This window comes from Cognatiluteimonas telluris (assembly GCF_011320095.1).
GTDB lineage: Bacteria > Pseudomonadota > Gammaproteobacteria > Xanthomonadales > Xanthomonadaceae > Cognatiluteimonas > Cognatiluteimonas telluris.
Window position 1 is genome coordinate 1 of sequence record NZ_JAANOY010000013.1, and the last position, 57,671, is coordinate 57,671.

45 protein-coding genes, 2 tRNA genes and 2 pseudogenes (1 of these 49 running past the window's edge) are annotated in these 57,671 nt (G+C 66.6%); 39 read left to right on the forward strand and 10 right to left on the reverse strand.

Features of this window, described 5'->3' with window-relative positions; translation table 11 throughout:
- A pseudogene (locus tag G7B67_RS08160) lies at positions 1 to 201 on the reverse strand (hypothetical protein); the annotation flags it as partial.
- 48 nt (positions 202 to 249) lie between these two features.
- On the opposite strand from G7B67_RS08160, the gene G7B67_RS08165 reads away from it, so the two are divergent.
- The 23 genes and pseudogenes from G7B67_RS08165 (at position 250) to pnp (ending at position 25,188) form a co-directional block, all read left to right on the forward strand.
- A tRNA-Leu gene (locus G7B67_RS08165) sits at positions 250 to 334 on the forward strand.
- A 77-nt stretch (positions 335 to 411) separates the two neighbouring features.
- Positions 412 to 768 (forward strand): NADH-quinone oxidoreductase subunit A, encoded by a 357-nt coding sequence (locus G7B67_RS08170; RefSeq protein WP_166210658.1) that lies wholly within the window; start codon positions 412 to 414, stop codon positions 766 to 768.
- Between the two features lie 34 nt (positions 769 to 802).
- Positions 803 to 1,345 (forward strand): NuoB/complex I 20 kDa subunit family protein, encoded by a 543-nt coding sequence (locus G7B67_RS08175; protein WP_425482425.1) that lies wholly within the window; start codon positions 803 to 805, stop codon positions 1,343 to 1,345.
- A pseudogene (locus G7B67_RS08180) lies at positions 1,345 to 2,073 on the forward strand (NADH-quinone oxidoreductase subunit C); the annotation flags it as partial. The gene G7B67_RS08175 and the pseudogene G7B67_RS08180, both read left to right, overlap by 1 nt.
- A 128-nt stretch (positions 2,074 to 2,201) precedes the next feature.
- Complete coding sequence (locus G7B67_RS08185; protein WP_166210799.1) at positions 2,202 to 3,485, forward strand: NADH-quinone oxidoreductase subunit D; 1,284 nt, start codon at positions 2,202 to 2,204, stop codon at positions 3,483 to 3,485.
- A gap of 6 nt (positions 3,486 to 3,491) precedes the next feature.
- Entirely contained in the window at positions 3,492 to 4,019 is a 528-nt protein-coding gene (nuoE, locus tag G7B67_RS08190) for an NADH-quinone oxidoreductase subunit NuoE (RefSeq protein WP_166210667.1), read from the forward strand.
- 3 nt (positions 4,020 to 4,022) lie between these two features.
- On the forward strand, positions 4,023 to 5,387 hold the full coding sequence (gene nuoF, locus G7B67_RS08195; protein ID WP_166210670.1) for an NADH-quinone oxidoreductase subunit NuoF: 1,365 nt from the start codon (positions 4,023 to 4,025) through the stop codon (positions 5,385 to 5,387).
- Positions 5,384 to 7,714 (forward strand): NADH-quinone oxidoreductase subunit NuoG, encoded by a 2,331-nt coding sequence (gene nuoG, locus G7B67_RS08200; protein WP_166210673.1) that lies wholly within the window; start codon positions 5,384 to 5,386, stop codon positions 7,712 to 7,714. The genes nuoF and nuoG overlap by 4 nt, the downstream gene beginning before the upstream one ends.
- Positions 7,711 to 8,778 (forward strand): NADH-quinone oxidoreductase subunit NuoH, encoded by a 1,068-nt coding sequence (gene nuoH, locus G7B67_RS08205; RefSeq protein WP_166210676.1) that lies wholly within the window; start codon positions 7,711 to 7,713, stop codon positions 8,776 to 8,778. Before nuoG ends, nuoH begins: the two co-directional genes overlap by 4 nt.
- Positions 8,778 to 9,296, forward strand: coding sequence for an NADH-quinone oxidoreductase subunit NuoI (nuoI, locus tag G7B67_RS08210; RefSeq protein ID WP_166210679.1), 519 nt, complete (start codon positions 8,778 to 8,780; stop codon positions 9,294 to 9,296). Before nuoH ends, nuoI begins: the two co-directional genes overlap by 1 nt.
- Before the next feature lie 13 nt (positions 9,297 to 9,309).
- A complete protein-coding gene (locus G7B67_RS08215) occupies positions 9,310 to 9,960 on the forward strand; it encodes an NADH-quinone oxidoreductase subunit J (protein ID WP_207780894.1) in 651 nt (216 codons plus the stop codon).
- On the forward strand, positions 9,957 to 10,295 hold the full coding sequence (nuoK, locus tag G7B67_RS08220) for an NADH-quinone oxidoreductase subunit NuoK (RefSeq protein WP_166210685.1): 339 nt from the start codon (positions 9,957 to 9,959) through the stop codon (positions 10,293 to 10,295). Before G7B67_RS08215 ends, nuoK begins: the two co-directional genes overlap by 4 nt.
- A gap of 3 nt (positions 10,296 to 10,298) precedes the next feature.
- Positions 10,299 to 12,434: an NADH-quinone oxidoreductase subunit L gene (gene nuoL, locus G7B67_RS08225; RefSeq protein WP_166210688.1), complete on the forward strand. Its 2,136-nt coding sequence runs from the start codon at positions 10,299 to 10,301 to the stop codon at positions 12,432 to 12,434.
- Positions 12,435 to 12,483: 49 nt separating this feature from the next.
- On the forward strand, positions 12,484 to 13,995 hold the full coding sequence (locus G7B67_RS08230; RefSeq protein ID WP_166210691.1) for an NADH-quinone oxidoreductase subunit M: 1,512 nt from the start codon (positions 12,484 to 12,486) through the stop codon (positions 13,993 to 13,995).
- A gap of 22 nt (positions 13,996 to 14,017) precedes the next feature.
- A complete protein-coding gene (gene nuoN, locus G7B67_RS08235) occupies positions 14,018 to 15,457 on the forward strand; it encodes an NADH-quinone oxidoreductase subunit NuoN (RefSeq protein WP_166210694.1) in 1,440 nt (479 codons plus the stop codon).
- A gap of 44 nt (positions 15,458 to 15,501) precedes the next feature.
- Positions 15,502 to 15,578: transfer RNA gene (locus G7B67_RS08240), tRNA-Met, on the forward strand.
- A gap of 203 nt (positions 15,579 to 15,781) precedes the next feature.
- Positions 15,782 to 16,396, forward strand: a complete 615-nt coding sequence (locus G7B67_RS08245; RefSeq protein ID WP_166210697.1) for a ribosome maturation factor RimP — start codon at positions 15,782 to 15,784, stop codon at positions 16,394 to 16,396.
- 7 nt (positions 16,397 to 16,403) lie between these two features.
- Complete coding sequence (gene nusA / locus G7B67_RS08250) at positions 16,404 to 17,915, forward strand: transcription termination factor NusA (protein ID WP_166210700.1); 1,512 nt, start codon at positions 16,404 to 16,406, stop codon at positions 17,913 to 17,915.
- Between the two features lie 113 nt (positions 17,916 to 18,028).
- Positions 18,029 to 20,614 (forward strand): translation initiation factor IF-2, encoded by a 2,586-nt coding sequence (gene infB, locus G7B67_RS08255; RefSeq protein ID WP_166210703.1) that lies wholly within the window; start codon positions 18,029 to 18,031, stop codon positions 20,612 to 20,614.
- A gap of 12 nt (positions 20,615 to 20,626) precedes the next feature.
- A complete protein-coding gene (gene rbfA, locus G7B67_RS08260) occupies positions 20,627 to 21,007 on the forward strand; it encodes a 30S ribosome-binding factor RbfA (RefSeq protein ID WP_166210706.1) in 381 nt (126 codons plus the stop codon).
- Positions 21,008 to 21,269: 262 nt separating this feature from the next.
- Complete coding sequence (truB, locus tag G7B67_RS08265) at positions 21,270 to 22,250, forward strand: tRNA pseudouridine(55) synthase TruB (RefSeq protein WP_166210709.1); 981 nt, start codon at positions 21,270 to 21,272, stop codon at positions 22,248 to 22,250.
- 373 nt (positions 22,251 to 22,623) lie between these two features.
- Positions 22,624 to 22,884, forward strand: coding sequence for a 30S ribosomal protein S15 (rpsO, locus tag G7B67_RS08270; RefSeq protein ID WP_166210712.1), 261 nt, complete (start codon positions 22,624 to 22,626; stop codon positions 22,882 to 22,884).
- A 195-nt stretch (positions 22,885 to 23,079) separates the two neighbouring features.
- Positions 23,080 to 25,188 (forward strand): polyribonucleotide nucleotidyltransferase, encoded by a 2,109-nt coding sequence (gene pnp, locus G7B67_RS08275; RefSeq protein WP_166210715.1) that lies wholly within the window; start codon positions 23,080 to 23,082, stop codon positions 25,186 to 25,188.
- A gap of 148 nt (positions 25,189 to 25,336) precedes the next feature.
- Here the strand turns inward: pnp and G7B67_RS08280 are convergent, their stop codons facing one another.
- Entirely contained in the window at positions 25,337 to 26,125 is a 789-nt protein-coding gene (locus G7B67_RS08280; protein ID WP_166210718.1) for a PhzF family phenazine biosynthesis protein, read from the reverse strand.
- A gap of 115 nt (positions 26,126 to 26,240) precedes the next feature.
- Here G7B67_RS08280 and G7B67_RS08285 point away from each other — a divergent pair, with 115 nt between their 5' ends.
- The 5 genes from G7B67_RS08285 (at position 26,241) to G7B67_RS08305 (ending at position 31,431) form a co-directional block, all read left to right on the forward strand.
- Positions 26,241 to 26,990 (forward strand): COG4280 domain-containing protein, encoded by a 750-nt coding sequence (locus tag G7B67_RS08285; RefSeq protein ID WP_207780892.1) that lies wholly within the window; start codon positions 26,241 to 26,243, stop codon positions 26,988 to 26,990.
- Positions 26,987 to 27,196 (forward strand): hypothetical protein, encoded by a 210-nt coding sequence (locus G7B67_RS08290; RefSeq protein ID WP_166210724.1) that lies wholly within the window; start codon positions 26,987 to 26,989, stop codon positions 27,194 to 27,196. The genes G7B67_RS08285 and G7B67_RS08290 overlap by 4 nt, the downstream gene beginning before the upstream one ends.
- Before the next feature lie 264 nt (positions 27,197 to 27,460).
- On the forward strand, positions 27,461 to 27,997 hold the full coding sequence (locus G7B67_RS08295; RefSeq protein WP_166210727.1) for a hypothetical protein: 537 nt from the start codon (positions 27,461 to 27,463) through the stop codon (positions 27,995 to 27,997).
- A gap of 304 nt (positions 27,998 to 28,301) precedes the next feature.
- On the forward strand, positions 28,302 to 29,819 hold the full coding sequence (locus G7B67_RS08300) for an ATPase domain-containing protein (protein ID WP_166210730.1): 1,518 nt from the start codon (positions 28,302 to 28,304) through the stop codon (positions 29,817 to 29,819).
- Entirely contained in the window at positions 29,809 to 31,431 is a 1,623-nt protein-coding gene (locus G7B67_RS08305; RefSeq protein WP_166210732.1) for an ATP-binding response regulator, read from the forward strand. The genes G7B67_RS08300 and G7B67_RS08305 overlap by 11 nt, the downstream gene beginning before the upstream one ends.
- Here G7B67_RS08305 and pruA read toward each other — a convergent pair.
- The 3 genes from pruA to dinB all read right to left on the reverse strand — a co-directional run bounded on the left by pruA (position 31,410) and on the right by dinB (position 35,269).
- Positions 31,410 to 33,038 (reverse strand): L-glutamate gamma-semialdehyde dehydrogenase, encoded by a 1,629-nt coding sequence (gene pruA, locus G7B67_RS08310; RefSeq protein ID WP_166210735.1) that lies wholly within the window; start codon positions 33,036 to 33,038, stop codon positions 31,410 to 31,412. The two genes, G7B67_RS08305 and pruA, sit on opposite strands and share 22 nt — an antisense overlap.
- 292 nt (positions 33,039 to 33,330) lie before the next feature.
- Complete coding sequence (locus tag G7B67_RS08315) at positions 33,331 to 33,903, reverse strand: YceI family protein (RefSeq protein ID WP_166210737.1); 573 nt, start codon at positions 33,901 to 33,903, stop codon at positions 33,331 to 33,333.
- A 265-nt stretch (positions 33,904 to 34,168) separates the two neighbouring features.
- Positions 34,169 to 35,269 (reverse strand): DNA polymerase IV, encoded by a 1,101-nt coding sequence (gene dinB / locus G7B67_RS08320; RefSeq protein WP_166210740.1) that lies wholly within the window; start codon positions 35,267 to 35,269, stop codon positions 34,169 to 34,171.
- Between the two features lie 252 nt (positions 35,270 to 35,521).
- Between dinB and G7B67_RS08325 the strand changes: the two genes are divergently transcribed.
- Positions 35,522 to 37,126, forward strand: a complete 1,605-nt coding sequence (locus G7B67_RS08325; RefSeq protein WP_166210743.1) for an EAL domain-containing protein — start codon at positions 35,522 to 35,524, stop codon at positions 37,124 to 37,126.
- A gap of 327 nt (positions 37,127 to 37,453) precedes the next feature.
- Here the strand turns inward: G7B67_RS08325 and G7B67_RS08330 are convergent, their stop codons facing one another.
- Both G7B67_RS08330 and G7B67_RS08335 read right to left on the reverse strand, forming a co-directional pair.
- A complete protein-coding gene (locus G7B67_RS08330; protein WP_166210746.1) occupies positions 37,454 to 38,179 on the reverse strand; it encodes a sulfotransferase in 726 nt (241 codons plus the stop codon).
- Complete coding sequence (locus tag G7B67_RS08335) at positions 38,176 to 39,138, reverse strand: aminotransferase class IV (RefSeq protein WP_166210749.1); 963 nt, start codon at positions 39,136 to 39,138, stop codon at positions 38,176 to 38,178. The genes G7B67_RS08330 and G7B67_RS08335 overlap by 4 nt, the downstream gene beginning before the upstream one ends.
- Positions 39,139 to 39,283: 145 nt before the next feature.
- Here G7B67_RS08335 and G7B67_RS08340 point away from each other — a divergent pair, with 145 nt between their 5' ends.
- Both G7B67_RS08340 and G7B67_RS08345 read left to right on the forward strand, forming a co-directional pair.
- A complete protein-coding gene (locus G7B67_RS08340; protein ID WP_166210752.1) occupies positions 39,284 to 41,578 on the forward strand; it encodes a nitric-oxide reductase large subunit in 2,295 nt (764 codons plus the stop codon).
- A gap of 88 nt (positions 41,579 to 41,666) precedes the next feature.
- Complete coding sequence (locus G7B67_RS08345; protein ID WP_166210755.1) at positions 41,667 to 41,858, forward strand: hypothetical protein; 192 nt, start codon at positions 41,667 to 41,669, stop codon at positions 41,856 to 41,858.
- 60 nt (positions 41,859 to 41,918) lie between these two features.
- On the opposite strand, the gene G7B67_RS08350 is transcribed toward G7B67_RS08345, so the two are convergent.
- Together G7B67_RS08350 and G7B67_RS08355 are read right to left on the reverse strand one after the other, a co-directional pair.
- On the reverse strand, positions 41,919 to 43,997 hold the full coding sequence (locus G7B67_RS08350; protein ID WP_166210758.1) for an alkaline phosphatase D family protein: 2,079 nt from the start codon (positions 43,995 to 43,997) through the stop codon (positions 41,919 to 41,921).
- A 219-nt stretch (positions 43,998 to 44,216) separates the two neighbouring features.
- On the reverse strand, positions 44,217 to 44,600 hold the full coding sequence (locus G7B67_RS08355; protein ID WP_166210761.1) for a nuclear transport factor 2 family protein: 384 nt from the start codon (positions 44,598 to 44,600) through the stop codon (positions 44,217 to 44,219).
- Between the two features lie 294 nt (positions 44,601 to 44,894).
- On the opposite strand from G7B67_RS08355, the gene G7B67_RS08360 reads away from it, so the two are divergent.
- From G7B67_RS08360 to G7B67_RS08390, 7 genes are all read left to right on the forward strand, one after another.
- Entirely contained in the window at positions 44,895 to 46,649 is a 1,755-nt protein-coding gene (locus G7B67_RS08360) for a type I restriction-modification system subunit M (protein ID WP_166210764.1), read from the forward strand.
- Positions 46,646 to 48,001, forward strand: coding sequence for a restriction endonuclease subunit S domain-containing protein (locus G7B67_RS08365; protein WP_166210767.1), 1,356 nt, complete (start codon positions 46,646 to 46,648; stop codon positions 47,999 to 48,001). The genes G7B67_RS08360 and G7B67_RS08365 overlap by 4 nt, the downstream gene beginning before the upstream one ends.
- Positions 47,998 to 48,453: a hypothetical protein gene (locus G7B67_RS08370; RefSeq protein WP_166210770.1), complete on the forward strand. Its 456-nt coding sequence runs from the start codon at positions 47,998 to 48,000 to the stop codon at positions 48,451 to 48,453. The genes G7B67_RS08365 and G7B67_RS08370 overlap by 4 nt, the downstream gene beginning before the upstream one ends.
- Before the next feature lie 30 nt (positions 48,454 to 48,483).
- Complete coding sequence (locus tag G7B67_RS08375) at positions 48,484 to 51,036, forward strand: DUF4268 domain-containing protein (RefSeq protein WP_166210773.1); 2,553 nt, start codon at positions 48,484 to 48,486, stop codon at positions 51,034 to 51,036.
- 78 nt (positions 51,037 to 51,114) lie between these two features.
- On the forward strand, positions 51,115 to 51,732 hold the full coding sequence (locus G7B67_RS08380) for a nucleotidyltransferase domain-containing protein (RefSeq protein ID WP_243412300.1): 618 nt from the start codon (positions 51,115 to 51,117) through the stop codon (positions 51,730 to 51,732).
- Positions 51,680 to 52,129, forward strand: a complete 450-nt coding sequence (locus G7B67_RS08385) for a DNA-binding protein (protein WP_166210779.1) — start codon at positions 51,680 to 51,682, stop codon at positions 52,127 to 52,129. The genes G7B67_RS08380 and G7B67_RS08385 overlap by 53 nt, the downstream gene beginning before the upstream one ends.
- Positions 52,126 to 55,236, forward strand: coding sequence for a type I restriction endonuclease subunit R (locus G7B67_RS08390; protein WP_166210782.1), 3,111 nt, complete (start codon positions 52,126 to 52,128; stop codon positions 55,234 to 55,236). Before G7B67_RS08385 ends, G7B67_RS08390 begins: the two co-directional genes overlap by 4 nt.
- Positions 55,237 to 55,438: 202 nt before the next feature.
- Here G7B67_RS08390 and G7B67_RS08395 read toward each other — a convergent pair whose 3' ends face one another.
- Positions 55,439 to 57,043 carry an SDR family NAD(P)-dependent oxidoreductase gene (locus G7B67_RS08395; protein WP_243412302.1) on the reverse strand — a complete coding sequence of 535 codons (1,605 nt, stop codon included), beginning with the start codon at positions 57,041 to 57,043 and terminating at the stop codon, positions 55,439 to 55,441.
- Between the two features lie 289 nt (positions 57,044 to 57,332).
- On the opposite strand from G7B67_RS08395, the gene G7B67_RS08400 reads away from it, so the two are divergent.
- Positions 57,333 to 57,671: the 5' end (the start) of a ScyD/ScyE family protein gene (locus G7B67_RS08400; protein ID WP_166210787.1), read on the forward strand. It continues 804 nt past the right edge of the window; the window shows 339 of its 1,143 coding nt (coding positions 1-339); its start codon is at positions 57,333 to 57,335; the stop codon falls past the right edge of the window.

Sequence of the window (57,671 nt, forward strand, 5' to 3'; positions counted from 1 at the left end):
GCCGGCCACCGGCAACACGTCCGTGCCGAACGCACCGGCGCAGGCCGCCCCCGCGACGCCTTCGACCGCGGCGCCCGACGCCAGCGTGCCGACCGCGCCGATGGCGCCATCGCAGGCGCCTGCCGCGCCGTCGCCGGCACCACCGGCTTCGGGTGGCTGAAGCGCGCTGGTCGGATAAAATTTAGAGGATCGCTTTGTCACGCCGCGCATGGATCGCACGGCGCAGGCCAGGAGGCCGAACCTGCATTTGCCCAGATGGCGGAATTGGTAGACGCACTACCTTGAGGTGGTAGCGACTTAGGTCGTGGGGGTTCGAGTCCCCCTTTGGGCACCATTACGGTTGTATTTCCCTGTCCCGGGGCCGCCGACACGGTCGGCTCCGCGGCAGGAACGCAGAGGAAGAGGACGCACGTGCTGGCCGAATACCTGCCGACCCTGCTGTTCCTGATCGTGGCCGCCGGCATCGGCGTGGCGCTGATCGTGATCGGCAACGTGCTGGGCCCCAAGCGGCCGACCGCCGAGAAACTCTCGCCCTACGAATGCGGCTTCCCGGCATTCGAGGATTCGCGCATGCGGTTCGACGTGCGCTACTACCTGATCGCGATCCTGTTCATCGTCTTCGACCTGGAAATCGCCTTCGTGTTTCCGTGGGCGCTGGTGTTCCGCACCCTCGGGCCGTTCGGCCTGGTCGAGATGGGCGTGTTCCTGGCGCTGCTGGTGATCGGATTCGCCTACGTCTGGAAGAAGGGCGCGCTGGAATGGGAGTGACGCCGTGAGCGTGCTGAAGACGATCGATGGGCTGATGAACAACCCGCTGCCGGAAGGCCGCGTGGACGACATCCTGATGCCCGCCGGCGAAAACCCGCTGCTCGAGCGCGGCTTCGTCACCACCACCTCCGACGCGCTGCTCAACTGGGCGCGCACCGGCTCGATGTGGCCGATGACCTTCGGCCTGGCGTGCTGCGCGGTCGAGATGATGCATGCCGGCGCCGCGCGCCTGGACCTGGACCGCTTTGGCGTCGTGTTCCGCCCGTCGCCGCGCCAGTCCGACGTCATGATCGTGGCCGGTACCCTGGTCAACAAGATGGCCCCGGCGCTGCGCAAGGTCTACGACCAGATGCCCGATCCCAAGTGGGTGATCTCGATGGGCAGCTGCGCCAACGGTGGCGGCTACTACCACTATTCCTACGCGGTGGTGCGCGGCTGCGACCGCATCGTGCCGGTCGACATCTATGTGCCGGGCTGCCCGCCGACCGCCGAAGCGCTGACCTACGGCATCCTGCAGCTGCAGAAGAAGATCCGCCGGGCGACGAACTTCGGCGACACCAAGACGGGCCAGCGCTGATGGATCGCACGACCGCCGGTTTCGTCGAACAGCTGCGCGCGCGTTTTGCCGATGCGCCGGTCGATGTCGCATCGCCGCGCGGCGAAGTCGGCATCGTGTTCGAGGCCGCCGCCTGGCACGACGCCTGCCGCGCGCTGCGCGACGAGTTCGGCTTCGAGCAGCTGGTCGACCTGTGCGGCATCGATTACCTGGGCCATGGCAGCGACGAGTGGGACACCAGCGTCTCGTCCGAGGGCTTCTCGCGCGGCGTCGAAGGGCGCGGTCCTGGGCGCTTCGGCTACGGCCAGCGGCCAAGCCAGCAGGCCGCGCAGCCGCAGGGCGAGACGGCCATCGACGCGCCCGCGCGCCGCTTCGCGGTCGTCGCTCAACTGCTGTCGATCTCGCACAACCGCCGCCTGCGCGTGCGTTGCTTCGCGCCCGACGACAACCTGCCGATCGTGCCGTCGGTGACCGACCTGTGGCCGGGCACCAACTGGTTCGAGCGCGAAGCGTTCGACATGTTCGGCATCATCTTCGAAGGCCATCCGGACCTGCGCCGGATCCTCACCGACTACGGTTTCGTCGGCCATCCGTTCCGCAAGGACTTCCCGCTGATCGGCAATGTCGAAGTCCGCTACGACGCCGAGAAGCAGCGCGTGATCTACGAGCCGGTGACCTCGGTCGAGCCGCGCGTGCTGGTGCCGCGCGTGATCCGCGACGACGCGCGCTATGCCACCGCCGCCGGCGAGGATCGCGACCTCAAGGTCGGCAGCACGCTCGGCCCCGCCGATGCGGCGCTGCGTTCCACCGGCCCCACGCCGACGCCCGCGGAGGCCGAGAAGTGAATTCGATCAATCCGGCGATCCAGCCCGAAGGCATGCTGTTCGCCAGCAACGCCGCCGAGGCGCAGAAGGCGATCCGCAACTACACGCTGAACTTCGGCCCGCAGCATCCGGCGGCGCACGGCGTGCTGCGCCTGATCCTGGAGATGGACGGCGAAGTCGTGCAGCGCGCCGACCCGCACATCGGCCTGCTGCATCGCGGCACCGAGAAGCTGGCCGAGTCCAAGCCGTTCAATCAGTCGATCGGCTACATGGATCGGCTGGATTACGTCTCGCCGATGTGCAACGAGCACGCCTACGTGCGTGCGATCGAGACCCTGATGGGGATCCAGGCGCCGGTGCGCGCGCAGTGGATCCGCACGATGTTCGACGAGATCACCCGCATCCTCAACCACCTGATGTGGATCGGGTCGAGCGGCCTGGACCTGGGTGCGATGGCGGTTTTCCTGTACGCCTTCCGCGAGCGCGAGGAGCTGATGGATGTCTACGAGGCGGTCTCGGGCGCGCGCATGCACGCGACCTACTACCGCCCGGGCGGCGTCTATCGCGACCTGCCAGAGCAGATGTCCAAGTACCGCGAATCGCCGTGGCGCAAGGGCGAGAAGCTCAAGCGCTTCAACGAGTGGCGCGAAGGCTCGATGCTGGATTACCTGCAGGCCTTCGCGCACGACTTCCCCAAGCGCGTCGACGAGTACGAGACCCTGCTCACCGACAACCGCATCTGGAAGCAGCGTACCGTCGGCATCGGCGTGATCGAGCCGGAGAAGGCTCTGGCCTGGGGCATGACCGGCCCGATGCTGCGCGGCTCCGGCGTCGAGTGGGACCTGCGCCGGAAGCGTCCGTACGCGAGCTATTCCGAAATCGACTTCGACATCCCGGTCGGCACCAATGGCGACTGCTACGACCGTTACCTGGTGCGCGTGGCCGAGATGCGCCAGAGCGCGCGGATCATCCAGCAGTGCGTCGCCTGGCTGAAGGCCAATCCGGGCCCGGTGATGCTGGACAACTTCAAGGTCGCGCCGCCCTCCCGCGAGGAGATGAAGGACGACATGGAAGCGCTGATCCATCACTTCAAGCTGTTCAGCGAAGGCTACTGCGTGCCGGCCGGGGAAACGTACTGCGCTGTCGAGGCGCCGAAGGGCGAGTTCGGCTGCTATCTGGTCTCCGACGGCGCCAACAAGCCCTTCCGCGTGCACCTGCGCGCGCCCGGCTTCGCCCATCTTTCGTCGATGGACACCGTGGTACGCGGACACATGCTGCCGGACGTGGTCGCCATGATCGGCACCTACGACGTCGTGTTCGGCGAGATCGACAGGTAAGGATCGATGAAAGCGACAGGCAATTTCGAAAACGCGCGCAACGTCGATCCGATGGTGGTCCTGTCGGATGCCACGCGTGCGCACATCGACCACTGGATCGCGAAGTTCCCGCCGGAGCGCAAGCGCTCGGCCGTGCTGCAGGGCCTGCACGCGGCGCAGGAGCAGAACGGCGGCTGGCTGAGCGACGACCTGATCGCTGGCGTGGCCAAGTACCTGGGGCTGCCGCCGGTGTGGGCGTACGAGGTGGCGACGTTCTACTCGATGTTCGAGACCCATCCGGTCGGACGCAACAACGTCGCCTTCTGCACCAACATCAGTTGCTGGCTCAATGGCGCCGAAGCGCTGGTGCAGCACGCGGAGAAGAAGCTCGGTTGCAGGCTCGGCGAATCCACCGCCGACGGCCGCATCTTCCTCAAGCGCGAGGAGGAGTGCCTGGCGGCCTGCTGCGGCGCACCGATGATGGTCATCAACGGTCATTACCACGAGAAGCTCGATACCGCGAAGGTCGACGAGCTCCTGGACGGGTTGAAATAAGCGATGGGCCACGACAGTCACTACGCCGAACCCACCGGCCCGGTCGGCCCGGCGCCGCAGGAGCACAACGTCGTCTACACGACGCTGCACTTCGACAAGCCGTGGTCGTACGAGAACTACCTCAAGACCGGTGGCTACAGCGCGCTGCGCAAGATCCTCGAAGACAAGATCGAGCCTTCGGCCGTGGTCGACATGGTCAAGCAGTCCGGCCTGCGCGGCCGCGGCGGCGCGGGCTTCCCGACCGGCCTGAAGTGGAGCTTCATGCCCAAGGCGCCGGGCACCAAATACATCCTCTGCAACTCGGACGAGTCCGAGCCCGGCACGGCGAAGGACCGCGACATCCTGCGCTACAACCCGCACGCGGTGCTCGAGGGCATGGCGATCGCCTGCTACGCGACCGGCAGCACCGCGGCCTACAACTACCTGCGCGGCGAGTTCCACCACGAGCCCTTCGAGCACCTGGAAGAGGCGACGCGCGAGGCCTACGCCAACGGCTGGCTGGGCAAGAACATCCTCGGCACTGGCATCGACATCGACATCCACAACGTGCTCGGCGCCGGCGCCTACATCTGCGGCGAAGAGACCGCGCTGATGGAGTCGCTGGAAGGCAAGAAGGGGCAGCCGCGCTACAAGCCGCCGTTCCCGGCCAACTTCGGCCTGTACGGCAAGCCCACCACGATCAACAACACCGAGACCTACGCCTCGGTGCCGGCGATCATCCGCAACGGCGCCGAGTGGTTCCTCAACCTCGGCAAGCCCAACAATGGCGGGCCGAAGGTGTTCTCGGTTTCGGGCCACGTCGCCAAGCCGGGCAACTACGAGATCCGCCTGGGCACGAGCTTCGCCGACCTGCTGCAGATGGCCGGCGGCGTGCGCAACGGGCACAGGTTGAAGGCGGTGATCCCGGGCGGCTCCTCGATGCCGGTGCTGCCGGCGGACACCATGATGTCGCTGACCATGGACTACGACGCGCTGCAGAAGGCCGGCTCCGGCCTCGGCTCTGGCGCGGTGATCGTCATGGACGAAACCACCTGCATGGTGCGCGCCTGCCACCGCATCGCGCGCTTCTACATGGCCGAATCCTGCGGCCAGTGCACCCCATGCCGCGAAGGCACCGGCTGGATGTACCGCATGCTTACCCGCATCGTCGACGGTCAGTCCTCGCTGGACGACCTGCAGATGCTCAGGGCCGCCGCCGGCCAGATCGAAGGTCACACCATCTGCGCCTTCGGTGAAGCGGCCGCGTGGCCGGTGCAGGGTTTCCTGCGCCATTTCTGGAGCGAGTTCGAGTACGCGATCGTCAACCGCCGCTTCCTGGTCGACGACCAGCGCACCGGAAACGTGGTCGAAGCGAAGGTGGCGGCATGAGCGCGCAGCCCGTCAATCCGAACCTGCCGCCGGACCATGTCACCGTCTTCATCGACGACGTCGAGCTCGCCGCGCCCAAGGGTTCGATGATCATCCATGCCGCCGACAAGGCCGGCATCCCGATCCCGCGTTTCTGCTACCACGACAAGTTGGCGATCGCCGCCAACTGCCGCATGTGCCTGGTCGAGGTCGAGAAGGCGCCCAAGCCGTCGCCCGCCTGTGCCACGCCGGTGATGGACGGCATGAAGGTGCGCACGCGCAGCGACAAGGCGCTCAAGGCGCAGCGCAACGTGATGGAGTTCCTGCTGATCAACCATCCGCTCGACTGCCCGGTCTGCGACCAGGGCGGCGAGTGCGAATTGCAGGATCTCTCGCTGGGCTATGGCCGCTCGGTCAGCCGGTTCAGCGAGCGCAAGCGCGTGGTGGCCGACGAGGACCTCGGTCCGCTGGTCGCGACCGACATGACGCGCTGCATCCAGTGCACGCGCTGCATCCGCTTCACCGGCGAGATCGCCGGCACGTATGAGCTCGGCGGCATGCTGCGCGGCGAGAACCTGCAGATCGGCACCTACGACGGCAAGCCGCTGGCGACGGAACTCTCGGGCAATGTCATCGACGTCTGCCCGGTCGGCGCGCTGACCAACAAGGTGTTCCGCTTCCGCGCGCGTCCCTGGGAACTGATCGCCAAGGAATCCCTCGGCTATCACGACGCGCTGGGCAGCAACCTGTTCCTGCACGTGCGGCGCGGCGACGTGCTGCGCGCGGTGCCGCGCGACAACGAAGCCGTCAACGAATGCTGGCTGTCCGACCGCGACCGCTATTCGCACCAGGGCCTGTACGCCGAGGACCGGGCGATGAAGCCGATGCTGCGCGTTGGCAACAGCGGCGACGCCAGCGACTGGCGCGAGGCGAGCTGGGACGAAGCGCTGGCACGCGCCGCCCAGATCCTGCGCGACAACGGCGCCGATCAACTCGGAATGCTGGTGCACCCGGCGACCTCGAACGAAGAGGGCACGCTGCTGGCCCGCCTGGCCCAGGCGCTGGGCACTGGCAACCTCGACCACCGCATCGGCCAGCGTGACGTGTCGGGCCGCGCCGTCGCCGAAGCCTTCGCGATGCCGGTGGCAGAGATCGAACAGGCCGACGCGATAGTCATCGTCGGCTCCAACCTGCGCCATGAACTGCCGCTGCTGCACGCCCGCGTGCGCAAGGCCGCACTGCGCGGCGCCAGGGTGCACGTGGTCAACCCGGTGGATTTCGAATTCGCATTCGACATCGCCAGCAAGCAGATCGTGCCGCCGTCCGGCCTTGCCGCGGCGCTGGCACGGGTGGACTTGGGCAGCCCGAACCATGCCGTGGTCATCGTCGGCAGCCTGGCCGAAAGCGGGGCGCAGGCCGCGTCGATCCGTGCGGCCGCGCGCGAGTTCGCCAGCGCCCGCAATGCCGCCGTGTGCCGCATCCCGCAGGGCGCCAATGCGCTCGGCCTGGCGCGCGCGGGCGTCCTGCCGCGTTCGCGCGATGCGCAGGCGATGCTGCGTGACGCACGCAGCGCCTACGTGCTGTATGGCATCGAGCCCGGACTGGATTTCGCCGACCAGGCGCTGGCGATGCAGGCGCTGGGCAAGGCGCAGGTCGTCGCCTTCAGCCAGTTCGCCTGCCAATCCACGCGCGCGATCGCCGACGTGATCCTGCCGATCGGCGCGCTGCCGGAAATCGAGGCGACGCTCACCAACCTCGAGGGTCGCGAGCAGCGCGCCGTCGCGGGCGGCAAGTTGCCCGGGGACGCCCGCCCGGGCTGGCGCGTGCTGCGTGCGCTGGGTGGCGCGCTCGGCGTGCCTGGATTCGAGTTCACCGACATGGCGGGCCTGCGCGCGTCCATGGCGCCGTCGCCGGCGTCCCCTGGTGCGGAGGCGGCGCACCCGCCGAGTCCCAGCAGCTGGTTCCAGGTCGATGAGCTGGAAACCCTCGAAATGGCCGACAAGGCCCATCCGGCGCAGTCCACCGATGCCGCGCGTGCTTCGGGCTCAGGCGGATTGGAACTGATCGTCTCCCAGGCCATCTATCGCACCGACGCCGTGGTCCGCCGCGCCGCCGCGCTGCAGGCGCACCCGCTGACGCTGGGCGCGCGCATCACGCTGCATCCGTCCGACGCGCAGGTGCTCGGCGTGGCGGCCAATGCCGTCGCCAAGGTCCGCAACGACGTCGGCACCGCGGCGCTGCCGGTCGCGATCAGCGATCGCGTCGCGCCGGGCTGCGCCTGGGTCGAATCCGGCTATGGCGCGACAGCCGCACTGGCGTCCACCCGGGTGGAGGTCACGCCGGCATGAATCCGATGACACTCGTGGTCGACCCGTTCCGTGACTGGTTGCTGTCGTTCGGCATGATCGGCCTGCTGGCCTGGATCGTGCTGAAGGTGCTCTCGATCGCCATGCCGGTGATCGTTGCGGTCGCTTTCTACGTGGTGTGGGAACGCAAGCTGATCGGCTGGATGCACGTGCGCCACGGGCCGATGTACGTCGGTCGCGGCGTGTTGCAGGCCTTCGCCGACGTGTTCAAGCTGCTGTTCAAGGAAGTCATCCAGCCCTCGCAGGCGCAGCCGGTGCTGTACGTGCTGGCGCCGCTGATCACCCTGGCGCCGGCGTTCGCGGCCTGGGCGGTGGTGCCGTTCGACGCGCAGGTCGTGCTGTCCAACGCCAACGCGGGCCTGCTGTACCTGCTGGCGATGACTTCGCTGGGCGTGTACGGGATCATCATCGCCGGCTGGGCGTCTAACTCGAAGTACGCCTTCCTCGGCGCAATGCGTTCGGCCGCGCAGGTGGTCAGCTACGAGATCGCGATGGGCTTCGCGATGGTCGGGGTGCTGATCGCCGCCGGCAGCCTGAACCTGACCGACATCGTGATGGCGCAGGCGGGCAACGCCGGCATGTTCGAGTGGTTCATGTGGCCGCTGCTGCCGCTGTTCCTGGTGTATTTCATCTCCGGCGTCGCCGAGACCAATCGCGCGCCGTTCGACGTCGTCGAGGGCGAGTCGGAGATCGTGGCTGGCCACATGGTCGAATACTCCGGCTCGCAGTTCGCGCTGTTCTTCCTGGCCGAGTACGCCAACATGATCCTGGTCAGCTTCCTGACCTCGATCTTCTTCGTCGGCGGCTGGCTCAGCCCGCTGCACGGCCTGGGCATTCCGCTGCTGTCGGTCGACGGCTGGTGGTGGCTGTTCGCCAAGGTGTTCTTCTTCGCCAGCGTCTTCATCTGGTTCCGGGCGACGTTCCCGCGCTACCGCTACGACCAGATCATGCGGCTGGGCTGGAAGGTCTTCATTCCCATCACCATCGCCTGGATCTGCGTGACCGCATTGATGGCGTATTACGGCGTGTTCGAGGCAGGGCACTGATGGCCACCGTGGCAGACCGCCATTCCCCGTTCGCCCGCGCGGTGCATTACCTGCGCAGCCTGCTGCTGATCGAGTTGCTGCAGGGCATGTGGCTGACGCTGAAATACCTGTTCCGTCCCAAGTACACGCTGATGTACCCGATGGAGAAAACCCCGCAGTCTCCGCGTTTCCGCGGCCTGCACGCGCTGCGCCGCTATCCCAATGGCGAGGAGCGCTGCATCGCCTGCAAGTTGTGCGAGGCGGTGTGCCCGGCGCTGGCGATCACCATCGACTCGGAGCAGCGAAGCGACGGCACCCGCCGCACGACGCGCTACGACATCGACCTGTTCAAGTGCATCTACTGCGGGTTCTGCGAGGAATCCTGCCCGGTCGATTCGATCGTCGAGACGCACCTGCTCGAATACCACTTCGACCAGCGTGGCCAGAACATCGTCACCAAGCCGCAGCTGCTGGCGCTGGGCGATCGCCTCGAGCCCGAGATCGCCGCCCGGCGCCTGGCCGACTCCCCGTACCGCTGAGCACGCGAGAGACCTGATGGATTACCCGTTGCTCGCCTTCTACGCCTTCGCCGCCGCCGCCGTGATGTCCGCGGTCGCGGTGATCGGCGTGCGCAATCCGGTGCAGGCCGCGCTGTTCCTGGTGCTGACCTTCTTCACCGTCGCCTGCACCTGGATCCTCGCCGGCGCCGAGTTCCTCGGCATCGCGCTGGTGCTGGTGTATGTCGGCGCGGTGATGGTGCTGTTCCTGTTCGTGGTGATGATGCTGGACATCGACATCGCCCGGATCCGCGAAGGCTACGTGCGCTACCTGCCGGTCGGATTGCTGGTGGCGGTGGTGATGCTGGTCGAGATGCTGGTGCTGATCGGCATCCGCGCCCGCGCGGCGGTGCCATTCACCGACAACGTGGCGATGGCGCATGGCGCGGCCGACCTGCCGAACACCACCTGGCTCGCGCAGGCGCTGTTCACCGACTTCCTGCTGCCGTTCGAAGTCGCCGCGGTGATCCTGACCATCGCGGTGATCGCGGCCGTGATGCTGACCCTGCGCCGCACGCCCGGCACCAAGCACCAGGATCCGGCGTGGCAGACCCGCGTACGCCCGGAGGACCGCTTGCGCATGGTGAAGATGGCTTCGGTGCGACCGGCGGCGGACGACATTTCCAGCGAGGACGCCACGCCATGACGCCCCAGGCCCTGACTTCCGTTGCCAGCCATCTGTCGCTCGGGCACTTCCTGGCGCTGGGCGCGGCGCTGTTCTGCATCAGCCTCGCCGGCATCTTCCTCAACCGGAAGAACGTAATCGTGCTGTTGATGTGCATCGAGCTGATGCTGCTCGCCGTCAACATCAACTTCGTCGCCTTCTCGCGGCAGCTCGGCGATCCGGCTGGGCAGGTGTTCGTGTTCTTCATCCTGACGGTGGCCGCCGCGGAGGCCGCGATCGGCCTCGCGATCCTGGTCACGCTGTTCCGCAACCGGCAGACGATTAACGTCGCCGACATCGACACACTGAAGGGCTGACCGATGCCGGGCGTCGAGCATGTGATTTCGAAAGGCGTGCTGCTGGCCATCGTGCTGGCGCCGCTGCTGGGCGCGCTGCTGGCGGGCCTGTTCCGCAAGCAGGTCGGCCGCGTCGGCGCGCAGAGCTGCACGATCCTCGGCGTGGCGGTGAGCTTCGTGCTGTCGGCCTGGGTGCTGTGGCAGCTGGTGGGGCAGGGCGCGCCGCCATTCAACGAGAACGTCTACAGCTGGTTCGATGTCGGCGGCGTCCACGCCAACGTCGGCTTCATGGTCGACAAGCTCAGTGCGATGATGATGGTGGTCGTCACCTTCGTTTCGCTGCTGGTGCACGTCTACACCATCGGCTACATGGCCGATGATCCGGGCTACCAGCGCTTCTTCAGCTACATCAGCCTGTTCACGTTCTCGATGCTGATGCTGGTGATGTCCAACAACTTCCTGCAGCTGTTCTTCGGCTGGGAAGCGGTGGGCCTGGTGTCGTACCTGCTGATCGGCTTCTGGTTCAAACGGCCGACGGCGATCTTCGCCAACCTCAAGGCCTTCCTGGTCAACCGCGTCGGCGACTTCGGCTTCCTGCTCGGCATCGCCGGCGTGCTGTACTGGCTGGGGACGCTGGATTACGGCGTCGCCTTCGCCAATGCGCCGACCATCGCCGGGCTGACGGTGCCGATCTTCACCGGGCACGAGTGGTCGGTGCCGACGGTGATCTGCCTGTGCCTGTTCGTCGGCGCGATGGGCAAGTCGGCGCAGGTGCCGCTGCACGTGTGGCTGCCGGACTCGATGGAAGGCCCGACCCCCATCTCGGCGCTGATCCACGCCGCGACCATGGTCACCGCGGGCATCTTCATGGTGGCGCGGATGTCGCCGCTGTTCGAACTGTCGCAGACGGCGCTGAACTTCATCCTCTTCATCGGCGCCACCACCGCGTTCTGGACCGGCCTGATCGGCATCGTGCAGAACGACATCAAGCGCGTGGTCGCGTATTCGACGCTGTCGCAGCTGGGCTACATGACGGTCGCGCTGGGCGTTTCAGCCTATTCGGCGGCGGTCTACCACCTCATGACGCACGCATTCTTCAAGGCGCTGCTGTTCCTGGCCGCCGGCAGCGTGATCATCGGCATGCACCACGAGCAGGACATGCGCAAGATGGGCGGCCTGCGCACGCGCATGCCGATCACCTTCTGGACCAGCCTGATCGGCACGCTGGCGCTGGTCGGCACGCCGTTTTTCGCCGGGTTCTATTCCAAGGACACGATCATCGAGGCGGCCGCCGAGCATGCGCACGAGGCGCACGACTGGGTGGCGACGTACGGCTACTGGTCGGTCCTGCTGGGCGCCTTCGTGACCGCGCTCTACAGCTTCCGCCTGATGTACCTGACCTTTGCCGGCAAGCCGCGGTGGGATGCCGGCGCTGCGCACGGGGAACATTCCCATGCTGACGTCACCGATGCGGCGCACGTGGCGTCCGATGATCCGCACCATGCGCATGACGAGGTCGCCCACCACGACGACCACGGGCACGGCCATGGCCACGAACCGCACGAGTCGCCATGGGTGGTCACGATCCCGCTGATCCTGCTGGCGATCCCGTCGGCAATCATCGGCTTCCTGACCGTCGGCCCGATGCTGTTCGGCACCGACATGCTCGGGCATGCCAAGCAGTTGCCGTTCTTCCTGGGTTCCATCGACGTGGCGCCTGCGCGCGATGTGATCGGCAAGCTCGCGGAAGAATTCCACGGCCCGTTCCTGTATGCATTGCACGGTTTCGCCGGCCCGACGTTCTGGCTGGCGCTTGCCGGATTCCTGGTCGCCACGGTGTTCTATTGGTGGAAGCCGGAGCTGCACGGCCGCGCCCGCGAATTCTTCTCGCTGCCGGTGCGCATCCTGCAGGACAAGTACGGCATGGATGCGCTGTGGATCGACGGCTTCGCCGGCGGTGGCATCAGGCTCGGCAAGGTCTCGCGCGTGGTCGACGAGAAGGTCATCGACGGCGCGGTCGTCAACGGCAGCGTGCGGCTGGTCGACATCGTCGCCGGCGTGCTGCGGGTCAGCCAGTCCGGCTACCTCTACCACTATGCGTTCGCCATGATCCTCGGCCTGATCGCGATGCTCGGCATGCTGATGTGGTGGTCGCCATGAGCACGCGCACGACCCAATCCCCGAACCTGTCCGATCAAGGATCCGCGACGTGAGTGCCTTCCCGCTGCTGACCCTGCTGGTCTGGCTGCCGATCCTCGGCGGCGTGCTGTGCCTGCTGCTCGGCAACGACCGCCCGCAAGCCGCGCGCTGGGTGGCGCTGGCAACCGCGCTGGTGGCGCTGGCGCTGAGCGTGCCGCTGCTGACCGGCTTCGACTTCGGCACCGCGAGCATGCAGTTCGTCGAACAGCGGGCGTGGATCCCGAGCTACGACATCCGCTACCACCTGGGTGTCGACGGCATCTCGGTGCCGCTCATCGCGCTGACGACGCTGACCACCACGCTGGTGCTGATCGGCGCCTGGAGCGTGATCGAGAAGCGCGCCAGCCAGTACGTGGCCGCGTTCCTGATCCTCGAAGGCCTGATGATCGGCATCTTCGCGGCCCTGGACGCGATGCTGTTCTACGTGTTCTTCGAGGCGATGCTGATCCCGATGTTCATCATCATCGGCGTCTGGGGCGGCCCGCGCCGGGTGTATGCATCACTGAAGTTCTTCCTGTACACCTTCCTCGGCTCGGTGTTCATGCTGGTGGGGCTGATCTACCTGTACCTGAAGGGCGGCAGCTGGCAACTCGCGGACATGTACGCGCTGCCGCTGACGATGCAGGAGCAGACCTGGATCTTCTTCGCGTTCCTGATCTCGTTCGCGGTCAAGGTGCCGATGTTCCCGGTGCACACGTGGTTGCCCGACGCGCACGTGGAAGCGCCGACTGGCGGCTCGGTGATCCTGGCCGCGATCATGCTGAAGATCGGTGGTTACGGCTTCCTGCGCTTCACCCTGCCGATGCTGCCCGACGCCGGACACCAGTGGGCGTGGCTGGTGATCGCGCTGTCGCTGATCGCGATCGTCTACGTCGCCCTGGTCGCGCTGGTCCAGGAAGACATGAAGAAGCTCATCGCCTATTCGTCGGTCGCCCACATGGGCTTCGTGACGCTGGGCACCTTCATCGCCTTCGGCCTGGTGCGCGACTTCGGCAACACCGACGCCGCCCGGCTCGGCCTGCAGGGCGCGATGGTGCAGATGATCTCGCACGGCTTCGTCTCCGGCGCGATGTTCTCCTGCGTCGGTGTGCTCTACGACCGCATGCACACCCGCATGATCCGCGACTACGGCGGCGTGGTTAACGTGATGCCGTGGTTCGCGATGTTCTGGGTGCTGTTCGCGATGGCCAACTCGGGCCTGCCGGGCACGAGTGGCTTCGTCGGTGAATTCATGGTCATCCTGGCCACCTTCCAGAAGCATCCGCTGCTGGCGTTCGCGGCCGCGACCACGCTGATCACCGGCGCGTCCTACACGCTGTGGCTGACCAAGCGCGTGATCTGGGGCGACGTCGGCAATGCCCACGTGGCGGAAATGCGCGACATCAATGCCCGTGAGTGGATCGTGCTCGGCACCTTCGCCGCCGGCGTGCTGCTGATCGGCCTGTGGCCGAAACCGCTGACCAGCATGATGGAGCCTTCCATCGCGCACCTGGCGAGCCAGCTCGCCGCCACCAAGCTCTAAGCGCACAGAGAGAAGTCGCCGAATGACGACCATGCCCACCGCCGCCGACCTGCTGCCGCTGCTCCCCGAGCTGGTGCTGGTAGGGGGCGCGTTCGCGCTGCTGATGCTCGACCTGTTCCTGGGCGAATCGAAGCGGATCGTCACCCACCTGCTGGCGATCGGCCTGCTGCTGGCCGCCGCGTGGCTGGCGGCCGCAGGCGTCGGCGGTCATGGCACGGTGCTCAATGGCATGTTCGTGCGCGACCCCATGTCCGACGTGCTGAAGGCCGGCTCATGCCTGCTGACGGCGCTCGCACTGGTCTACGCCTGGCCGTTCCTGCGCCAGCGTGGCCTGTACCAGGGCGAAGTCGCGGTGCTGATGCTGTTCGCGGTCGCCGGGATGATGCTGCTGATTTCCGCCGGCAACCTGGTGATGGTCTACCTCGGCCTGGAGATGCTGGCGCTGTGCTCGTACGCGCTGGTGGCGATCGATCGCGACAGCCCGCTGGCTTCGGAAGCGGCAATCAAGTATTTCGTGCTCGGCTCGTTGTCGTCGGGCCTGCTGCTCTACGGCCTGTCGCTGCTGTATGGCGCGACCGGCACGCTGGACCTGGCGCTGCTGCGTGGCGCGATCGCCGCCTCGCCCGAGACCACGCTGCTGCTCACCGGCACCGTATTCGCCATCGCCGGCATCGCCTTCAAGTTCGGTGCCGCGCCGTTCCACATGTGGGTGCCCGACACCTACCAGGGCGCGCCGACGCCGATCACGCTGTTCATCGGTTCGGCGCCGGAACTGGCCTCGTTCGCACTCGCCTTCCGCCTGCTCGAAGGCGGCGTCGGTCCGCTCGACGACCGCTGGCGCCTGCTGATCGCCGGGCTCGCCGTCGCATCGCTGGTGGTCGGCAACCTGATCGCGCTGATGCAGACCAACCTCAAGCGCATGCTGGCCTACTCGGCGGTGTCGCACATCGGCTTCGTCTTCCTTGGTTTCGCCGGCGGCAACGCGGGCGGGTATGCCGCCGCGATGTTCTACGTGATCGTCTACGCGATCATGTCGGCGGCCGCGTTCGGCGCGATCATCGTGCTGTCCAACCAGGGCTTCGAAGCCGACGAGATCGACGACTTCAAGGGCCTGAACGCGCGCAGCCCGTGGCTGGCGGCGATGGTGCTGTGCGTGATGTTCTCGCTGGCCGGCATCCCGCCGTTCCTCGGCTTCTGGGCCAAGCTCGCAGTGCTTCGGGCGGCAATCGATGGCGGAATGCTGTGGCTGGCGATCGTCGGCATCGTGTGCGCCGTGATCGGCTGCTTCTACTACCTGCGCGTGGTCAAGGTGATGTACTTCGACGAGCCGGTCGGCGAACTGGTGCCGCGCAGGGACCGCCCGCTGCAGGTCGCCTTCGCCGCCAACGCGCTCGCGCTGCTGGTGCTGGGCCTGTTCTGGAACCCGCTGATGACCTGGTGCCAGCAGGCGTTCAGCGGTTGATGTTGCAATCCGATGCGCGGATCAGCATAATCCCGCTCCTCTGCTGCGGGGTGGAGCAGTCTGGCAGCTCGTCGGGCTCATAACCCGAAGGTCGCAGGTTCAAATCCTGCCCCCGCTACCAGCTCTCGCTGGCGAAAAAGGCTCCTCGGAGCCTTTTTCATTTTCAGGCGAAGGCTGGCCGCATCTGCGGCAGGGATCGGGCTTTCGCGGGAGGCGTTTCCGACGCCGTCCGCACCGAACTCCAGCGGTATCGGACAAGGGGCCCATCGGGCCCTTTGTCGTTTCCGGGCCACGCCACTACTGGAGATCGCAGGTTCCATCGACATGACCGACAAGGCCCAGGACATCGCCGCGCTGCTTTCGCCCACCGTGCAGTCGCTCGGGCTGGAGCTGCTGGGCGCGGAATACCTGCCGTCGCCCGGCGGCGCATTGCTGCGCCTGTACATCGACGTGCCCGAAGACGCCGCCGACGGGCGCATGGTGGGCATCGAGGATTGCGAAGCGGCCAGCCGCGAAGTCTCCGCGCAGCTGGATGTCGCCGATCCGATCAGCGGCCATTACACGCTCGAAGTCTCTTCGCCCGGCGTCGATCGGCTGCTGTTCACCGCCGCGCAGTTCGCGCGCTTCAGCGGCGAGACCGCCAAGGTGACGCTGAAGCTGCCGCAGGACGGACGCCGCCGGCTGCAGGGCGCGATCACCGCGGTCCAGGGCGACGCGATCACCTTCGACGTCGACGGCCAGCCGTTCGTGGCGTCGATCGACAACATCGAGAAGGCGCGGCTGGTGCCCGACTGGGCGGCACTGGGGCTCGCGCCCGCCATCGACAAATCCGGCCGCGACCTGCGCCCGGGCAAGGCAAAGAAGACCGGCCGCGAGAAGGCGGCCGGGACCAAGACACCAACCAAGAAGCCGGCGGCCAAGCCGTCCCGTGCGGAGTGATTGAAGAATGAGCAAGGAACTGTTGCTGGTGGTGGATGCGGTCGCCAATGAAAAGGGCGTGCCGGAATCCGTGATCCTGGAAGCGATCGAAGCCGCGCTCGCGTCGGCGGCGAAGAAGCGCTATCCCGAGCAGGACGTGCTCGTGCGCGTCGCGATCGATCCCAAGGACGGCACCTACGAAACCTTCCGCCGCTGGGAAGTCGTCGCCGACGACGTGGTGATGGAATCGCCGGACCGCCAGGTGCGGCTGATGGACGCGCTCGACGAGAGCGAAGGCGCCGAAGTCGGCGACTACATCGAAGAGCAGATCGAAAACCCGGACTTCGGCCGCATCGCCGCCCAGGCCGCCAAGCAGGTCATCGTGCAGCGCGTGCGCGAAGCCGAGCGCGCGCAGGTCGTCGACCAGTGGAAGGATCGCGTCGGCGAGCTCGTCACTGGCATCGTCAAGCGCGTGGAGCGCGGCAACATCTTCGTCGACCTCGGCGGCAATGCCGAGGCCTTCATCCCCAAGGACAAGGGCATTCCGCGCGACGTGCTGCGCGCCGGCGACCGCGTGCGCGGTTACCTGTTCGACGTGCGCACCGAGCCGCGCGGCCCGCAGCTGTTCATCAGCCGCGCCGCGCCGGAATTCATGATCGAGCTGTTCAAGCTCGAGGTGCCGGAAGTCGGCCAGGGCCTGGTCGAGATCAAGGCCTGCGCGCGCGATCCGGGCGACCGCGCCAAGATCGCCGTGCTGGCGTACGACAACCGCACCGATCCGATCGGCGCGTGCATCGGCATGCGCGGTTCGCGCGTGCAGGCGGTGTCGAACGAGCTCAACGGCGAGCGCGTGGACATCGTGCTGTGGTCGGACAACCCGGCGCAGTTCGTGATCAATGCGATGGCGCCGGCCGAGGTGCAGTCGATCATCGTCGACGAAGAGAAGCACTCGATGGACCTCGCCGTCGCCGAGGACAAGCTCGCCCAGGCGATCGGCCGCGGCGGCCAGAACGTGCGCCTGGCCAGTCGCATGACCGGCTGGCAGCTCAACGTGATGACCCAGGACCAGGTGTCCGCCAAGTCCGAGGCCGAGCAGGCCGCGGCCAAGGCGCTGTTCCAGGACAAGCTCGAGGTCGACGAGGAAATCGCCGGCATCCTGGTCGCCGAAGGCTTCAGCACCGTCGAGGAAATCGCCTACGTGCCGGTCGGCGAATTGCTGGCGGTGGAAGGCTTCGACGAGGACATCGTCGAGGAGCTGCGCGCCCGTGCCCGCGACGCGCTGCTCAACGATGCGCTCGCGGTGGAGGAGGAAGCCGACGAGCACCAGCCGGCCGAGGACCTGCTGGCGCTGGAAGGCATGGACGACGAGACCGCGTTCGCGCTCGCCGGCCATGGCGTACGCACGGCGGACGACCTGGGCGAGTTCGGCGCCGATGAGGTGGCCGAGTTCGGGATCGAAGGGCTGGACGAAACCCGTGCCGCGGCGCTGATCCTGGCGGCGCGTGCCGAGGAGATCGCCCGCCTGGAGCGGGAAGGCTGAGCCGTCGGGCCGGTCCGGCGGCACCGCCGGCAGGGTCCAAGCGCGTCGAGACTACAATGAACAGTTGATTTTTCGTGCGGGCCGAAGCCCGCGCCACAGGACACGAATTCCGCATGTCGCAACAGACCACGATCCGCAAGCTGGCCGAACTGGTGAACGCACCGGTCGAGAAACTCCTGGAGCAGCTGGCAGAAGCCGGCATGCGCTTCGAGGGTCCCGACCAGGTCGTCACCAGCACCGAGAAGATGAAGCTGCTCGGCTTCCTGCGTCGCACCCACGGCAAGGCCGACAAGCCTGTCGAGGATGCCGCGGCGCCCAAGAAGATCACGCTCAGCCGCAGCCGCAAGCAGGAACTGACCGTCGGCGGCGGCAAGAACCGCAGCACGGTCGACGTGGTGGTGCGCAAGAAGGTCACGCTGGTCAAGCCGACCGAAGTCGGCGGGGACCCGCAGACCGACGAGCACGCGGAGATCCTGCGCAAGCTGGAGGAATCCAAGCAGCGCAACCTGTCCGAGCAGCAGGCGCTGGCCGAGGCCGACAAGCGCCGCGCCGCGGAAGCCGCCGAGCGCGCGCGCCTGGAAGCCGAAGCCGCGGCCGCCAAGGCCCAGGCTGCGATCGCCGCTGCCGTTCCCGCCGAGGAAGAAGGCGCGCGCAAGACCGCGCACACCCACGGCCACGGCCATCCCAAGCCAGCGGCGCCCCGCGTCGACGACAAGGCCGGCCACAAGCACAAGCCCAATCGTGGTTCGCACGCGATGGTGGCGGGCGTCGAGGACGATGAAGGCGCCGCCGCGCGTTTCGCCGGCCAGCTGCACCTGAGTGCCTCCGAGCGCGCGCGCCGCACCACCAGCGTGCGTGGCAAGCCCAAGCCGCGCCGGCAGAACGAGCAGTCGCGCAGCGGCGGCGGCGTGCATGGCTTCTCGCGCCCGACCGCACCGATCGTGCGCGAAGTCGCCGTCGGCGATGCGATCACCGTTGCGGACCTGGCGCAGAAGCTCGCGCTCAAGGGCGGCGACGTGGTCAAGGCGCTGTTCAAGATGGGCGTCATGGCCACGATCACGCAGACGATCGACCACGACACCGCGGCGCTGGTCGTCGAGGAACTCGGCCACACGGTCGTCCACGCCGACGCCGACAACGTCGAGAACGCACTGCTCGCGCACGTCGAAGAGTCGCAGGGCGAGCGTGAGCCGCGCCCGCCGGTGGTCACGATCATGGGCCACGTCGACCACGGCAAGACCTCGCTGCTGGATTACATCCGCCGCACCAAGGTCGCCTCCGGCGAAGCCGGCGGCATCACCCAGCACATTGGCGCGTACCACGTCGAAACGCCCAAGGGCACGATCAGCTTCCTCGACACACCGGGCCATGCGGCGTTCTCGCAGATGCGTGCGCGCGGCGCCAAGCTCACCGACATCATCGTGCTGGTGGTCGCTGCCGACGACGGCGTGATGCCGCAGACGATCGAGGCGGTCAAGCATGCCAAGGCGGCCAACGTGCCGCTGATCGTGGCCATCAACAAGATCGACAAATCCGACGCCGATCCGCTGCGGGTCAAGAACGAACTGCTCGCCCAGGACGTGGTCGCCGAGGACTTCGGCGGCGACACCCAGATGGTCGAACTCTCGGCCAAGACCGGGCTGGGCGTGGACAACCTGCTCGACTCGATCTCGCTGCAGGCCGAAGTGCTCGAACTCCAGGCCACGCGCGAAGGCCGCGCGTCGGGTGTCGTCATCGAATCCTCGCTCGACAAGGGCCGCGGTCCGGTCGCGACGGTGCTGGTGCAGCAGGGCACGCTCGCCAAGGGCGATTACCTGGTCTGCGGCGTGCAGTACGGCCGCGTGCGTGCGTTGTTCGACGAAACCGGCAAGCAGGTCGCCGACGCCGGCCCGTCGATCCCGGTGCAGGTGCTCGGCCTGTCGGGCGTGCCGGACGCGGGCGACGATTTCGTCGTGGTCGCCGACGAGCGCCTGGCCAAGGACGTCGCCCAGCAGCGCGATGCCAAGCGTCGCGAGACGCGCCTGGTCGGCCAGGCGGGCAACCGCATGGAAGACATCATGGCGCAGATGGGCGCGGCCGAAACCCAGCTCAGCCTGCCGCTGATCGTCAAGGCCGACGTGCAGGGCTCGGTGCAGGCACTGCGCGAAGCGCTGGTGGGGCTGTCGAACGAGCAGATCCGCATCAACGTGATTGGTTCCGGCGTCGGCGGCATCACCGAGTCCGACGCCCAGCTGGCGGCGACCTCCAAGGCCACGATCATCGGCTTCAACGTCCGCGCCGACGCCTCGGCGCGCAAGGTGATCGAGAACAGCGGCGTGGACCTGCGCTACTTCTCGATCATCTACGACGTCATCGACCAGGTGAAGCAGGTCGCGTCCGGCATCCTGGGCGTCGAGATCCGCGAAGAGATCATCGGCACCGCGGAAGTGCGCGACGTGTTCCGTTCGTCGAAGTTCGGCGCCGTCGCCGGGTGCATGGTGGTCGAGGGCGTGGTCCGCCGGAACAAGCCGATCCGCGTGCTGCGCGACAACACCGTCATCTTCGAAGGCGAGCTCGAGTCGCTGCGCCGCTTCAAGGAGAACGTCGACGAAGTCCGCAACGGTAACGAGTGCGGCATCGGCGTCAAGGCGTACAACGACATCAAGCCGGGCGACCAGATCGAGTGCTTCGAGCGCATCGAAGTGCAGAGGACGCTGTAAGCGATCGCTGGCATGGCGCACAAATCCTTCCACCGCAGCGATCGCGTTTCCGCCCAGCTCCGCCGTGAACTGGGCACGCTCGTGCACGAAGCCGTGCGCAACCATGGCCTGCCGTCGGTGAGCGTGTCCGACGTCGAAGTCACCCGCGACATGGAACACGCCAAGATCTTCGTGACCGCGCTGCAGCCCGAGCGCGCGCCCGAGGCGATGAAGGCATTGAAGGCGCTGGCGCCGGAAATCCGCTACCAGCTGGCCCAGTCGGTGAAGATGCGGCACGTGCCGGAGCTGCACTTCCAGTACGACGCCTCCTACGACCGCGGCGAGCGCATCGACAACCTGTTGCGCGACCTGCCCGACACAGCCCCGGCGGACAGCGACGAAAAACCGGAATAGTCGCGCTCCCGCTCCCGCTTCCGCTCCTGTGGGAGCGGCTTCAGCCGCGAGCCCTTCGCCATACACTGCACGCGAAGCCCTGCGGTTCGGAATTGCATCACCTCATCAGCTAATATCCCCAACGGCTGTCGGCTGAAAAGCCGCTCCTGCGAAGGGCGACGGTTTGCGGCTCAAGCCGTTTTTGCGGACGGCCAGGCCTCGCGGCTGAAGCCGCTCCCACAAGCGCCCCACGTCCGGTGTGCGCTTGCCTACAATCCCCCCGATGACCTCCAAGCCGCGCACCGCCTTCCGCAAGCTGCACGGCATCCTGCTGCTCGACAAGCCGCAGGGGCTCAGCTCCAACCAGGCGCTGCAGCGGGTGCGGCACCTGTTCCGCGCCGAGAAGGCCGGGCATACCGGCAGCCTGGATCCGCTCGCCACCGGCCTGCTGCCGGTCTGCTTCGGCGAGGCGACCAAGATCGCCGGCGGCCTGCTCGGCGCGCGCAAGGCGTACGACACCGTCGCGCACCTGGGCGTGGTCACCGACACCGACGATGCCGAAGGCCGGCTGCTGCGCGAACGCCCGGTGCCGACGCTCACCATCGATCGCATCGACGCCGCACTGCGCGAACTCACCGGCCGCATCCAGCAGCGCCCGCCGATCTTCTCCGCGCTCAAGCGCGGCGGCGAGCCGATGTACGCCAAGGCGCGGCGCGGCGAAACCATCGAGATGGAAACGCGCGAAGTCGACGTGCATGCGTTCGAACTGCAATCGGCCGCCGACCTGCTCGACACCCCGGTCGAAGCTGGCGGCGCCTCGCTGCTGCGGCTGCATGTCGAATGCGGTTCAGGCACCTACGTGCGCAGCCTGGTGCGCGACCTCGGCGAACTGCTGGGCTGCGGCGCGCACGTCGCGCAGCTGCGGCGGCTGTGGGTCGATCCGTTCCGCGACCCGCGCATGTGGACGCTGGATGCGCTGCAGGCGCTGGCCGAGCGTGGCGAACGCAGCCTCGACGCCTGCCTGCTTCCGATCGAGGCCGGGATGAGCGCCTGGCCGGAGGTCCGGATCGACGATGCCCAGGCGCACCGGCTGGGGCAGGGGCAGTCGCTGGCGGGCGGCTTCGCACCTGCCGGCAGCGTGGCGATGTTCGATGCCGCAGGCCGCGCGCTGGGCCTGGGCGAGGTCGACGACGCGGGCCGCCTGCGCCCGCAGCGGCTGTTCGCCTGGGCCTGCGTCCAGCCGCAGCGTGAGACGGTGTCCTGATCTCCGGATGGCGCTGCGGCTGCTGTTGAGCCGGACAACGGTTTCAACGCATGCCTTGCCCGGCGGAGCGCCCGGGGAGGGAAGGGCCTGAGGTCGGGGCCAGCCCACGGAGCCACACTCCCGGCCCGTCCCGATGCGATTGGCGTTCGCACCGACTGGGTGGCACCCGCCAGACCCGTCCGAGTGCGTCGGCGCCTTGTCCGCAAAGGCCCCGCGAGCTACAATCCCGCGGCTGTTTCGCCCGCGCCGGTGGCGCGTCCGCAACAGCACATCCGCAACACCTCCGAGTTCCATCCGCACGCGGCGGGCCTGGCGGTGCATCGAGCAATCAAGCTCGACGTTCCTGCCGACCACGCATCACCAGAAGGTCACCATGTCCATCGACTCCAGCAAGGTCATCGAGGAAAACAAGCGCAGTGCCAACGACACCGGTTCGCCGGAAGTCCAGGTCGCCCTCCTGACCGCCCGCATCACCCAGCTCACCGAGCACTTCAAGACCCACAAGCAGGACCACCACAGCCGTCGCGGCCTGCTCATGATGGTCAACCGCCGCCGCAGCCTGCTCGACTATCTGCACCGCAAGGACGGCGAGCGCTACAAGGCCCTGATCCAGAAACTGGGCCTGCGTCGATAAGCAACGATTCCGACCGCGGCGCAGCGATGCGCCGCGGTCTTGTTTTTGGCGGACGCGACTGCCGCGCCATGCGGCCCGCCTGAACCTCCACGTCGCAAACGTCCACATCGCAGCAAGGCCGTCATCCACGACCGCCGCCCGTCCGGAGCAAGGGCTCCGCACGGTTCATCGATCAAGACATCAAGGAATTCCAACGTGGCAAAAATCACCAAGAGCTTCCAGTACGGCAACCACCAGGTCACGCTCGAGACCGGCGAGATCGCCCGCCAGGCCGGCGGCGCGGTCATGGTCTCGTGCGAGGGCACCGTACTGCTGGTTTCCGCGGTCGCGGCCAAGAGCGCGCGCGAAGGGCAGGATTTCTTCCCGCTCACCGTCGACTACCAGGAGAAGTTCTACGCCGGCGGCCGCATCCCGGGCGGCTTCTTCAAGCGCGAAGGCCGGCAGACCGAAAAGGAAACGCTGATTTCGCGCCTGATCGATCGCCCGATCCGCCCGCTGTTCCCCGAGGACTACAAGAACGAAGTCCAGATCATCGCCACCGTCATGTCGATGAACCCGGAGATCGACGGCGACGTGCTCGCGCTGATCGGCGCCTCCGCCGCGCTGTCGCTGGCCGGCACCCCGTTCCAGGGCCCGATCGCCGCCGCCAAGGTCGGCTACAAGGGCGGTCAGTACCTGCTCAACCCGACCGTCAGCGAGCTGAAGGATTCCGAGCTCGAGCTCGTCGTCGCCGGTACCGCCAACGCGGTGCTGATGGTCGAGTCCGAGGCGAAGGAACTGTCCGAAGACGTGATGCTCGGCGCCGTGATGTTCGGTCACCGCGAGATGCAGAAGGTCATCAACGCCATCAACGAGCTGACGGTGGAAGCCGGCACCAAGCCGTCGACCTGGCAGGCTCCGGCGAAGAACGACGCCATGATCGCCGCGCTGAAGGAAGCCGTCGGCAACAAGCTGGCCGAAGCCTTCCAGGTGCGCGACAAGCTGCAGCGCCGCGACGCGATCTCGGCCATCAAGAAGGACGTGATGCAGTCGCTCGCCGGCCGCGCCGAGGAAGCCGGCTGGAACGCGGGCGAGATGTCGAAGGAATTCGGCGAGCTCGAATACCAGACCATGCGTGGCTCGGTGCTCGACACCAAGGTCCGCATCGACGGCCGCCAGCTCGACACCGTGCGTCCGATCGCATCGCGCGTCGGCATCCTGCCGCGCGTGCATGGCTCGTCGCTGTTCACCCGTGGCGAGACCCAGGCGATCGTCGCAGTCACGCTCGGCACCGCGCGCGATGGCCAGATCATCGATGCCGTCGCCGGCGAGTACAAGGAACACTTCCTGTTCCATTACAACTTCCCGCCCTATTCGGTCGGCGAAGCCGGTCGCATGATGGGTCCCAAGCGCCGCGAGATCGGCCACGGCCGCCTCGCCAAGCGCGGCGTGCTGGCGGTGATGCCGACGATGGAGGCGTTCCCGTACACCATCCGCGTCGTGTCGGAAATCACCGAGTCGAACGGTTCGTCGTCGATGGCCTCGGTCTGCGGTTCGTCGCTGGCGCTGATGGATGCCGGCGTGCCGATCAAGGCGCCGGTCGCCGGCATCGCGATGGGCCTGGTGAAGGAAGGCGACAACTACGTCGTGCTGTCCGACATCCTCGGCGACGAGGACCACCTGGGCGACATGGACTTCAAGGTCGCCGGCACCAGCAACGGCATCTCCGCGCTGCAGATGGACATCAAGATCCAGGGCATCACCGAGGAGATCATGAAGACCGCGCTGGCGCAGGCCAAGCAGGGTCGACTGCACATCCTCGGTGAGATGGCGCACGCGCTGACCGCGCCACGCGCCGAGCTGTCGGACTTCGCGCCGCGCCTGATCACGATCAAGATCCACCCCGACAAGATCCGCGAAGTGATCGGCAAGGGCGGTTCGGTCATCCAGGCGATCACCAAGGAGACCGGCACCCAGATCGACATCCAGGACGACGGCACGATCACGATTGCCTCGGTGAATGCCGCCGCCGGCCAGGCTGCGAAGTCGCGCATCGAGCAGATCACGTCCGATGTCGAGCCCGGCCGCATCTACGAGGGCAAGGTCGCCAAGCTGATGGACTTCGGCGCGTTCGTGACCATCTCGCCCGGAAAGGACGGCCTCGTCCACGTGTCGCAGATCTCCAACGACCGCGTGGAGAAGGTCAGCGACGTGCTCAAGGAAGGCGACATCGTCAAGGTCAAGGTGCTGGAAGTCGACAAGCAGGGCCGCATCCGCCTGTCGATGAAGGCCGTCGAGGAAGGCGAGGGCGTGCCGGCGGCGTGAGCTCGGGCGCGATTGCTGGACTTTTTGAGAAAGCGGGCTTGGGGCCCGCTTTTTCTTTAGGTGATGGATTGCTTCGGCTGCGGGTGCAGCGTCAGTCGAGTCGATGGCGACGTCCGATCGCGCGCCGGCGGCGGCCCGGCGATTTCCATCACCCGATCTCCGCTTCCCCTTCCATGTAAAACACGCATCGCCCGTCCAGCAGCACGCGTGCGCCTTCCAGCCGGCAGCGCAGTTCGCCGCCACGGCGCGATGCCTGGTAAGCGCGGAATTCATTCCTGCCCAGCCGCTGCGACCAGAACGGCGCGAGCATGCAATGCGCGCCACCCGTCACCGGATCCTCGGCGATTCCCTTGGCGGGTGCGAAGTAGCGGCTGACGAAGTCGAATTCGCCGTCGCCGCGCGCGGTGACGATCAATCCGCTGCGGTCCAGCGCCGCCACGGCCGCCAGGTCCGGCACGAGTTCGCGTACCGTGCGTTCGCTGTCCAGTAACGCCATGTAATTGAACTCGTTGACCCGCAACGCGAGTGGCCTTACGCCCAATGCCTTCGCCACTGCCGGTGATACGGCAATGTCTTCGGAAGCCCGGGCCGGAAAATCCATCGCATACCCATCGCCGCGGCGTTCGACCGTCAACGGTCCGCTGGCCGAATGGAAGATCACGCGCTGGCGCCCCGGTTGCAAGCGTTCCATCACTACCGCCGCGCTGGCCAGCGTCGCGTGTCCGCATAGCGGCACTTCGATCCATGGCGTGAACCAGCGGATCCGGTAATCATCGCCATCGGCCACCAGGAACGCGGTTTCGGCCAGGTTGTTTTCCGCCGCGATTGCCTGCAGCAGCGCATCTTCCACGAACGCCGGCAGTGGCATCACTGCGGCAGGATTGCCGGTGAACCGGCGGCTGGCGAAAGCGTCGACCTGGTAAAGCGGGACACGCATGGACGGCTCCGTGGGCAGGTGAGCGGCGCGTCGACCGCGGCACGCGTATTGTCTGGAGCGCGGCGCGCAGCGTCCATCGCGCCGGTGACCGATGGCTGCCCGGGAGAAGTGCCCTTTGATCAATCATTGGATCCATGCCGGACCCGCATTCGTCGCCGCCTTCCTGGCGTCGCTGGTGGAATTCGTAGAGGCGTTGACAGTCGTCCTCGCCGTCGGCGTGGTCCGGGGCTGGCGCGATGCATTGGGCGGCGCGGCCGCGGCGACGCTGGTGCTGCTGGCGCTGGTCGGAATGCTCGGGACGCTGCTCACGCGTATTCCGCTGGCGTCGATCCAGCTGGTGGTGGGTGCGCTGCTGCTGCTGTTCGGCCTGCGCTGGCTGCGCAAGGCGATCCTGCGCGCGGCCGGCGTCATCGCGATGCACGACGAGGCGGCGATCTATGCGCGGCAGACGCAACTGCTGTCGACAGGAGCGGCGCGGCGCGCGGCGTGGGACAAGGTCGGTTTCGCGGCTGCGTTCAAGATCACGATGCTCGAAGGCATCGAAGTGGTGTTCACCGTCATCGCGATCGGCGCCGGCGCCGGCGGCAAGCTGCTGTGGTCGGCGAGCCTGGGCGCGTTGGCAGCCTTCATCGTCGTCCTCGCCCTGGGCGTGGTCGTGCACCGTCCGCTGGCACGGGTGCCGGAGAACACGCTGAAGTTCGCCGTCGGCGTGCTGCTGTCGGCCTTCGGCACGTTCTGGGTGGGCGAGGGCATCGGAATCGCCTGGCCGCTGCACGACTGGGCGGTGTTCGCCCTCGTCGTCGGCTACCTCGCCATCGCGCTGCTGCTCGCTCGCGCCTGCCGTGCACCGGGAGCCGCCGCATGAACTGGCTGCGCACGATGGCCGGCGAACTGGCCGCGCTGTTCGTCGACGACGGCAGTTTCGCCGTTGCGGTGCTCGCCTGGCTGGCGGTGTGCTGGCTGGCGCTTCCACGCCTGCCGTGGTCGCCCGGCGTGGAAGGCGCGCTGCTGTTCGTCGGACTCGCGCTGATCCTGGTCGAAAGCGTCTGGCGCCGCACGCGAAAGCGCTGATCCAGGCCTTGTGGCGGCAGTTCGGCAAGCACCAGGTCTCCGCGCACACCCCGGGTGCGGCCTGCGGCCTTACCCGGGCTACGGTTTCAACCGGATGCGTAGCCCGGATCAGCGAAGCGCACCCGGGGGCATGACAACGCACCCTGCGCGAACCCCCGGTGCGCCCTGCGGCCTTCCCGGGCCACGGATTCAGCCGGATGCGCAGGGCCCGGTTGGTAACGCAAACGATTATCATTCGATGTTTCCGCCCACCCGGATCCCGCCATGCCCCTGCGCGCCATCCTCATCGCTGCCGCCCTCCTGCTCGCCGCCTGCTCGCGCGCGCCCGATGCCGGCGTCGCCCAGCAGATCACCGAATTGCACGCGCAGGTCGATGCCCTGCAGAAGGCGCAGGCGCAGGCCGCCCAAATGCAGGCGCCCAAGGCCGAGCTCGGGCAGCAGATGCTCAACCTGCAGATCCGCCATGCGCGCCTGTGGGCCGCGGGCGAGAACCAGAACTGGCTGCTGGCGCAGTTCCAGCTGGCCGAGCTCAACGAAGCGCTCGACGACGTGGTCGCTGAAAACGGCGACGCCGCCGCGCTGCAACCGCAACGCCTGGCCGACGTGCTGCCAATGATGATGAAACCGGCGGTGTCCAGGCTGCGCGACGCCATCGACAACCACGACACGCAGGCGTTCGAATCTGCCTACGACGGCCTGTCGGCCGCGTGCTCGGGCTGCCACAGGATCGCCGACCATGGGTTCCTGGTGATCCAGCGGCCGAAGACCCCGGTGCTGGACAACCTCAAGGCCGTGCCCTGAGCTGATCCGCATGCGGTCGCTCGGTGCGCCGTCGCGCCGCGGACCCCGCGCATTCACGCATGTCCTGATCGTCGATCCGCGCGTGCAAGCGCGGGCTCGTCGTCCGCTGGCAGTGCCGCGCACGCTTGCGCGATGCGCTCCGCCCAAGGCAACTGCCGCGCACGCCGCGCGATCCTCCCCGGCAGAGCCGCATCGCGAGCGCGCAGTGGCGCCATCACTCGGCGTTGACACCGCAAAGTAAACTTTGCGTCGCCGCGAGCATCCCTCGATGGCTGGCCCGCCTTCGAAGTCCCAAGGGGACCCAATGGAAAAAGCCACTTTCGAACGCTCCCCGACGGGAGTGCCCGGCCTGGACGAAATCCTGCACGGTGGCCTGCTCGCCGGACGGTTGTATCTGCTGGACGGCAATCCCGGCGCGGGCAAGACCACGCTCGCCCTGCAGTACCTGCTCGAAGGCATCCGCCAAGGCGAGCGATGCCTGTACGTCACCCTGTCCGAAAGTCGCGACGAACTCATCGCCGGCGCCAGGTCGCACGGCTGGTCGCTGGACGGCATCGAGATCCTGGAGCTGGTCAGCGACGATCGTGACCTGATCGGGGACCAGGACGTCACCATGTACCACCCGGTCGAAGTCGAGCTGACCCAGACCACGCGCAAGGTGCTCGACGCGGTGGAGCGTTTCAGGCCCGCCCGGATGGTGTTCGACTCGTTGTCGGAACTGCGCCTGCTGGCCCAGACCTCGCTGCGCTACCGGCGACAGATCCTCGCGCTCAAGCAGTTCTTCATCGGCCGCAACTGCACCGTGCTGCTGCTGGACGACCGTACCGCGGAAGGCTCGGACCGGCAGCTGCAGAGCATTGCCCACGGCGTGATCTCGCTCGACCACCGGCCGCCCACCTACGGCAGCGCGCTGCGGCAGATGCACGTGGTCAAGTTCCGCGGCAGCGACTTCCGCAGTGGGTTTCACGACCTGTCGATCCGCCACGGCGGCCTTGAGATCTATCCGCGCCTGGCCGCCTCCGAGCACGGCTCCGCATTCGAGCGCGACATGGTCGCCAGCGGCGTCGCCGGGCTCGACGCATTGATGGGCGGCGGCATCGACCGCGGCACCGCGACGCTGATCGTCGGTCCGCCGGGCACCGGCAAGTCCACGGTCGCGCTCCAATACGCCGCCGCGGCAGCCGCGCAGGGCGACCATGCGGCGATCTTCGCGTTCGAGGAGACCAAGGCGATCCTCCTGGCCCGTGCCGCCGGACTCGGCATCCGGATCAGGGAAGGCAACGGCGAGGGAGAGGTCAGCGTGCGCCAGCTGGATCCAGCGCAGATCACTCCGGGCGAGTTCGCGCAGCTCGTTCGCCACGCGGTGGAGCGCGACGACGCGCGGATCGTCGTCATCGACAGCCTCAACGGCTATCTCAATGCGATGCCCGACGACAAGTCGTTGATGGTGCAGCTGCGCGAGTTGCTTTCCTACCTTAACAACCGTGGCGTGGCGACGTTCCTGGTCGCGGCGCAGAGCGGGCTGATGGGCCCCAACATGCGCTCGCCCGCGGACACCAGTTACCTCGCCGACGCGGTGGTGATGCTGCGGATGTTCGAACATTCCGGCCGGGTCAAGAAGGCGATCTCCACGCTCAAGAAGCGCAGCGGCGCGCACGAGGAATCGATCCGGCAGATCTGGTTCGACGCCGATGGCATCCACCTGAGCGAGCCGCTGGTGGCGCTGCGCGGCGTGCTGACCGGCGTGCCTTCCGACGAACACGCCCACGAAAGCCACGACCAACTCAACCAGCGATCGCACGCGCGGGTCGATGGCGCCTGACTCCAAACCCGAGCGCAACGTCCGCGTCCTGATCGCCGCGCCAACCCGGCGTGACGGAGAGGTCACCTGCGCGCTGCTCGACCAGGCGGGCGTGTACTGCGAGGCGTTCGACGGGCTCGAATCGCTGGCGGCGGAAATCCAGGAAGGCGTCGGCGCGCTGATGCTGACCGACGTCGCCCTTGCGGGGCCGGACATCGCCGGGGTGCTCGAGGTGCTGGCCGCGCAACCGTCGTGGTCGGATGTCCCGGTGATCCTGCTCACGCCCGATCGCCGGCATTCGCCCGTCGTCGAGCGCGTGTTGTCGGTGCTGACCAACGTGACCGTGCTCGACCGCCCGGTGTCGGCGCGCTCGATGGTGAGCGCGGTGCTCGCCGCCCTGCGCGCGCGGCGGCGGCAGTACCAGTTGCGCGACCAGATGATGGAGTTGCGCCACGTCGAGCGCGCCCTGCGCGACGCCGACCGCCGCAAGGACGAATTCCTCGCCACCCTCGCCCACGAACTGCGCAACCCCCTGGCGCCGATCCGCACCGGCCTGAGCGTGCAGTCGATGCTGCCCGCCGACAGCCCGGAATCCGCGCGCGTGCGCGAAATGATGCAGCGCCAGTTGCGGCTGCTGGTCAAGCTGATCGACGACCTGCTCGACGTTTCCCGCATCGCCACCGGCAAGGTCGTGCTGCAGCGCGAGCGCGTCGACATGCGCGCGATCATCGAGTCGGCGATCGAAGGCAGCCAGCCGGCGATCACTGCCGGCAGCCACACCCTGCAGCTGTCGCTGCCCGACACGCAGGTCTGCGTGATGGGCGACCCGCTGCGCCTGGCGCAGGTGATCAGCAACCTGATCAACAACGCCGCCAAGTACACCCCCAGCGGCGGCTGCATCGCGGTCTCGCTGGCCGAGGAGGCGGGCGAGGCGGTCGTGCGCGTCAGCGACGACGGCGTCGGCATCCCGCCGGAGATGCTCGAGCACGTGTTCGACATGTTCACCCAGGTCGACCGCACCCTGGAGCGGGCGCAGGGCGGCCTGGGCATCGGGCTGTCGCTGGTGCGACGGCTGATGGACCTGCACGGCGGCAGCGTCAGCGCGTGCAGTGCCGGCAGCGACCAGGGCAGCACCTTCACCCTGCGGCTGCCCGCAGTCGACAAAGCTGCCGTCGCGACCCCGATGCGGCACGCGAGCGCGCATGAGGGGTCGCGCGACGTCCGGGTGCTCGTGGTGGACGACAACGTCGATGCCGCCGACTCGCTGGCGATCATGCTGCGCCTGGACGGCTACGAGGCCCGGGTCGAGTACAGCGGCGAGGACGCGTTGCGCACGGCCGAGGATTTCGACCCGGACGTCGTCGTCTGCGACATCGGCCTGCCGCTCATGGACGGCCACGAGATTGCCAAGCGGCTGCGCGCCGATCCGCGCCGCGCCAGCACCGTGCTGGTCGCGGTCACCGGCTGGGGCAGCGAAGAAGACAAGCAGCGCACCCAGCGTGCCGGCTTCGATTTCCACCTGGTCAAGCCGGTCGGGCTGGACTCGGTGCAGGAAATCCTGGGCCGGCTCGCCGCCGGCCGCGCGGCGACTAGCGGGCGAGGGCAGCGGCCTCAGGACTCCATGTACGGATAGCGGTAGTCGCGCGCAGGCACGAAGGTCTCCTTGATGCTGCGCGGGCTGATCCAGCGGATCAGGTTGAGGATCGATCCGGCCTTGTCGTTGGTGCCGGATGCGCGCGCACCACCGAACGGCTGCTGCCCCACGACGGCGCCGGTCGGCTTGTCGTTGATGTAGAAGTTGCCGGCCGCATTGCGCAGGCGTTCCATCGCCTGCTCGATCGCGTAGCGGTCCTGCGCGAAGACCGCGCCGGTCAGCGCATAGGGACTGGTGCAGTCGACCAGGTCCAGCGTCTGGACCCACTCCGACTCGTCATAGACGTGCACCGTCAGCACCGGTCCGAACAGCTCGTCGCACAGCGTGCGGTAATTGGGGTCCCTGGTGACGATGATCGTCGGGCGCACGAACCAGCCTTCGCTGTCGTCGTACTCGCCACCCACCAGGATCTCGGCGGTGCCGGATGCCTTCGCCTCGTCGATCGCCGCCTTCTGGGTGCGGAAGCTTGCGCCGTCGATCACCGCGCCGACGAAGTTGGAGAAGTCGGCGACGTCGCCCATCTTCATCCCGCCGACCAGCGCGGCGAGCTCGTCCTTGATCTTCGGCCACAGGTTCGACGGGACGTAGACGCGGCTGGCGGCCGAGCACTTCTGCCCCTGGTATTCGAAAGCGCCGCGCACGATCGCCGTGGTCAATGCGACCGGATCCGCACTCGGATGGGCGACGATGAAGTCCTTGCCGCCGGTTTCACCGACCAGGCGCGGATAGCTGACGTACTTGTCGATGTTGTCGCCGACCGTGCGCCACATCTGGTGGAAGACCTTGGTCGAGCCGGTGAAATGGATTCCGGCCAGGTGCCTGCTGGCGAGCACCGGATCGCCGACGTCGCCGCCGCTGCCGCTGACCAGGTTGATCACGCCATCGGGCAGGCCCGCCTCGCGGAACAGCTGCATCAGGAAGTGCGCGCTGTACACCGCCGTGCTCGCCGGCTTCCACACCACCGTGTTGCCACACAGCGCCGGCGCCGTCGGCAGGTTGCCGGCGATGGAGGTGAAGTTGAACGGCGACACCGCGAACACGAAGCCTTCCAGCGGCCGGTGCTCGAGCCGGTTCCACATCCCGGGCGAGCTTTGCGGCTGCTCGCGCAGCAGCTGCTCGTAGAAGGCGACGTTGAAGCGGAAGAAGTCGATCAGTTCGCACGCGCTGTCGATCTCGGCCTGGTGCGCGGTCTTGCTCTGGCCCAGCATGGTCGCCGCGTTGAGCACGTCGCGGTACGGCCCGGCCAGCAGGTCGGCCGCCTTCAGGAAGACCGAAGCGCGCGCCTCCCACGGCAGCGCCGCCCATCCCTTCTGCGCGCGCAGCGCGGCGTCGATCGCCGACTGCACTTCCGCCGCGCCGCCCTGGTGGAATTCGCCCAGCACGTGCGCATGCCGGTGCGGCATCACCGCGCGCCCGGTCTTCCCCGTGCGCACGTCCTTGCCGTCGATGACCAGCGGCATCTCGGTCTGGGTCGCCGACAGTTCCGCCAGCTTCGACGCCAGGCTCGCCCGTTCAGGCGACCCGGGCGCGTAGGACTTGACCGGCTCGTTGACCGGCGTCGGAACTCTGGAAATGGCGAGGGACATGGCGGGCTCCGGCAGTGCGAAACCGCCATTGTAATCGGGCGCCACAGGCCCTTCCGCTTCTCGGGAGCGGTTCGATCCTCACTGCCGTCGTAGGAGCGGCTTCAGCCGCGAGCTCTTCCCATCCGTTTCCGCAACGTTCCAAAGAGTACGCGGCTGAAGCCGCTGCTACCGGGGGGCAGCGACGGGCGCGGACGTCGCAGCGTGCGTGGCTACCGGCGCTGGCGCACGCCAGCAGCAGGCCGCCGGGCGACCACGCCGCCGTCGTCGCAGTCGCACGTCGCTGCCGCGCACCTCAGGCGTCCTTCAACGCCTCCACCTGGATCCGCAGCGCGACATCCATGCTGAATCCGTAATCCTTGCCGGCGCTCAATCCGAACTCACTGCGGTCGAAGTTGCCGGTCGCATCGGCGCCGCACAGTTCCCGCTTGAAGATGGGGTGCGGGATGCACTTGAAGTGGTCGATATGCAGCGTCAGCGGACGGCTGACCCCGTTGAGCGTCAGCGTGCCGACCACCCGCGTCGGCGCGCCATTGGCGAAGCCGTCGAGCGTGCCGGCATAGGTCGCGGTCGGATGCTGGGCGACATCGAAGAACTTGCCGGATTTCGCCCAGTCGTTCAGCGTCGGCAATCCGAAATCGATGCTCGACAGGTCCACGACCACGTCGACCTTGCCGGTACCGGCTTCCCGATCCAGCGTGATGCCGCCGCTGCTCTTGTCGAGCTTGCCGCGCCAGATCGAAATGCCCATGTGGTCGGCCTCGAAGCTCGGGTAGGTGTGGGCCGGATCGATCGTGTAATGCGCATCCGCGGCGACGGCGGCGGGTGCGAGCAGGGACAGCAGCAAGGTCGGAAGCAGGACGTTCATGGGGTCTCCGGTCAAGGCGCTGAAGGCCGAGGAATCGCGAGTCTCGCGTCGCCCACCGAAAACGACAACCCCGCCTCAACGCTCACCTTTTCCGTTTCGCGTGCCTTCTCCCTCCGGGTAAGGTGCCGTCGGCTGTTCCGAGAGAAGGTGCCGCCGGCTGTCCCCTTCTCCCTCCGGGAGAAGGTGCCCGAAGGGCGGATGAGGGTGCGCCGCACTTCGATCCCCAAACGGCGAGGCGGCGAAATCCAGCCGACCCGATGCCCACCTAGCGGGACCCGTCTTCCCCAAACAACTCCGCCTGGGGATCGAACGCATGCGGATCGATGAACCCTCCCAACCCCACGCCCACCAAGCGATATCGCGTCCGCGACGGCAGCCCGACGCGCTCGCGCAGGCCGCAAGCAATCGACACGAATGCCTCCAGCGAGCCCGGGCGCTCCGCCGGCGTCAGGCTCCGCGTCAGGATCTGGAAGTCGCTCGTCTTCAGCTTCAGCACCACCGTCCGCGCCAGGCGCCCCGGCGTCTCCACCTGCTCGCGCTGGTACGACGCCCAGGCCTTCTCCGCCAGCCGCTCGATGTGCGGTGCCAGCTCATCCAGCAGCAGGTCGCTGGCGAAGGTGTCCTCGGCGGAGATCTGCAGCGTCGGCCGCTCCGACACCACCGGCCGCTCGTCGATCCCGAACGCCAACTCGTGCAGCCGCCGCCCCCAACGGCCGAAGCGCGCTTCCAGCTGCTCCACCGGCAGCACCCGCAGGTCGCCCACGGAGCCGATCCCCAGGCCCGCGAGCTTGCCTTCCATCACCCGGCCCACGCCGGGCAGCCGCCCGACCGCCAGCGGCGCCAGGAAGTCCTCCACCTGCTGCGGCCGCACCACGAACAGCCCATCGGGCTTGCGGAAATCCGATGCGATCTTGGCGATGAACTTGTTCGGCGCCACCCCCGCCGACGCGGTCAGCTGCGTCTCCTCGCGGATCGCCGCACGGATCGCCTGCGCGGTCGCCGTCGCCGAGGGCAGGGCGGTCGCATGGGTGACGTCGAGGTAGGCCTCGTCCAGCGACAAGGGCTCGATCAGGTCCGTATGTCGCGCGAAGATCGCCCGCACCTGGCGCGACACCGCCTTGTAGCGGACGAAATCCGGCGGTACGAAGACCGCCTGCGGACACAGGCGCTCGGCCCGCACCGCCGGCATCGCCGAGCGCACCCCGAACACCCGCGCCTCGTACGACGCCGCGCAGACGACGGAGCGATTCCCGCGCCACGCCACAACCACCGGCCGCCCACGCAAGGACGCATCGTCGCGCTGCTCCACCGACGCATAGAAGGCGTCCATGTCGACGTGGATGATCTTGCGGGACGGCGCGCTCACCCCGCCATTCTAGGAGCGGCCCCGGGGCCGGCCCGGCCTTGCCTGCCGGGGATGGCTCCCGCCTTTCCGGTGCCGGCGCGGGTGCCGCCCAGCACGGCAGGTGCCGTTACCCCAGGGGCCGACCGCCTGGCCGGAACGGCCCGGTCCCGCCGTTGCCCCCGTCCACACATCTGCACCCCGGTTCGTGATAAGTCTGCCGCGCGCCAGGCCGGCGGGTGCCCCATCCCACCTCTCAGTGGATCGCGAATGCGAATGGATGCTCCACGCCGCCATTACCTGATGCCGCTGGTGCTGCTGCTCGGCGCCGTGGCGACGCTGCTGCCGATCGCCGCCTCGGTACTCCTCGCCCGGCAGCAGGCGCGCGCCCAGCAGGAGCAGCGGGCATTGTTCTACGCCCGCGACGTCATGCGTCGCAGCGAGGACACCTTGCGCCAGATCGGCGATGCGTTCACCTTGCTCGCCGCCACGCCCGACCTGCCGCCGTGCAGCCTGCTGCGGCGCCAGGTGATGCAGCGCATCGACGCCCAGTCCAGTTACATCCAGTTCGTCGGCCGGCTCCAGGGCGGCCGCATCGTGTGTGCGTCCTACGGCCAGTTCGAAGTGCCGCTCGACGTCGGCAAGCCCGACCTCGTCACCGCCAATGGATACCGCGTCTGGCCCGAGCTGCGTTTCCGGTTTGCCCCCGACAAGGCGTTCATCGGCGTCGGCAACGACAGGTTCATCGCGGTGATCCACAAGTCGCTGCCGGTGGATACCACCGTGGCCGAGCGCGGCGTCTCGCTGGCGATCATCAGCCTGGCCGGCCAACGCACGCTGGCCACCCGCGGCCGCTTCCTGCCGGCGTGGATGCCTGGAGTCGACGACCTTGCGCCCGGCCACCAGTCCACGCGGCCGATCGGCCGCAACATCGTGTCCCAGGTGCGCTCGCAGGACGCCGATCTGCTCGCTGTCGTCGCCATGAACGAGGACGATTACGGACGCGAGCTGGCGCAGTTCGCCAGGATCCTCGTGCCCATCGGCGTGTTCACCGGACTGCTGCTCGCCTACGCGGTCAGGCGCGTGGCGAAGGTGCAGATGTCGCTGCCGGCAGTGATCCGCTCAGGCCTGCGCAATCGCGAATTCTTCGTCGAATTCCAACCGGTGGTGCGGCTGGAGGACGAGGCCTGGGTCGGGGCGGAAGCGCTCATCCGCTGGAAGCGGCCGGGCGGCAATCTCATCCGCCCGGACCTCTTCATCCCCGCCGCGGAAGAGACCGGACTGATCCATGCGATCACCCTCGACATGCTGCGGCTGGTCGCGCCCACGCTGACCGCGCTGGCGGCGCGCGACGACGACGCCTTCCTCTCGATCAACCTGTCGCGGCAGGACTTGCGCGAGCCGGGCCTGGAGGCGCTGCTCCACGACCTGGTCGCCCGCACCGGCATCCGCCCCGCGCAGCTGCACCTGGAAATCACCGAGCGCGGGTTGTCCGACACCGTCCACGTGCGCAGCCTGATCGATCGCCTGCGCGCCACCGGTCTGTGCGTCGCGGTCGACGACTTCGGGACCGGCTATTCCAGCCTGGCCGAGCTGGTGCAGTTCAACCTGGACGTCATCAAGATCGACAAGGCCTTTGTCGACACCATCGACGGCACCACCGTCACCAGCCAGGTCGCGGCCCATATCGTCGAGATGGCGCATGCCCTGTCGCTGGGCATGATCGCCGAAGGCATCGAGCGCCGATCCCAGGTGGAGATCCTGCGCCGCTGGCGCGTGCCGTTCGGACAGGGTTACCTGTTTGCCCGCGCCATGGGCAGCCAGGCGTTCCTGGAGGGCCTCGCCCGGCAGGATCGCGCTGCCGGTGGTCGGCCCGGCTAGGGGCATCCACAGGCGCGCACGATCGTCATCGCAGCCGGGCGCTGCGCACCCGACGAGCGCGGTTGCCGAAGCACTGACGGTAACGATGCACCCGCGCGCGCCCTCCACCTCGGACCGCGATCGGGTCGCGATCGCCACCGCCCAATGGCTCGTCAGTAATGCGCCGCGTCGGATACACGTGCTTCCCATGCGCTGCCGCGGGCGGGTCGCCGGCCTGGTTCGACCACACCCGACCCACCCGCACCCCGGTCGCCTCGTCGCCACGCAGGACCGGCGTTCGCGGATCCACGGTGCGTCGCGGCTCCCCGTGCGGCCGCAGGCGAGACGCTACACCCGCATCCGCTCCGCGTGCAGTCGCCGGTAGGATCCCTGGCATGCCTCGGCGACCGCCGCCGCGGCATCGGGCAGGGCGACCTCGCGCGCGACCGGCGCCTCGAACCCGGTCGACGCCCACACATGCGCGTACCAATGCGGCGCCCACACCCCGTCGCTGTCGCGCGGCCCGGTCGGCCAATGCAGCATGCGTGGGGTGAAATCGATCCCCAGCCAGCCGCACAACGCGCGCAGGTAGCCTTCCGGGTCACGCAGGAAATCGCCCGCATCGATCACCGGTGGCGCGGTCCCCGTGGCGCACAATTCCTCGTACAGGGCCAGCTGCTGCGGCAGTCCGATGTTGTCGGCCGTCACCGTGGCGCGCGACTTGACGTAGGACGCCACCACCTCGCGCGGAGCGCGGATCAGCAGCACGTTGCGCAGTCGCGCGATCCAGGCGTGGTCCATCCCCGGCAGCAGGTGGTGCGCCATGTGCTTCTGGTACCAGACCGGCGCATCGCCCGGCGCCGGGCCGAGCAGGGTGTCGACCACGCGCCGCCAGTCGGTGTCGCCCCGTGCGATGACGTCCGCGCCCCCGGGATGATCCAGCCCCGTGCGTGCCAGGTAATGCGCGTACAGCGGCTCGTCGCTGACCGCGCAGTCACCGCGGTTCTCCCAGGCCCGCATCATCGCGGTGGAGATGTTGCGCGGCCCCGACCACATCGCCACGCGCAGCGTCATCGCGCCGGCGCCATGGCCTTGCGATGCGCCACGTCGCGCGCGACCAGGCCCTGGTACAGCCCCTGCAGGCGCTCGACCATCGGTCCCCGGGCGTTGCCGGTCCCGGCGACATCCGCATCGCCGATCCGGCGTCCATCGATCGTATGCACCGGCACCACGCCGGCGAAGGTGCCGGTGACGAAGGCCTCGTCGGCGCCATAGACGTCGGTGAGGCTGAAGGATTTCTCGAACACCGGGATCGCGTTTTCGCGGCACAGCGCGATCACGTTGCCGCGGGTGATCCCGCCCAGGCAATACTCGCCGGTCGACGTCCACACCTGTCCCTTGCGCACGATGAAGAAGTGGGTGGAGTTGCAGGTGGCGACGAAGCCATGCGGATCCAGCATCAGCCCCTCGTCGGCGCCGGCGGTGTAGGCCTGGATGCAGGCGGTGATGCAGTTGAGCTTGCTGTGCGAATTGAGCTTGGGGTCCTGTACATCCGGGTAACCGCGGCGCACGTGCACCGTGAACAGCGAGATCCCGCGCTCGGCGCTCGCGGCCGAGGCGGTCTTGTATTCGGGGATGATCACGATGGTGGCTGGCCCGACCACCACCCGCGGATCCTGGTAGGGCGTGCGCTTGACGCCACGGGTGACCATCAGCCGGACATGCACGCCATCGCCCTCCATGCCGTTGGCCTGCAGGGTCTGCTCGATGGCGCGCGTCAGCCCGGCACGGTCCAGCCCGATGTCCAGCATCAGCGCCTTCGCCCCCTCGTACAGCCGGTCCAGGTGCGCCTCCAGGAACAGCGGCTGCCCACCGGCCACGCGCAGGCCTTCCCACACCCCGTCGCCGAGCACGAAGCCGCTGTCGAACACCGACACCACCGCCTGCTCGCGCGGCTTCAGCGCGCCGTTGATCCAGATCCAGATGTCCGCGTTGCGCGGATCCTCCGCCGAATGCTGCGTGCCCTGGACCATGCGTGGCCTCCCGGATGACCGGCCGATGGTAGCGGCAAACCCCGGGACGCCGGCTTCACCCGGCGCATCGGGCGTGGACATGGGCGCCTGGCCATCTGGTTACACTCGACGCCTGCCGCTTGCGGCGCACCGCGGGGCCGCACGCATGCACACCGCCGCCCAACCGCTCACGTCTGACGATCCCGCGCTGTCGCCCTGGTGGCTGCGCACGGTCGTGATCGTGCTGGTGCTCGGGTTCGCCGGGCTGGGCGCGATGACGATGTCGGCCTATCACCTTGCGCCGCCGGTTCCGGCGCGGACGGTCGATGCCCAGGGCGTGCTGGTCTTCAGCGGCGACGATGTCCGCGCCGGGCAGGCGGTGTTCCTGAAGTACGGGCTGATGGACAACGGCAGCATCTGGGGCCACGGCGCGTACCTGGGACCGGATTACGCGGCGGCGACGTTGCATCGGGTCGGCGAGTCCTGCGCCCGCGCCATCGCACGGCAGCAATACCACCGGCCACTGGAGGCGTTGTCGCCAGGCCAGCTGGCCTCGGTGCATGCGCAGACGGCGGTGCAACTGAAGACCAATCGCTTCGAGGCATCCAGCGATACCCTGCGCCTGACCGCGGCCGAAGCGCGTGCGTATCGGGACGAGGTCGCGGTGTGGACGGATTATTTCCTGCACCCGGCGCGCAATGGCGGCCTGCATGCGGCGCTGGTCAGCGACGCGACCGAACTGCGGCAGTTCAGCGCGTTCGTGAGTTGGGCCGCCTGGGCATCGGTGGCCGCCCGCCCGGGGGAAGCATCCTCCTACACCAACAACTTCCCCTATGACCCCAGCGTGGGCAACGTCGCCACGCCCAATGCCCTGCTGTGGAGCGCGCTGAGCCTGCTGGTGCTGCTGGGCGGCATCGCGGCCGTGCTGCTCGCGTTCGGCAAGTTCGACTACCTGGGGTGGATCAGCCACGACCACCACATCCGCCCCAACGTGCGTCCCGGCGAATCCAGCGCGGGGCAGCGCGCGCTGGTGAAGTTCTACGTGGTCGTCGCGCTGCTGTTCCTGATGCAGACGCTGGTGGGCGGCGCGACCGCGCATTACCGCACCGATCCGGCGAGTTTCTACGGCTTCCAGCTCGAGACGATCTTCCCCAGCAACCTGCTGCGCGCATGGCACCTGCAGACGGCGATCTTCTGGATCGCGACCAGCTTCGTCGCCGCCGCGCTGTTCCTTGCCCGCAGCCTGCGGGCGGAGGAGCCGCGCTGGTTCCGCCCCTGGGTGCACGTGCTGTTCGGCGCCTTCGTGCTGGTGATCGCCGGCAGCCTGCTCGGCGTCTGGGCAGGCATCCTGCAATCGCTGGGGACATGGTGGTTCTGGATCGGCGACCAGGGCTGGGAGTACCTCGAACTCGGCCGCGTTTGGCAATACCTCCTGGTCGCAGGATTGTTCGTGTGGTTCGCCATGCTCTGGGCCATGGCGCGCCCGCGCGAAGTGGCGAACGCGGCGGCGCGGCCGCTGTCGGTGATGTTCCTGCTGGCGGCCCTCGCGATCCCGGTGTTCTACATCCCGGCGCTGTTCTATGGCGCGGAAACCAACTACACGGTCGTGGACACCTGGCGCTTCTGGATCATCCACCTGTGGGTCGAAGGTTATTTCGAATTCTTCGCCACCACCGTCGTCGCGCTGACGTTCTACCAGCTGGGGCTCACCCGCCGGAACGTGGCCCTGCGCGTGATCTACCTCGACGCCATCCTGTATTTCCTCGGCGGCGTGATCGGGACCGGCCATCACTGGTACTTCAGCGGCAACGGCAATTTCAGCATGGCGATGTCGGCGATGTTCTCGGTGCTGGAAGTCGTGCCGCTGACGTTGCTGACGCTGGATGCCTGGGATTTCGTGCGCACCACGCGCGGGGATTGCGAGACCTGCGGCAAGGACATCGCGATTCCGCACAAATGGACCTTCTACTTCCTGATGGCGGTGGGCTTCTGGAACTTCGTCGGCGCGGGCATGTTCGGGTTGCTGGTCAACCTGCCGATCGTCAGCTACTACGAAGTCGGCACCGGCGTGACGCCGACCCACGCGCACGCGGCGCTGATGGGCGTGTTCGGCATGCTCGCCATCGCGCTGATGGTGTTCGTGCTGCGCCAGGCCACGAGCGAGGAGCGATGGCCGGCGATCGAGAAGTACATCCGGGTGTCGTTTTTCGGGACCAATGCCGGCCTGGCCATGATGGTGTTCATGAGCCTGTTGCCGGGCGGCATCCTGCAGGTCTGGGATGTCGTGCAGCACGGCTACTGGCATGCGCGCAGCCTGGAGGCGATCGGCAGTTCACGCTCGCTGCTGTTCGAATGGCTGCGGTTGCCGGGCGACGTGGTGTTCATCATCTTCGGTGCGGTGCCGCTGGTGATCGCGGCAGTCAAGGGCTGGCTGGGCGTGCGCGCCTTGCGCACTCCCTGAACTGTGGCGTTCGAGCGTGCTTGTTCGCGACCGGACCGCTAGTCTGGTGACTCGCACTCGCAACGACGCGTGCGCCATGGAGACACGCGTGGAATCCATTGAACGAGAAGTCGACCGGCTGTTCAGCTTGAATGGTCGGCATCCGGTGCTGTTCTGGTCGCGTTGGGATGAACTGGTCGCGCTGCACCAGCTCAACAAGAGACAGGCAGACGCTCTGATGTCCCGGCGCGTGCCGCCGCCCCGGCCGACGAAAACGCTCCGGCCCGTCGACGGGCCCTAGAACGGGTGCGCAGGAGGCTGCCTGGACCCGGAGCGGACATCGCCCGTCAACGCACGTCGGTCACACCGCCAGTCCGGCGTCGCCTTCGAGCACCGACTGCCGCATCCGCGGCGCCTCGCCCGCACGCCAGAGCGACACCTCGTGGCGCACGCGATAGCGCAGCGGTCCGCCGTCGGCGCGAGGGCTGCGCTCGATCGGGCGCGGGATGCAGACGAAGTCTGTCGCCAGCGTGCTGGCGTCCACGCGCACCGTGGAATAGCCGTGTCCGCCCATGTCGACGAAACTCAGGTGCGGCGCCAGTTCCGGATTGCTCGCCGCGTGCGCTTTGTCGAGGTCGCCGCTGCGGGCGTATTCCAACGCCGAGCGCACGCCATGGTGCATCAGCAGGTTGACCGTGGGCTGCGGCGGGCCGCCGCCCGGATTGGCGACGTACAACGGGCGCAGCGGATTGTCCGGTTTGAGATTGTGCTCGTTGGCTTCGGCCATGCCCGGCGACGAGATCGAACCGCCGACGAAGGTGACGCCCACCGGCTCGAACGCTGAAGGCGGCAGTGCCTTCGCGGCGTACCCCGCCCAGAAGCTGTGGCGATCGCCGGAAACGATCGCGAACCCGGTGATGCCGGCATCGCGCACCGTATCGAAGATCTCCGCGCGCTCGTGGTACGTGCCGCCCCAGTCGCCCGTCGCCATGACGGCGAAGCCTTCGCCCGTCCATGTCCCCAATGTCGGTGGGAGATGCTGCGGATCCACGCGCCAGTCGGGCGTGCCCAGTGAGTTGCCCCAGATCTTCCAGGTCGCGGTCGCGGCGCGCAGGCGCGCGAGGAACCACGCCTTCTGCTTCGCGCCCAGCACCGTCTGCGCGGCTTCGCCGGCGCGGTAGTTGGCGACGTGTTTGTCGCCGAACGACAGCGTCGCCGGCGGATGGCCGTTGGCGTAGTCGCGGCCGGCGTCGATCTGCATCGCCAGCTCCTCGGGCACCCAGCCGAGCTTGTCGCCTTCGAACAGCGGGTTGATCTCGTCGCGGTTGCCGGGATCGCGCGAGCGGAAGCTGTGCTGGTCGGTCAGGATCAGGTCGATGTGCCGGCCCCAGCGCAGGGCGCGATACGCGATCAGGCTCTCGATCGCGGCGAGGTTGTTGGGTTCGCGCCCCAGGCCGTCGTCGTCGAACTGCGTGACCGGCGTGTCCACCACGAGCGGCGCGTCGAAGCGGTCCAGCGGCCGGCCCGGCGGCATCACGCGCGCCGGCTGGAACTCGAACCACGCCTGGTTGGCCGCGACCTTCAGCGTCTGCGCCGGGATCTGGCCTTCGCCCGGGAATTCCTGGATCGACTGCCAGCCCTGCCACGAGAACTCGTGGTTGTCCCAGATCGCCACGAACGGCCAACGCGCACGCGCATCCTGCAGGTCGGGATCGAGCAGGTAGGCGTTGTAGAGCGCGCGGTAATCGTCCAGCGACCCCGGCACGGTGAAGCGGTTGTTGGCGACCGCCCGCCCGTGCGCGTAATTGACCGGGAACTTGATCCGGCGGTCGTAGCGATGCCCGTCCTTGACCTGCGCCGGCGTCTGGATGACCTCGTAGACGAAGTCGCCCAGGTGCAGCACGAAGCCCAGCCGCTCGTCGGGCGCCGCCTGCTCGTCCTCGAAGATCATCCTGCGCCAGGCGTTCATCGCGCCCTCTGGCAGGCTCTGGCAACTGACGAAGGCGAAGCGGGTAGGGCGCCCGTCGTCCGGCGCGGGCGCCGTCATCGTGCGGCCGATCCGGCTGCCGTTGCCTTCGTCGTCGACGAAGCGATACCAGTACTCGCCGCCCGCGGGCAGGTCGCCGACCAGTACTCGGCAGGTCCAGTCCGCCTGCGCCAGTACGGGTGCCGACGCCGTCGCGATCACGCGCGTGAACGCCGGATCCGCCGCCACTTCGACCAGCAGCGTTGCGCGCTCGCGGCCATCGGCATACGGGCGCCGAGTCCACAGCAGGACGCTATGGTCGTCCGGATCGCCCGACGCGACGCCCTGCGGAAACAGGTCGCGCCGCTCGCGCCAGCCACTGGAGGAAGGGTGCAGCGTGCTGCAACCCCAGGCCAGCGTCGCGCCCAGCGCGGCGGCGAGCTTGAGGAACTGGCGGCGGTCCAGGTGCGGCATGACGGTCCCCGGTAGCGATGGTCGCAGTGCCGCAACGCTAGGTGCGGACCCGGACAGGGGGACGTGCCGGAAGTACCGCTGCAAGCCAAAGCACAACCGAAGTCATGCCCGCTTTCACCCGCGCAGGCGCGGCCGCTCTTCGGCAGGAGCGGCTTCAGCCGCGAGCCCTCTCCCCGCGACCGCCGCGCATGGAACCAGCTCTACCAGCCGACCACCCCCTCACTGCTTCGGCGCCTCACTCTCCGTATGCGCGACGCACTTCCACGCCCCACCCACCTTCACCCAGGTCGACGAGTCGACCACGTCCTGCTCCATCCGCCTGCCATCCATCTGCATCGCCTGGTGCGCCCGGTAGGTGGCGATGGCCACATCGTCCGCCGGGAACAGCACGTCCATGTCCGACAGCGTGTACTCCAGCAGTCCGTGCTTCGGATCCTTGAGCATCGCCGCGTACTGCGCCGGATCGAAGCGCATCGTCCCGTGGCTGCTCACCATCAGCGCCTGCGGGGCGAGCAGGGCAGTGGCGGCGTCGGCATCGCGGGCGACCAGCGATTTCCAGAAGGCATTCTCGAGCCGTTCGATGTCCTGTCGGGCGCTTGTCATTGGATGCTCCGGTACGTGGAAAGTCACTGGCATGATCCGCGCCGGGGGTTGTGTTGCAGTGAATGAGCCGGCCAGTCCGCCGCATGACTGCATCCTGCGCGGGCGCACCACGCGGCCTCCAGGCCCGCTTGTCCTTGCAGCTTTCCCAATCACGTCGCAAGCCGTACGACGCAAATCCCGGCATCATGGGGATTCGACGCACTCCCAGGGGCTGGGTGCGGGGTTGCCCGCTGGGCGATCCGCCAGGCTTCTCCCGCCCGGAGCCTTGTCTTTGTCTGAATCAAAAGCAGAGTAATGAATCAATCCAGCCTTTCCTCCTTCATCTGGTCCGTTGCCGACCTGCTGCGCGGCGACTACAAGCCACACGAATACGGCAGCGTCATTCTCCCGTTCACCGTGCTCCGCCGGATGGACTGCGTGCTGGCGCCCACCAAGGACAAGGTCCTCGCCGAACTCAAGAAGAAGACCGACGCCGGCATCAATCCCGATCCGTTCCTGCGCCGCAAGGTCGGTGCGGCGAAGTTCTACAACACTTCGCCGATGGACCTGCCCAAATTGCTAGGCGACCAGGACAACATTCGCGGGAACCTGTACTCCTACATCCAGGACTTCTCGCCCGAAGCACGCGACATCTTCGAGCGCTTCGACTTCCACGCCCAGGTCGAGCGCCTGGCCAAGTCCAACCTGCTGTACCTAGTGACCGAGAAGTTCGCCAACATCGACCTGCACCCGGACCGCGTCGACAACGCGCAGATGGGCCACGTGTTCGAGGAGCTGATCCGCAAGTTCGCCGAACTGTCCAACGAGACCGCCGGTGAGCACTTCACCCCGCGCGAAGTCATCCGCCTGATGGTTAACCTGATCTTCATCGAGGACGACGACGTGCTCAGCCCCGGCAATGCCGTGGTGCGCACCATCTACGACCCCACGGCGGGTACCGGCGGCATGCTCTCGGTCGCCGCCGAGCACCTGATGCAGCACAATCCTGCCGCGCGCCTGACTCTATTCGGGCAGGAGCTCAACGACGAGTCCTACGCCATCTGCAAGGCCGACATGCTGATCCGCGGCCAGGACGTGGGCAACATCGTGCCCGGCAACACCCTGAGTGAGGATGGCTTTGCCCGCCGCAGGTTCGACTACATGCTGTCGAACCCGCCGTTCGGCGTGGAGTGGAAGAAGGTCGAGAAGGTCGTGCGCAAGGAGCACGAGGACAAGGGTTTCGACGGCCGCTTCGGCCCCGGCCTGCCGCGCGTGTCCGACGGCTCCATGCTGTTCCTGCTGCACCTGGTGTCGAAGATGTCGCCGCGGGTGGGCGACGAAGGCGGCAGCCGTTTCGGCATCGTGCTCAACGGCTCGCCGCTGTTCACCGGCGGCGCCGGCAGCGGCGAGAGCGAGATCCGCCGCTACCTGCTTGAGAACGACCTGGTGGAAGCCATCATCGGCCTGCCCACCGACATGTTCTACAACACCGGCATCAGCACCTATGTCTGGATCGTCTCCAACAAGAAACCGGCCGCGCGTCGCGGCAAGCTGCAGCTGATCGATGCCAGCGGCTTCTGGCAGAAGATGCGCAAGTCGCTGGGCAGCAAGCGCAAGGAACTGGGCGACGATCACATCGCCACCATCACCCGGTTGTTCGGCGAGTTCGTCGAGGCCGAGCAGGACGGAAAGCCGATCAGTCGCATCTTCCGCAACGAGGATTTCGGCTACACCACCATCACCGTCGAACGCCCGCAGCGCGACGAAGCCGGCAACATCGTCCTCGGCCAGAAGGGGAAACAGAAGGGCAAACCACAGCCAGATTCCAGCCTGCGCGATACCGAGAACGTGTCGCTGGGGCAGGACATCAGCGAGTACTTCAGGCGCGAAGTGCTGCCGCATGCGGCCGATGCGTGGATCGACGAGGACAAGAACAAGGTCGGTTACGAGATTCCGTTCAACCGCCACTTCTACGTGTTCGAGCCACCGCGACGGCTGGAGGAAATCGATGCGGAACTGAAGCAGGTGTCGGTCAGGATCATGAAGATGCTGGAGGAGTTGGCGGAATGAGTTTGCCGAAGTATGGCGAGTACAAGAAAAGTGGGATTCCATGGCTTGGCAATGTGCCGAGTCACTGGGAGGTACGTCGCTTTAAATGGCTTATCGATCGAAACGACGGTGGCGTTTGGGGTGATGAGCCAGATGGCGTTGATGACACCGTTGTACTCCGCTCCACAGAGCAGACAGTTGACGGGTGCTGGCGGATTGATGACCCCGCGATGCGCAAACTTTCAGAGAGGGATCGCCTTTCGGCGCTGCTCGCCGAAGGCGACTTGCTGCTCACAAAGTCCAGCGGAAGTGCGTTGCACATCGGAAAGACCACGCTCGTTGATAGGGGCGTGGCTGAGTTAAACGCCTGCTACTCCAACTTCATGCAACGCATCCGAGTCCGGCACGTGCTCTCTCCAAAGATTGCTTGGTACATCCTCAATAACGGTCTCGCACGGGCACAACTAGATCTGTTGTCCAATTCCACGACTGGGCTGGCAAATCTAAACGGCGCGATTATTGGCGAGGTAGTGGTGCCGACTGCGCCTGCGGAAGAGCAGGCTGCAATAGCCAACTTCCTCGACCACGAAACCGCCAAGATCGATACCCTGATCGCCGAGCAGGAAAAGCTGTTGGCGCTGCTGGCCGAAAAGCGCCAGGCCACCATCTACCTCGCCGTCACCCGCGGCCTCAACCCCAACGCCCCGATGAAAGACTCGGGAATTCCCTGGTTTGGCGAAGTGCCACAGCATTGGGAGATGCGACGTCTTAAGTCGATCTCGCCGTCAATAACGGTCGGAATTGTTGTTAATCCAAGCGATTACATTTCCGAGTTTGGATTGCCATTCATCTATGGCGGAGACATTTCCGAAGGCGTAATATCGACGACTTCTTGTCGCCGCATCCCGCCAGAAGACAGCGCGAGGCAACCAAAGACCCGCTTGTCAGCTGGCGATCTGTTGACTGTTCGTGTAGGCGCACCAGGCGTAACTGCTGTTGTACCGCCGGAGTGTGAAGGCGGTAACTGCGCCTCCGTCGTCCTAATTCGGCGTGGCGACTTTGATTCGCGTTGGCTGTGTTTCGCCATGAATAGCCGAATGGTTCGGTATCAAGTTGAAGTTGTGCAATACGGAGCTGCCCAAGAGCAATTTAATATCGCCCACGCCGCTGAGTTCTGGATTGCCACACCGCCAAAGGATGAGCAACTGGCTCTGGCGCAGTACATTGAAGAAAATCTCGCCAAATTAGGAGATTTGCGCAAGCAGACCGAAGGCGGAATTGGTCTTCTCAAGGAGCGCCGCAGCGCCCTGATCGCCGCCGCCGTCACCGGCAAGATCGACGTGCGTGGACTGGTTGAACAGGTGGCCGCATGAGCGGCAAAAGCGCCGCCATCGTCGGCTTCATCGCCAACCTGCTGCCGCTCTATTCATGCGAGAGCCACGATGGCATCGGGTGCGCGCGTTCCCTGCAGGACGGCACACTGGTCTGGCCGGTGGACGAATCCGACTGGGACGAGGAGCGTGGCACCGTGCGTATGCAGTGGCAGGGCGACCCGCTACGCGAATCCCTCGTCGATGGCGATCAGATCGCCACGTTGGCGCTGGAACGCTATGTCCGCCTGCATGGTGTAGGTGCCAACGAGGAAGCGCTCGCCGCCGAGCTGTGGTTCATGGCGCGGCACTTCCATTTCAAGACAAGCTGCCATGTGTACTTGCCGCAACTGCCGGAACCGCCGCACCCGCTCGTACGTGCCGGACGCGCGGCTCGGCGCATGGGCGAGGGCCTGCTAGTCAATCTCGTATGCAAGCTGTCCGGAGTGGGTTGAGCCCTACAAATCTTTCAGGAGAATCTTGCGATGACCCACACACTTCTGGCCAAGGAACAGCCACTCTCAAAGATTTTCAGCGACGACTACGTGTTTTCCATCCCTGGGTACCAGCGGCCGTATTCCTGGGGCACGGATCAGGCGCAGGAATTGCTGGACGATCTCGTGGCCTACATGCAGTCCGGCGGAAGCAAGCTGGAGGGCGTGGCACCGTATTTCCTTGGAAGCATCGTCCTGATCAAAGGCGATGCTTCACCCGAAGCAACGGTCGTCGACGGGCAGCAACGCCTGACCACCCTGACGCTATTGCTGTCGGCCATCCGGGCCACGGTGAAGGATGCGGGCATGCAAACGGGCATAACCAAGCGCATTTATGAGCATGGTGACGTCGTAACCGCGACGCCGGCGCGCTACCGCTTGTCTTTGCGCGACCGCGACCGCGATTTCTTCCGCGAGTACGTGCAACACGAGGGTGGCATCAACAAGCTCGTTGCCCTGAACGACACGCTGCCTGACGCCCAGCAGCGTCTGCGGCGAAACGCAGCGTTATTTCTTGTCCAATTGCCGAAGTTCGATGAGGCAACGTTGGTGCGGTTGGTACAGTTCATGGCCACGCGCTGCTATCTGGTGACGGTGGCTACTCCGGACCTGGATGCAGCCTATCGCATCTTCGGTGTGCTCAACAGCCGCGGACTGGACCTCAGCGCGACCGACATCCTCAAGGCGGAAATCATCGGTGGCGTAGCCAAGGAAAGCCGCGACACATACACGATGAAGTGGGAAAGCCTTGAGGAAGACTTTGGGCGCGATGCATTCGGCGAATTGTTCAGCCACATCCGCATGGTTTATCGCAAGGCCAAGCCACAGGGGACGCTACTCAAGGAGTTCCGCGAACACGTCGGTGTCGCTGATCCGGTGAACTTCATCGATGAGACACTGGTCCCCATGGCACAGGCGTTCCGGGAGATCACGGATGCCGACTATTCCAGCCAGAAGCACGCCGAGGTGATCAACGGCTATCTGGAATGGCTGAACCGCATCGAGTTCAAGGATTGGCTACCCCCTGCATTAGCGTTCTTCTCGCGCCATCGCAATGATCCGGACGCGATGCTGCGGTTCTTTTGCGACCTGGAGCGGCTGGCCTACTCGATGCTGGTGCGGCGCTCTGGGGTGAATGAGCGCATCGAGCGCTTTTCGTTATTGACCCGTGCCGTGGAGGGTGGCAATGACCTTTACGACGAGGGCTCGCCGCTGCAGTTGTCTCCGGTGGAGCAAAACCATACGTACACGACCCTGTCAGGGCCGCTGTACGACACGCATTCGGCACGTGCCCTTTCGGTGATCCTGCTGCGATTGGACGGATTGGTATCAGGTGGTGGTGCGAAATACGACCACGACGTCATTACCGTCGAGCATGTAATGCCACAGCAGCCGCGCGAGGGCAGCAACTGGCTCGCGTGGTTACCAGACCCGCAGGATCGGTTGAGTTGGGTCCACCGGCTTGGCAACCTTGCGCTGCTCACGCGCAAGAAGAACAGCGCTGCAAATAACTATGATTTCGATCGGAAGAAGATTGCCTACTTTACGAAGGGCGGCGTGTCTCCCTTCGCGTTGACGACACAGGTATTGCAGCACGCGCAGTGGACTGCTGACGTCTTGGAGGAAAGGCAAACTCAACTGATCGAAGCACTGGAGCGCCACTGGCGTCTGGAAGGGCGGAAGAATCCACAATCGATCGCGATGGCGAAAATCGCGGCAGCAGTTGGAGACGCTCCCGAGTTTGAGATGGAGAGCCCCAAGCACGGTTTGAAGGCAACGGCGCGCGAGATCGGCGACCAGTTCGTGGTGCTGGCTAGCTCGAACGCAAAATCGGAATGGATGGGAAATGAGCACGCCTATAAGACACTCCGTGAGGAACTGATCGATAGCGGGATGTTGGCGGCAGATGGTGACCGACTCAAATTCATGCAGGATGTCGCATTCACCAGTCCGAGTGCAGCCTCTGCCGTCATCCTGGGTCGACCTGACAATGGCCGAATCACCTGGTTGCGGAAGGGCACGGGTCAGACCTATGCGGAGTGGGACGAGGGCATGCCACCGGGATCTCCCGATCCGAAGTTGCCCAACGGAGGGGGTGCGCGGCAACAGGTGTTCAAGCGGTTCTGGACGCAGTTCCTGGAGCGCTCCAAGGCAAAAACGCCATTGTTCGCCAATCGGAACCCCACGACCGATCACTGGCTAAGCGCGGGCATCGGGCGAACGGGATACTCGGCAACCGTGGCATTGACGCAGGATGTTGGCCGGGCCGAGATATACATCCGCCTTGCCAACGATGATGGGTCGCGCAGCAAGCAGGCGTTCGACATCCTCCATGGCCAGAAGGCGGAAATCGAGGCCCGCTTTGGCGGCAAGCTGGACTGGCAACGCCTACCGAACCGGGCGGGGACGCGGATCTGCGTCGAGGTCCCCGGTGGCTGGAGGCTTCCAGAGTCCCAGTGGCCCTTGTTCCAGGACCAGTTGATCCAGCTGTCGGTGCGTCTGGTTGAGGCGATGCAAGACCCAATATCGGAGATCGAGGTCTAGTCGCGCGGCCAGCTGGAAACGGGGTACTTGCCCCCGTGTTGCCAAAGAGGCAACATTCGTTGCCATATGAGCAACACTATGACCCTGATGGACCTGTTGTTCGGTCGCGCCCGCCAGCGGGTGTTGGCCGTGTTGCTGCTCGAGCCCTCCGCCGCCTTCCACCTGCGTGAACTGGCCCGGCTGACGGGCACTCATGCCGGAACTCTGACGCGGGAGCTCGACAAGCTCACCGGGGCAGGCTTGGTGCTGCGCAACGAGCAGGGGAACCAGGTGCACTACCAGGCCAATCGGGCTTGCCCGCTGTTCGATGACCTGGCGGCAATCTTCCGCAAGACCCACGGGGCTGCGGCGATGCTGCGCGAGGCGCTGGCGCCGTTGGCGGCGAAGATCCTGGTAGCGCTGGTGTTCGGCTCGACGGCGCGCGGTACGCAATCGGCCGGCAGCGATATCGATCTGCTGGTGGTGGGCGACGCAGGCTTCTCGGAACTGGTAAAAGCGTTGTATCCGGCACAGGCCGAACTTCGCCGCGAGATCAATCCGGTGCTGTACTCGCCTGCGGAGTTTGTGGAGCGCGTGAGGCGGGGAGAAGCTTTCGTGCGCGAGATCACGGGCAAGTCCGTGGTATTCCTGATGGGGGATAAGGATGACCTTGCAGAACTTGCTGGCGATCCAGCGCCTGCAGCAGCACGACACTGATCGCGCGTCGGTCCTCAAGCTGCTGGGTTCGGCGCGCCGCAACCTGGCCGACGCGCACGTGGATGCCATCGGCAACGACAATCGCTTCGATGCGGCCTACAAATGCATCATGCAGTGCGCGATGCTCGGCCTGTGGGCCAACGGTTACCGCACCGCGACCAGCCAGCCAGGGCACCACCAGACCGCGATCCAGTGCCTGACCCTGACCATGGGCGTGGCGAAGGAAACCGTGATCGTGCTGGACGGGCTGCGCAAACAACGCAACATCAATGATTACATCGGGGATCCGATCCCGGATGCGGCGCTGGCATCCTGCATCGAGGAAGCCGGGGCGTTGCTTGCACATGCCGGAAACTGGCTGCAAGAGCGCCATCCCGAACTTGTGGGTGACGCATGAACCTGCACCAGGAGCGCCATTTCGAGTATGAGATCTGCCAGCACTTGGCAGCACATGGCTGGTCGTACGTCGAAGGCGATGCCGCGCATTACGATCGCGCCAACGCGCTGTTCCTGCCGGACTTGCTGGCATGGATCGAGGCGACCCAGCCGGCCAGCTGGCAGGCGCTGTCGAAGACGCATGGCGCGCAACTGGACCAGCGCCTGGCCGAACGCATCCGCAAGAACCTCGATGAGCGCGGCACGCTGGACGTGCTGCGCCGTGGCGTGGAGATGTTGGGCCTAAAGGAGTCGCTGTCGCTGGTGCAGTTCCAGCCGGCGCTGGCGATGAACCCGGTGATCGCGCAGCACTACGCAGCCAACCGGCTGCGGGTGGTACGGCAGGTGAAGCATTCGCCGAACAACCCGCACGACTGCGTGGACCTGGTGCTGTTCGTCAACGGCATCGCGGTGGCGACGGCGGAGCTGAAATCGGACTTCACCCAGTCCGTGGGCGATGCGGTGGATCAGTACCGCTTCGATCGCAATCCGCATCCGAAGGGCGGGCTGGCGGAGCCGCTGCTGGGCTTTCCCGGTGGTGCGCTGGTGCACTTCGCCGTCAGTCAGGCAGAAGTGATGATGACCACGCGACTGCAGGGGCCGGCGACGCACTTCCTGCCATTCAATCGCGGCAACCAGGGCGCGGCGGGCAATGCGCCCAACCCGGATGGGTTTGCCACTTCCTATCTGTGGGAAGACGTGTGGGAGCGGGAAAGCTGGCTCGAAATCCTCGGCCGCTACCTGATCGGCAAGCGCGACGACAAGAAGAAGCTCACCGGCGTGATCTTCCCGCGCTACCACCAACTCGATGCCACGCGAAAACTCGTCGCCGACGTGCGCGCGCAGGGAGCAGGGCAGCGCTACCTGATCCAGCATTCGGCCGGCTCGGGCAAGACCAACTCCATTGCCTGGACTGCGCATTTCTTCGCTGACTTGCACGATGACGCTCACGACAAGGCGTTCGACAGCGTGCTTGTGGTGTCCGATCGCAACGTGCTGGACGCGCAGCTGCAGGAAGCGATCTTCGACTTCGAGCGCACTACCGGCGTGGTGGCCACCATCACTGGCGAGTCCGGCAGCAAGAGTGCGCAGCTGGGTCAGGCGCTCAAGAACGGCAAGAAGATCATCGTCTGCACCATCCAGACCTTCCCGTTTGCATTGCAGGCGGTGCAGGAACTGGCGGCCACCGAGGGCAAGCGTTTTGCCGTGATCGCCGACGAGGCGCACAGCTCGCAGACCGGCGAGGCCGCGGCCAAGATCAAGCAGGTGCTGAGCGCGCAGGAGTTGTCCGATCTGCAGGATGGCGGTGGCATCGACACGGAAGCGGTGCTGGCCGCGAACATGGAAGGGCGCACCGGTGGCAAGGGGCTGACCTACGTCGCCTTTACCGCCACGCCCAAGAGCAAGACGCTGGAATTGTTCGGACGGCCGGGGCCGGATGGATTGCCGCAGCCGTTCCATGTGTACTCGATGCGGCAGGCGATCGAAGAGGGCTTCATCCTCGATGTGCTGAAGAACTACACGCCCTACGATCTGGCGTTCCGGCTGGCGCACGATGGCCAGGAAATCGACCACAAGCAGGTCGAACGCTCCGCAGCGATGAAGGGAATCATGCAGTGGGTACGCCTGCACCCCTACAACATCGCATCCAAGGTGCAGATCGTGGTGGAGCATTACCGCGAGAACGTGCAGCCGCTGCTGGATGGCAAGGCCAAGGCGATGGTGGTGGTCGGCTCGCGCAAGGAGGCGGTGCGCTGGCAGAAGGCAATCCGCGGTTACATCGAGCGCCAGGGTTATCCGTTGGGCGTGCTGGTGGCGTTCTCCGGCGAGATCAACGATCCGGAAAGCTTTCCGGAACCGGTCACCGAGACCAGCAAGCTGCTCAATCCCGGGCTGAAGGGCCAGGATATCCGCGAAGCCTTTGCCAAGCCCGAGTACCACCTGCTGCTGGTGGCCAACAAGTTCCAGACTGGCTTCGACCAGCCGCTGCTTTGCGGCATGTACGTGGACAAGATGCTGGGCGGCATCCAGGCGGTGCAGACGCTCTCACGCCTCAATCGCGCGCACCCAGGCAAGGACACGACGTACATCCTCGACTTCGTCAACGACGCAGCGGAAATCCTCAAGGCATTCAAGACTTACTACGAAACCGCGCAACTGGAGGCCACGACCGATCCGCACCTGGTCTATGACCTACGCGCCAAGCTGGATGCCAGCGGGAACTACGACACCTTCGAAGTCGAGCGCGTTGCCAAGGTGGAGACCGATCCCGCCGGCACACAGGCGCAACTGAGCGCTGCAATCGCTCCGGTCGCAGATCGTCTGCTTAAACGCTACAAGGCTGCGCAGCAGACGAAGACAGCGGCCCAAGCTGAAGATGACGACAAGGCAGAGCAGGCTGCCAAAGACACGCTGGAAGCGCTGGTGCTTTTCAAGAACGACATGGGCGCGTATGTGCGTATCTACGCATTCTTGTCGCAGATGTTCGACTACGGCAACACCGACATCGAAAAGCGCTTTATTTTCTACAAGCGCCTGATCCCGTTGTTGGAGTTTGGCCGCGAGCGCGATGAAGTGGACCTGTCCAAGGTGGTGCTGACACACCACACCCTGCGCAGCGGCGGCAAGCAGCCGCTCAATCTCGGGGCCGACGGCAGCTACAAACTGTCGCCGCTGGAGGCTGTAGGCAGCGGGCATCTGCAGGAAAAGCAGCAGGCCTATCTCGCGGAGATCATCGAGAAGGTCAACGGCCTGTTCGAAGGACAGCTTACTGACGACGACCAACTGGTCTACGTCAACGGTGTACTCAAGGGAAAGCTGCTGGAGAACCAAACGCTGGTGCAGCAAGCTGCTAGCAACAGCAAAGAACAGTTCGCCAATTCCCCCGACCTGAAGGATGCGTTGCTGCACGCCATCATGGACGCGCTTGACGCGCATAACACCATGAGCAGCCAAGCGCTTGGGTCCGAGCGGGTGCGCGATGGGTTGCGGGATATTTTGCTTGGGCCAGCGCAGTTGTATGAAGCATTGCGCGATAAAGGCGTCGCTACGACGGCCACCGCCAGTTAGGCACGATGTTTTCCTGGCGAAGTTCTGAAGGAGCTCGCGGTCAAGGCCGCTCCTACGGAGAGCAACCGTATCGGCTTGCGGGCATTGTGGGGAGTTGGCTTCGCGCCTTACGCTCCAACGTGGCAAGAGCTCGCGGCTGACGCCGCTCCCACAGTGCGAGCGGGGTGCGTATCGATTGGCTGAGCTGGTCTCAGCCAACCGCTCACCAATCCGTCGGCCGATAATCCTTCAAGAACTGCCCCCAAACATGCTCCCCCGTGTTGAACCCATGAATGATCGGGTCAACGATCCGGGCCGCTCCATCGACGATGTCCAGCGGCGGGTGGAAGCGTTCCTCGATGACCTTGCGGGCGGCGATCTCGGCGGGGTCTTCGTCGGTCACCCAGCCGGTGTCGACGCTGTTCATGTGGATGCCGTCGCCGTGGTAATCGGCGGCGGCGGTGCGCGTCATCATGTTGAGCGCGGCCTTGGCCATATTGGTGTGCGGGTGCTTGGTGGTCTTGAAGTTGCGGTAGAACTGGCCTTCGACCGCGGAGACGTTGACGATGTGCTTGTCGCGCGTCGGCGTTTCGCCATCGGGCGTGCGCAGCATCAGCGGCTTCAGGCGCGCGTTGATGATGAAGGGCGCGACGGCGTTCACCAGTTGGGTTTCCAGCAGTTCCACCGACGGCACTTCGTCCATCTGCAGGCGCCATGAGTTGCGGCCGCGCAGGTCGATCTGTTGCAGGTCCTGGTCCAGGCGGCCTTCGGGGAAGAGATGCGCCTGCCCCAGGAGTTCCTCGGCCAGCAGCGGCACCTGCGAGAGCTCGGCGGCGCGGGTGAGGCCGGCGGCGCCGACGATTTCATGCGCATGGGCCTGCAGTGCGCTGGCCTCGGCGTGTGGCAGCAGGTCGGGGCTGCGCAGGCCTTCGTAATTGCCCAGCAGCTTGCGCACGTCCTCGGGCATGGTGCGCAGCGCGGCGGTCTCGCCTTCCATCATGTGCGCGTAGAACGCCGGCGGGCGGCGCACGGTCTGGCAGGCGTTGTTGATGATGAAGTCCAGGCGCGGGCGGGTGGCCACGAGCTGCGCGCAGAAGGCTTCGACGCTGGGTGTGTGGCGTAGGTCCAGGCCGAAGACTTCCAGCCGGTCGCCCCATTGGTCGAAGTCGGGTTCGGCGGCGTAGCGCGCCGCGGAGTCGCGCGGGAAGCGCGTGGTGACGATGAGCCCGGCGCCGGCGCGCAGCAGCTTCAGGCCGGCCTGGTAGCCGATCTTGACGCGCCCGCCGGTCAGCAGCGCGACGCGCCCGGTGAGGTCCGCGGTTTCGGTGCGCTTGAAGAAGTTGAGCTCGGCGCAGGCCGGGCACAGCTGGTCGTAGAAGTGATGCACGCGCGTGTACTTCTGCTTGCAGACGTAGCAGTGCAGCAGCTCCGGCGACTCGTTGTGCGAAACCGGATCGGACGCGCGGTTGCTGGGGTCGTGCAGGCCGGGCGCGTGCGGCGGAAAGACATTGGGCGTGGTGAACACCGGCTTGCGGCGCAGGGTGCGGATGCCGGTCTGGTCGAGCAGGGACTCGGTGCGGCGCGCCTTGTCCAGCGCCTGCTCGCGCGCCTGCAGTTTGGCCTGGCGACGGCGGGCGCGCGGTTCCGGGTGGTGGACCAGGGCGACGGCCTGCAGCAGGCGTGCGCGTGATTCCGCAGGCAGGGCGTCGAGCAGGCTGCGGTCGTCGACGATGGCTTCCAGCGTGGCCAGGGTGACCCGCAGCGTGTCGGTCGTGGTGCGGGTGTCGCCGTCCGGTCCAGCGTCGGCGGAGGCGTCGGTTGCAGCGATGCTCAAGGCAGGTTCCTGAATCCGTGGCCGGACATTATCCCCGCGCGGCGCGGCAGCCGCTTGATTGACGGCGCGGTCGGGTTGGCGAAGCGATGTCGCAGGCCGTCTCGCATTCATCCCGGGCCTCTGTCCGCATGCCGACTCCACCGGCGTTGACAGGGCACGGACACGACATGCGCACGCACGGTGCGCCGAACCCATCCGGTAAACCGGCCTGGAGAGCGCCGGCTTCTGGTGCGTGGCGAAAGCGGTAGCGCCCCCATCTGCCGCCCTTCCTGGAGACACCCCCATGACTTCACGATTCCCCCTCGGCGCGCTCGCGCTTGGACTGGCGGTGGCTTTGCTTCCGCTGCACGCGGCCGCGCGTCAGTCGACGCCTGCCGCGCAGGACATCGCGGCACTCGTCGAGCCGCAACTCGCGTCGCCGGTCACCGTCGCGGTGTATGCCACCGGCCTGAACAATCCACGCGGCCTGAAGTTCGGGCCCGACGGCAACCTCTATGTCGCCGAAGGCGGCACCGGCGGCACGCATTCGACCGTGGGCAAGTGCCCGCAGGTGATCCCACCGATCGGGCCTTATACCGGCAGCACCACCGGCGGGCGGATTTCGAGGATCGACAGCCACGGC

Coding starts and splice junctions, on each gene's coding strand:
- G7B67_RS08175 (WP_425482425.1), top strand. CDS start 803: ATGAACAACCCGCTGCCGGAAGGCCGCGTGGACGACATCCTGATGCCC.
- G7B67_RS08185 (WP_166210799.1), top strand. CDS start 2,202: ATGCTGTTCGCCAGCAACGCCGCCGAGGCGCAGAAGGCGATCCGCAAC.
- nuoE (WP_166210667.1), top strand. CDS start 3,492: ATGAAAGCGACAGGCAATTTCGAAAACGCGCGCAACGTCGATCCGATG.
- nuoF (WP_166210670.1), top strand. CDS start 4,023: ATGGGCCACGACAGTCACTACGCCGAACCCACCGGCCCGGTCGGCCCG.
- nuoG (WP_166210673.1), top strand. CDS start 5,384: ATGAGCGCGCAGCCCGTCAATCCGAACCTGCCGCCGGACCATGTCACC.
- nuoH (WP_166210676.1), top strand. CDS start 7,711: ATGAATCCGATGACACTCGTGGTCGACCCGTTCCGTGACTGGTTGCTG.
- nuoI (WP_166210679.1), top strand. CDS start 8,778: ATGGCCACCGTGGCAGACCGCCATTCCCCGTTCGCCCGCGCGGTGCAT.
- nuoK (WP_166210685.1), top strand. CDS start 9,957: ATGACGCCCCAGGCCCTGACTTCCGTTGCCAGCCATCTGTCGCTCGGG.
- nuoL (WP_166210688.1), top strand. CDS start 10,299: ATGCCGGGCGTCGAGCATGTGATTTCGAAAGGCGTGCTGCTGGCCATC.
- nuoN (WP_166210694.1), top strand. CDS start 14,018: ATGACGACCATGCCCACCGCCGCCGACCTGCTGCCGCTGCTCCCCGAG.
- G7B67_RS08245 (WP_166210697.1), top strand. CDS start 15,782: ATGACCGACAAGGCCCAGGACATCGCCGCGCTGCTTTCGCCCACCGTG.
- nusA (WP_166210700.1), top strand. CDS start 16,404: ATGAGCAAGGAACTGTTGCTGGTGGTGGATGCGGTCGCCAATGAAAAG.
- infB (WP_166210703.1), top strand. CDS start 18,029: ATGTCGCAACAGACCACGATCCGCAAGCTGGCCGAACTGGTGAACGCA.
- rbfA (WP_166210706.1), top strand. CDS start 20,627: ATGGCGCACAAATCCTTCCACCGCAGCGATCGCGTTTCCGCCCAGCTC.
- truB (WP_166210709.1), top strand. CDS start 21,270: ATGACCTCCAAGCCGCGCACCGCCTTCCGCAAGCTGCACGGCATCCTG.
- rpsO (WP_166210712.1), top strand. CDS start 22,624: ATGTCCATCGACTCCAGCAAGGTCATCGAGGAAAACAAGCGCAGTGCC.
- G7B67_RS08280 (WP_166210718.1), bottom strand. CDS start 26,125: ATGCGTGTCCCGCTTTACCAGGTCGACGCTTTCGCCAGCCGCCGGTTC.
- G7B67_RS08290 (WP_166210724.1), top strand. CDS start 26,987: ATGAACTGGCTGCGCACGATGGCCGGCGAACTGGCCGCGCTGTTCGTC.
- G7B67_RS08295 (WP_166210727.1), top strand. CDS start 27,461: ATGCCCCTGCGCGCCATCCTCATCGCTGCCGCCCTCCTGCTCGCCGCC.
- G7B67_RS08300 (WP_166210730.1), top strand. CDS start 28,302: ATGGAAAAAGCCACTTTCGAACGCTCCCCGACGGGAGTGCCCGGCCTG.
- G7B67_RS08305 (WP_166210732.1), top strand. CDS start 29,809: ATGGCGCCTGACTCCAAACCCGAGCGCAACGTCCGCGTCCTGATCGCC.
- pruA (WP_166210735.1), bottom strand. CDS start 33,038: ATGTCCCTCGCCATTTCCAGAGTTCCGACGCCGGTCAACGAGCCGGTC.
- G7B67_RS08315 (WP_166210737.1), bottom strand. CDS start 33,903: ATGAACGTCCTGCTTCCGACCTTGCTGCTGTCCCTGCTCGCACCCGCC.
- G7B67_RS08325 (WP_166210743.1), top strand. CDS start 35,522: ATGGATGCTCCACGCCGCCATTACCTGATGCCGCTGGTGCTGCTGCTC.
- G7B67_RS08330 (WP_166210746.1), bottom strand. CDS start 38,179: ATGACGCTGCGCGTGGCGATGTGGTCGGGGCCGCGCAACATCTCCACC.
- G7B67_RS08335 (WP_166210749.1), bottom strand. CDS start 39,138: ATGGTCCAGGGCACGCAGCATTCGGCGGAGGATCCGCGCAACGCGGAC.
- G7B67_RS08340 (WP_166210752.1), top strand. CDS start 39,284: ATGCACACCGCCGCCCAACCGCTCACGTCTGACGATCCCGCGCTGTCG.
- G7B67_RS08350 (WP_166210758.1), bottom strand. CDS start 43,997: ATGCCGCACCTGGACCGCCGCCAGTTCCTCAAGCTCGCCGCCGCGCTG.
- G7B67_RS08355 (WP_166210761.1), bottom strand. CDS start 44,600: ATGACAAGCGCCCGACAGGACATCGAACGGCTCGAGAATGCCTTCTGG.
- G7B67_RS08360 (WP_166210764.1), top strand. CDS start 44,895: ATGAATCAATCCAGCCTTTCCTCCTTCATCTGGTCCGTTGCCGACCTG.
- G7B67_RS08365 (WP_166210767.1), top strand. CDS start 46,646: ATGAGTTTGCCGAAGTATGGCGAGTACAAGAAAAGTGGGATTCCATGG.
- G7B67_RS08370 (WP_166210770.1), top strand. CDS start 47,998: ATGAGCGGCAAAAGCGCCGCCATCGTCGGCTTCATCGCCAACCTGCTG.
- G7B67_RS08375 (WP_166210773.1), top strand. CDS start 48,484: ATGACCCACACACTTCTGGCCAAGGAACAGCCACTCTCAAAGATTTTC.
- G7B67_RS08380 (WP_243412300.1), top strand. CDS start 51,115: ATGACCCTGATGGACCTGTTGTTCGGTCGCGCCCGCCAGCGGGTGTTG.
- G7B67_RS08385 (WP_166210779.1), top strand. CDS start 51,680: ATGACCTTGCAGAACTTGCTGGCGATCCAGCGCCTGCAGCAGCACGAC.
- G7B67_RS08390 (WP_166210782.1), top strand. CDS start 52,126: ATGAACCTGCACCAGGAGCGCCATTTCGAGTATGAGATCTGCCAGCAC.